This is a genomic window from Xanthomonas sp. NCPPB 3218, assembly GCF_056725185.1.
The window spans coordinates 1,429,670-1,487,340 of sequence record NZ_CM161516.1 but is presented as its reverse complement, the minus strand read 5'-3'; the positions used below and the strand labels follow the sequence as shown (position 1 = coordinate 1,487,340).

At 65.8% G+C, this 57,671-nt stretch carries 45 protein-coding genes, 1 tRNA gene and 1 other RNA gene (1 of these 47 cut by a window edge); 17 read left to right on the top strand and 30 right to left on the bottom strand.

The features are described 5' to 3' along the window. Positions 1-126 precede the first annotated feature (126 nt). Positions 127-918 (top strand): cytochrome C assembly family protein, encoded by a 792-nt coding sequence (locus AC1PLS_RS06455; protein WP_016901491.1) that lies wholly within the window; start codon positions 127-129, stop codon positions 916-918. A 52-nt stretch (positions 919-970) separates the two neighbouring features. On the opposite strand, the gene AC1PLS_RS06450 is transcribed toward AC1PLS_RS06455, so the two are convergent. Next, positions 971-2,020 carry an aldose epimerase family protein gene (locus AC1PLS_RS06450; protein WP_184516568.1) on the bottom strand — a complete coding sequence of 350 codons (1,050 nt, stop codon included), beginning with the start codon at positions 2,018-2,020 and terminating at the stop codon, positions 971-973. A gap of 239 nt (positions 2,021-2,259) precedes the next feature. Between AC1PLS_RS06450 and AC1PLS_RS06445 the strand changes: the two genes are divergently transcribed. After that, complete coding sequence (locus AC1PLS_RS06445; RefSeq protein WP_184379811.1) at positions 2,260-3,843, top strand: alpha-N-arabinofuranosidase; 1,584 nt, start codon at positions 2,260-2,262, stop codon at positions 3,841-3,843. Positions 3,844-4,029: 186 nt separating this feature from the next. On the opposite strand, the gene AC1PLS_RS06440 is transcribed toward AC1PLS_RS06445, so the two are convergent. After that, the gene (locus AC1PLS_RS06440; RefSeq protein WP_024938068.1) at positions 4,030-4,995 is read right to left on the bottom strand and encodes a LysR family transcriptional regulator; all 966 of its coding nucleotides are present in this window, start codon (positions 4,993-4,995) and stop codon (positions 4,030-4,032) included. Positions 4,996-5,131: 136 nt separating this feature from the next. On the opposite strand from AC1PLS_RS06440, the gene AC1PLS_RS06435 reads away from it, so the two are divergent. Together AC1PLS_RS06435 and AC1PLS_RS06430 are read left to right on the top strand one after the other, a co-directional pair. Then, positions 5,132-5,407: a DUF2798 domain-containing protein gene (locus AC1PLS_RS06435; protein WP_039511453.1), complete on the top strand. Its 276-nt coding sequence runs from the start codon at positions 5,132-5,134 to the stop codon at positions 5,405-5,407. 418 nt (positions 5,408-5,825) lie between these two features. Next, positions 5,826-7,175: a glycoside hydrolase family 16 protein gene (locus AC1PLS_RS06430; RefSeq protein WP_184379810.1), complete on the top strand. Its 1,350-nt coding sequence runs from the start codon at positions 5,826-5,828 to the stop codon at positions 7,173-7,175. 61 nt (positions 7,176-7,236) lie between these two features. Here the strand turns inward: AC1PLS_RS06430 and AC1PLS_RS06425 are convergent, their stop codons facing one another. After that, positions 7,237-7,605, bottom strand: a complete 369-nt coding sequence (locus AC1PLS_RS06425; RefSeq protein WP_024938072.1) for a response regulator — start codon at positions 7,603-7,605, stop codon at positions 7,237-7,239. After that, complete coding sequence (locus tag AC1PLS_RS06420) at positions 7,598-8,761, bottom strand: PAS domain-containing sensor histidine kinase (RefSeq protein WP_184379809.1); 1,164 nt, start codon at positions 8,759-8,761, stop codon at positions 7,598-7,600. The genes AC1PLS_RS06425 and AC1PLS_RS06420 overlap by 8 nt, the downstream gene beginning before the upstream one ends. A 156-nt stretch (positions 8,762-8,917) precedes the next feature. Here AC1PLS_RS06420 and AC1PLS_RS06415 point away from each other — a divergent pair, with 156 nt between their 5' ends. From AC1PLS_RS06415 to trxC, 6 genes are all read left to right on the top strand, one after another. Further along, positions 8,918-12,082, top strand: a complete 3,165-nt coding sequence (locus AC1PLS_RS06415) for a response regulator (protein WP_184379808.1) — start codon at positions 8,918-8,920, stop codon at positions 12,080-12,082. Beyond that, positions 12,055-12,906, top strand: a complete 852-nt coding sequence (locus AC1PLS_RS06410) for a CheR family methyltransferase (protein ID WP_172454412.1) — start codon at positions 12,055-12,057, stop codon at positions 12,904-12,906. Before AC1PLS_RS06415 ends, AC1PLS_RS06410 begins: the two co-directional genes overlap by 28 nt. Further along, entirely contained in the window at positions 12,903-13,487 is a 585-nt protein-coding gene (locus AC1PLS_RS06405) for a chemotaxis protein CheB (protein ID WP_047128332.1), read from the top strand. The genes AC1PLS_RS06410 and AC1PLS_RS06405 overlap by 4 nt, the downstream gene beginning before the upstream one ends. Next, complete coding sequence (locus AC1PLS_RS06400; protein ID WP_115043219.1) at positions 13,484-14,614, top strand: hybrid sensor histidine kinase/response regulator; 1,131 nt, start codon at positions 13,484-13,486, stop codon at positions 14,612-14,614. Before AC1PLS_RS06405 ends, AC1PLS_RS06400 begins: the two co-directional genes overlap by 4 nt. A 377-nt stretch (positions 14,615-14,991) precedes the next feature. Further along, positions 14,992-15,357: a DUF1428 domain-containing protein gene (locus AC1PLS_RS06395; protein ID WP_046345870.1), complete on the top strand. Its 366-nt coding sequence runs from the start codon at positions 14,992-14,994 to the stop codon at positions 15,355-15,357. Positions 15,358-15,534: 177 nt separating this feature from the next. Beyond that, positions 15,535-15,981 carry a thioredoxin TrxC gene (trxC, locus tag AC1PLS_RS06390; RefSeq protein WP_102256860.1) on the top strand — a complete coding sequence of 149 codons (447 nt, stop codon included), beginning with the start codon at positions 15,535-15,537 and terminating at the stop codon, positions 15,979-15,981. 157 nt (positions 15,982-16,138) lie between these two features. Here the strand turns inward: trxC and AC1PLS_RS06385 are convergent, their stop codons facing one another. Further along, entirely contained in the window at positions 16,139-18,508 is a 2,370-nt protein-coding gene (locus tag AC1PLS_RS06385) for a TonB-dependent receptor (RefSeq protein WP_184379807.1), read from the bottom strand. A gap of 108 nt (positions 18,509-18,616) precedes the next feature. Between AC1PLS_RS06385 and AC1PLS_RS06380 the strand changes: the two genes are divergently transcribed. Both AC1PLS_RS06380 and AC1PLS_RS06375 read left to right on the top strand, forming a co-directional pair. Then, positions 18,617-18,693, top strand: a non-coding RNA gene (locus tag AC1PLS_RS06380) — sX9 sRNA. Between the two features lie 249 nt (positions 18,694-18,942). Further along, positions 18,943-20,592, top strand: a complete 1,650-nt coding sequence (locus tag AC1PLS_RS06375; protein WP_184380473.1) for a glycoside hydrolase family 43 protein — start codon at positions 18,943-18,945, stop codon at positions 20,590-20,592. Between the two features lie 231 nt (positions 20,593-20,823). Here AC1PLS_RS06375 and AC1PLS_RS06370 read toward each other — a convergent pair whose 3' ends face one another. Genes AC1PLS_RS06370 through AC1PLS_RS06345 form a run of 6 tightly spaced genes read right to left on the bottom strand, consistent with a single transcriptional unit; the run spans position 20,824 to position 26,243 of the window. After that, entirely contained in the window at positions 20,824-22,782 is a 1,959-nt protein-coding gene (locus AC1PLS_RS06370) for a response regulator (protein WP_184379806.1), read from the bottom strand. Beyond that, complete coding sequence (locus AC1PLS_RS06365; protein ID WP_184379803.1) at positions 22,772-23,647, bottom strand: sensor histidine kinase; 876 nt, start codon at positions 23,645-23,647, stop codon at positions 22,772-22,774. The genes AC1PLS_RS06370 and AC1PLS_RS06365 overlap by 11 nt, the downstream gene beginning before the upstream one ends. Next, on the bottom strand, positions 23,644-24,654 hold the full coding sequence (locus AC1PLS_RS06360) for an ATP-binding protein (protein ID WP_184379801.1): 1,011 nt from the start codon (positions 24,652-24,654) through the stop codon (positions 23,644-23,646). The genes AC1PLS_RS06365 and AC1PLS_RS06360 overlap by 4 nt, the downstream gene beginning before the upstream one ends. After that, positions 24,645-25,040, bottom strand: coding sequence for an ATP-binding protein (locus AC1PLS_RS06355; RefSeq protein WP_016901512.1), 396 nt, complete (start codon positions 25,038-25,040; stop codon positions 24,645-24,647). Before AC1PLS_RS06355 ends, AC1PLS_RS06360 begins: the two co-directional genes overlap by 10 nt. Continuing rightward, on the bottom strand, positions 25,037-25,399 hold the full coding sequence (locus tag AC1PLS_RS06350; protein WP_104552896.1) for an STAS domain-containing protein: 363 nt from the start codon (positions 25,397-25,399) through the stop codon (positions 25,037-25,039). Before AC1PLS_RS06350 ends, AC1PLS_RS06355 begins: the two co-directional genes overlap by 4 nt. A gap of 1 nt (position 25,400) precedes the next feature. After that, a complete protein-coding gene (locus tag AC1PLS_RS06345; RefSeq protein ID WP_046342035.1) occupies positions 25,401-26,243 on the bottom strand; it encodes an STAS domain-containing protein in 843 nt (280 codons plus the stop codon). A gap of 544 nt (positions 26,244-26,787) precedes the next feature. Here AC1PLS_RS06345 and AC1PLS_RS06340 point away from each other — a divergent pair. After that, positions 26,788-27,888 (top strand): NADH:flavin oxidoreductase/NADH oxidase, encoded by a 1,101-nt coding sequence (locus AC1PLS_RS06340; RefSeq protein WP_039520011.1) that lies wholly within the window; start codon positions 26,788-26,790, stop codon positions 27,886-27,888. Between the two features lie 977 nt (positions 27,889-28,865). Here AC1PLS_RS06340 and AC1PLS_RS06335 read toward each other — a convergent pair. From AC1PLS_RS06335 to AC1PLS_RS06325, 3 genes are all read right to left on the bottom strand, one after another. Next, a complete protein-coding gene (locus AC1PLS_RS06335; RefSeq protein ID WP_481104289.1) occupies positions 28,866-31,190 on the bottom strand; it encodes a tetratricopeptide repeat protein in 2,325 nt (774 codons plus the stop codon). 24 nt (positions 31,191-31,214) lie between these two features. Beyond that, positions 31,215-33,083, bottom strand: a complete 1,869-nt coding sequence (locus tag AC1PLS_RS06330; protein ID WP_184431807.1) for an ATP-binding protein — start codon at positions 33,081-33,083, stop codon at positions 31,215-31,217. Positions 33,084-33,304: 221 nt separating this feature from the next. Next, positions 33,305-34,660, bottom strand: a complete 1,356-nt coding sequence (locus tag AC1PLS_RS06325; RefSeq protein ID WP_184432914.1) for a helix-turn-helix transcriptional regulator — start codon at positions 34,658-34,660, stop codon at positions 33,305-33,307. Between the two features lie 96 nt (positions 34,661-34,756). Between AC1PLS_RS06325 and AC1PLS_RS06320 the strand changes: the two genes are divergently transcribed. Together AC1PLS_RS06320 and AC1PLS_RS06315 are read left to right on the top strand one after the other, a co-directional pair. Continuing rightward, entirely contained in the window at positions 34,757-35,053 is a 297-nt protein-coding gene (locus AC1PLS_RS06320) for a hypothetical protein (RefSeq protein WP_146010813.1), read from the top strand. 516 nt (positions 35,054-35,569) lie between these two features. After that, positions 35,570-36,355, top strand: coding sequence for a winged helix-turn-helix transcriptional regulator (locus AC1PLS_RS06315; RefSeq protein WP_481104288.1), 786 nt, complete (start codon positions 35,570-35,572; stop codon positions 36,353-36,355). A gap of 403 nt (positions 36,356-36,758) precedes the next feature. On the opposite strand, the gene AC1PLS_RS06310 is transcribed toward AC1PLS_RS06315, so the two are convergent. The 13 genes from AC1PLS_RS06310 to murJ all read right to left on the bottom strand — a co-directional run bounded on the left by AC1PLS_RS06310 (position 36,759) and on the right by murJ (position 53,306). Continuing rightward, positions 36,759-37,145 (bottom strand): DUF805 domain-containing protein, encoded by a 387-nt coding sequence (locus tag AC1PLS_RS06310; RefSeq protein WP_016901521.1) that lies wholly within the window; start codon positions 37,143-37,145, stop codon positions 36,759-36,761. Positions 37,146-37,446: 301 nt separating this feature from the next. Beyond that, entirely contained in the window at positions 37,447-38,838 is a 1,392-nt protein-coding gene (gene radA, locus AC1PLS_RS06305; RefSeq protein WP_016901522.1) for a DNA repair protein RadA, read from the bottom strand. 356 nt (positions 38,839-39,194) lie between these two features. Continuing rightward, positions 39,195-41,075, bottom strand: coding sequence for a M61 family metallopeptidase (locus AC1PLS_RS06300; RefSeq protein ID WP_166771045.1), 1,881 nt, complete (start codon positions 41,073-41,075; stop codon positions 39,195-39,197). Between the two features lie 180 nt (positions 41,076-41,255). Then, the gene (gene cyoD, locus AC1PLS_RS06295; protein WP_006450195.1) at positions 41,256-41,591 is read right to left on the bottom strand and encodes a cytochrome o ubiquinol oxidase subunit IV; all 336 of its coding nucleotides are present in this window, start codon (positions 41,589-41,591) and stop codon (positions 41,256-41,258) included. Beyond that, entirely contained in the window at positions 41,591-42,220 is a 630-nt protein-coding gene (gene cyoC / locus AC1PLS_RS06290) for a cytochrome o ubiquinol oxidase subunit III (RefSeq protein ID WP_006450194.1), read from the bottom strand. The genes cyoD and cyoC overlap by 1 nt, the downstream gene beginning before the upstream one ends. Then, a complete protein-coding gene (gene cyoB, locus AC1PLS_RS06285; protein ID WP_016901525.1) occupies positions 42,217-44,217 on the bottom strand; it encodes a cytochrome o ubiquinol oxidase subunit I in 2,001 nt (666 codons plus the stop codon). Before cyoB ends, cyoC begins: the two co-directional genes overlap by 4 nt. Continuing rightward, entirely contained in the window at positions 44,217-45,152 is a 936-nt protein-coding gene (gene cyoA / locus AC1PLS_RS06280) for a ubiquinol oxidase subunit II (RefSeq protein WP_024940071.1), read from the bottom strand. The genes cyoB and cyoA overlap by 1 nt, the downstream gene beginning before the upstream one ends. A 357-nt stretch (positions 45,153-45,509) precedes the next feature. Then, a tRNA-Thr gene (locus AC1PLS_RS06275) sits at positions 45,510-45,585 on the bottom strand. Positions 45,586-45,761: 176 nt separating this feature from the next. Beyond that, positions 45,762-46,712 carry a 4-hydroxy-3-methylbut-2-enyl diphosphate reductase gene (ispH, locus tag AC1PLS_RS06270; protein WP_102252551.1) on the bottom strand — a complete coding sequence of 317 codons (951 nt, stop codon included), beginning with the start codon at positions 46,710-46,712 and terminating at the stop codon, positions 45,762-45,764. A 64-nt stretch (positions 46,713-46,776) separates the two neighbouring features. After that, positions 46,777-47,295 carry a signal peptidase II gene (gene lspA, locus AC1PLS_RS06265; protein ID WP_184431808.1) on the bottom strand — a complete coding sequence of 173 codons (519 nt, stop codon included), beginning with the start codon at positions 47,293-47,295 and terminating at the stop codon, positions 46,777-46,779. Between the two features lie 320 nt (positions 47,296-47,615). After that, positions 47,616-50,447, bottom strand: coding sequence for an isoleucine--tRNA ligase (gene ileS / locus AC1PLS_RS06260; protein WP_184431810.1), 2,832 nt, complete (start codon positions 50,445-50,447; stop codon positions 47,616-47,618). Between the two features lie 6 nt (positions 50,448-50,453). Continuing rightward, complete coding sequence (locus AC1PLS_RS06255; protein ID WP_481104287.1) at positions 50,454-51,494, bottom strand: bifunctional riboflavin kinase/FAD synthetase; 1,041 nt, start codon at positions 51,492-51,494, stop codon at positions 50,454-50,456. Between the two features lie 219 nt (positions 51,495-51,713). Continuing rightward, a complete protein-coding gene (murJ, locus tag AC1PLS_RS06250; RefSeq protein WP_184431813.1) occupies positions 51,714-53,306 on the bottom strand; it encodes a murein biosynthesis integral membrane protein MurJ in 1,593 nt (530 codons plus the stop codon). A 116-nt stretch (positions 53,307-53,422) separates the two neighbouring features. Between murJ and rpsT the strand changes: the two genes are divergently transcribed. After that, complete coding sequence (gene rpsT, locus AC1PLS_RS06245) at positions 53,423-53,692, top strand: 30S ribosomal protein S20 (protein ID WP_002807888.1); 270 nt, start codon at positions 53,423-53,425, stop codon at positions 53,690-53,692. A 91-nt stretch (positions 53,693-53,783) separates the two neighbouring features. Here the strand turns inward: rpsT and obgE are convergent, their stop codons facing one another. The 3 genes from obgE to rplU all read right to left on the bottom strand — a co-directional run bounded on the left by obgE (position 53,784) and on the right by rplU (position 55,659). Beyond that, a complete protein-coding gene (gene obgE, locus AC1PLS_RS06240) occupies positions 53,784-54,833 on the bottom strand; it encodes a GTPase ObgE (protein ID WP_016901714.1) in 1,050 nt (349 codons plus the stop codon). Positions 54,834-55,065: 232 nt separating this feature from the next. After that, the gene (gene rpmA / locus AC1PLS_RS06235) at positions 55,066-55,326 is read right to left on the bottom strand and encodes a 50S ribosomal protein L27 (protein ID WP_003484326.1); all 261 of its coding nucleotides are present in this window, start codon (positions 55,324-55,326) and stop codon (positions 55,066-55,068) included. A 12-nt stretch (positions 55,327-55,338) separates the two neighbouring features. Then, positions 55,339-55,659 (bottom strand): 50S ribosomal protein L21, encoded by a 321-nt coding sequence (gene rplU / locus AC1PLS_RS06230; RefSeq protein WP_481104286.1) that lies wholly within the window; start codon positions 55,657-55,659, stop codon positions 55,339-55,341. A gap of 291 nt (positions 55,660-55,950) precedes the next feature. Between rplU and uvrA the strand changes: the two genes are divergently transcribed. Further along, positions 55,951-57,671, top strand: the 5' portion of a protein-coding gene (gene uvrA / locus AC1PLS_RS06225; RefSeq protein WP_024940077.1) for an excinuclease ABC subunit UvrA. Its footprint extends 1,246 nt past the window's final position; 1,721 of the gene's 2,967 nt are visible here — the first part of the coding sequence; its start codon is at positions 55,951-55,953; the stop codon falls past the right edge of the window.

Sequence of the window (57,671 nt, the reverse complement as noted above, 5' to 3'; positions counted from 1 at the left end):
TCGCAACTGCTCTCCCGATTCCCGATTCCCGATTCCCGATTCCCGATTCCCGAATCCCGAATCCCGAATCCCGATTCCCGATTCCCGATTCCCGATTCCCATCCCCCAATATGCGAAACTTCCACGATGACAATCGTTCTCATCGCGTTCGCCTTGTATCTGCTGGCCACGGCACTGCTCACCCGCTCGGTGCTGCGCGATGGCAACCAGGCGCCTGCCCGTTGGCTGATCCCGGCACTGGCGGCCGTGGCGCTGCACGCCGGGTACCACGTGCTAGTGGCGCTGCGCACCGCCGGCGGGCCGGACATGCACTTCTTCGCGGCGCTATCGCTGTGCGGCCTGGGCATGGCCGCGCTGACGGCGGTGTTCGGCGCGCGCGGGCGCATGGCGGCGGTGGGCGTGGTGGTGTTCCCGCTGTCGGCAATCCTGCTGGCCTGCTATCACGCTTACGGCCACGAACCGAGCTCGGACCTGGGCTGGCGGCTGGAACTGCACGCGTGGATGGCGCTGCTGGCCTACGCCACGTTGGGCATCGCCGCGTTGCTGGCGATCATGCTGTGGCTGCAGGAGCGCGCCCTGCGCCGGCGCGACTTCCATACCTGGCTGCGCGCGCTGCCGCCGTTGACCGAGCTGGAGACGCTGCTGTTCCGCACGATCACCGTCGGCTTCGTGCTGTTGAGCCTGACCCTGCTGACCGGCCTGCTGTTCGTGCAGGACTTCCTGGCGCAGCGGCTACTGCACAAGACCGTACTCAGCATCCTGTCGTGGATCGTGTTCGGTGCGCTGCTGATCGGGCGCTGGCGCAACGGCTGGCGCGGCACCAAAGCGGTGCACTGGACGCTGACCGCGATGGCGCTGCTGGTGTTGTCGTTCTTCGGCAGCAAGTTCGTGATCGAACTGGTGCTGGGGCCGCGCTGATCGCGTTGGCTGCAGGCCCGTCCCGGCCCCGCCGTCGCTGCAACACCCGTACTCAGGCGTCCAGCGCAGCGCTCACCGCCGCCCACGGCTGATCCGGCCCCGGGCTGGCGAAGTGATAGGCGATGCGGCGGCGGTAGACCTGCCCGGGCCGCAGGATCGTCGACGGGAAGTTGGGGTGGTTGGGCGCATCCGGGTAGTCCTGCGGCTCCAGGCAGACGCCGCGGCCGAGTCCGGGATGGTGGTCGTCCAGATGCTGGCCTTCGTAGAGTTGCACCGCCGGTGCGTCGCTGCTGATGCGCAGCGCCACGCCACTGTGCGGCGAGTACAACTCGGCAACGCAATCGGCCCCGGCGGCCAGCACCAGGCATTGGTCGTAGCCCTTGCCGAGCACCACCTGCGGATGTGACGGATCGCTTTTGTCGGCCAACGCGGCAGCATGGCGGAAATCGAACGGCGTGCCGGCGACCGAGGCGATTTCGCCGGTCGGGATCGATTCGGCATCCACCGGCAGATAGCGATCGGCCGGCACCCGCAGCACCTGCAGCGCGGCGCGCCGATGCGGGTCGCCGGATAAATTGAAGTACGGGTGATGGGTGAGGTTCAACGCGGTGGCGGCATCGCAGTGCGCCTCGAAGTCCAGCTGCAGGCTGCGTCCGCGCAATTGCAGCCGCGCCCGCACCTGCAGATTGCCGGGATAGCCTTCTTCGCCATCGGGCGAGTCGTAACCGAGCAGTACCTGATCCGGTGCCTGCTCCAGCACGCTCCACACGCGCCGACCGAAGCCGCGCAGGCCGCCGTGCAACTGGTTGCGCCCTTCGTTGGCCGCCAGCGTGTGGGTGACCCCATCCAGCGTGTAGCGCGCGCCGGCGATGCGGTTGCCGAAGCGGCCGACCAGGATATTGAGGCTGTCGCCATCGGCGGCGTAGGCCGGCAGATCCGGCAACGCCAGCAGCAGCGGCACCACCCCATGCTCGGTGGTCAGCCGCAGCGCATGCAGGATGCCGCCGTAGGTGAGCACCTCCGCCTCCAGCCCGGCAGTGCTGCGCAGCGTGAGCGCGTGGACTTCGACACCGTCTGGCAACTGCCCGAACACTCGCTGCATGGATCGTCCTGCCGATACTGGAAGCTGGCGAGCATAGCGGGGGAGCGCGGTCGCCGACCATGCCCCGGCGCACATCCTGGCGTGCGATGCGGTGGCGATGTCGGCGAGACCCGCGCCAGCCCTGGCTGATTGATTGCGATGCAGCGACAACCTGCCATTGCAGGCACTAGGCTAGCGACGCGCCCGCCCCGCAGCGGCGTGTGACCACCTCGATCGATCAGCACAGGAGCGCCAAGCCGATGCAGTGGATTTCCCCCGCTTTGCGAATCTCACCGGGACGGCTGTTGCAGGCTATCGTTGGCGCGGCCTTGCTCGCCAGCGCGCTCGCCGCCCCTGCGGCCGAGGTCAAGGTGACCGGCACGCTGCGCGTGGACCAGCCCGGTGCGCAGGTGTCGCGGCAGCTGTTCGGTCAGTTCGCCGAGCATCTGGGCACCGGCATCTACGGCGGGGTGTGGGTCGGCGAGGACTCGGCAATTCCCAATACGCGCGGCTATCGCAACGATGTGCTGGCCGCGTTGAAGGCGATTGCAGTGCCCAACATCCGCTGGCCCGGCGGCTGTTTTGCCGACGAATACCATTGGCGTGATGGCGTCGGTGCGCCGGCCAAGCGCCCGGTCAGTGTCAACACGCACTGGGGCGGCGTGGAAGAGTCCAACCGCTTCGGCACGCACGAGTTCATGGACTTCACCGAGCTGCTCGGCACCCAGGCCTATATCGCAGGCAACGTGGGCAACGCGGCGCCGGACGAGATCGCGCAGTGGGCGGAATACATGACGGCGCCGACCCGCTCGAGCCTGGCCAACGAGCGCCGCGCCAATGGCCGCGACGCATCGTGGCAGGTGCCCTACTTCGGCGTGGGCAACGAGCTGTGGGGCTGCGGCGGCAACATGCGCGTGGAGTACGCGGCCGACGTCTATCGACGCTACCAGACCTTCGTCAAGGCGCCGGCCAATCAGAAGATCCTCAAGATCGCGCCCGGCCCCAACAACGACGATTACCACTGGACCGAGGTGATGATGCGCGAGGCCGGCACGCTGATGGACGGCCTGAGCCTGCACTACTACACCGTGCCAGGTGGCTGGCCACCGCGCGCCTCCTCCACCGACTTCGACGAAGCCGCCTGGATCGACACGCTGTCGCGCACGCTGGTGATGGACGAGCTGATCCGCAAACACAGCGCGATCATGGACCGCTACGACCCGGGCAGGAAGGTCGCGCTGGTGGTGGACGAATGGGGCACCTGGTACGCCGGGCTGCCGGATGCGAACCCGGGCTTCCTGCATCAACAGAACACGCTGCGCGATGCACTGGTGGCGTCGTTGAACATCGACATCTTCAGCGCATATGCCGAACGCGTGCGCATGGCCAATATCGCGCAGATGGTCAATGTGCTGCAGGCGATGATCCTCACCGACGGCGACAGGATGGTGCTGACGCCCACCTACCATGTGTTCGCGCTGTACAAGCCCTACCAGGATGCCACCCAGCTGCCGTTGCGCCTGCAGACACCCGAGTATCGCCACGGCGATGTCCACGTGCCCGCAGTGCACGGCTCGGCGGTCAAGGCCAGGGATGGACACGTCTATATCGCCCTGACCAATCTGGATGCGACGTCGGCCGCGAGCGTCAGTGTGCAGGTGGATGGCCTGACGGCGCGCGGGGTGACCGGACAGATTCTGACCGGGCCGGCGATCACTGCGCACAACACTTTTGCCCAGCCACATGCGGTGGAACCCAAGGCGTTCAAGGGAGCACGCATGCAAGGCAACGCAGTGACTGTCTCGCTGCCGGCGCGCTCGATTGTGATGCTCAAGCTGGAGTGAGCGATGGCGACGGCGGCATCAACTGCCGCCTTAGTCGTTGGTCGAGAACGACGACTGCGCAAACTGCGTCTTCAGCGTCGTTCGCTCTCAAGCAACCCGGCATGCATCAGGCATCAGCACGTCACGCCCGCGTGCGCCCTGTCGAACAGCGCACGGACCAGGCGCGCTCAAGATGTCAGATGCTGGCTACACCCCGGTCGCTGCATGAGCCGGCGCCGGCGCGGGCTCGGCAGTACGCCATTGCACCGGCAGGCGTTCGAGCACGTGTTCCATGAAGGCGCGCACCTTCGGGGTGAAGTCGCGGCGGTCGGCGACGCAGAGGTAGATCCGCAGCGGCTCCGGTAATGCCTGGGCTGTGCTGCCGAGATCGGAGACAAACAGCGGCTGCAGCTCGCCGCGCTGCAGGTAAGGCTGCACGACATAGGCGGCCAGGCGCGCGATGCCGCCGCCGGCCGCGGCCATGGTGGCGAGCGCATCGATATCGTCGCTGACCATCGCCTTGCCCAGTTCCGGCTGGAAGCGCACGCCATTGCGCACGAAATTCCACGGCAGGCAGCGCCCGTCGACCGGGTAACGCAGCAGCAGGCAATCGTGATACTTCAAGTCGTCCGCACCCTGCGGCGTCCCGCAACGCGCCAGATACTCGGGCGCTGCGCAGACCACCAGCGGTACCTGAGCGATGCAGCGTGCGACCAGACCGTCTTCCAGCTGCGCTTCGATGCGCAGGCTGACATCCACGCTTTCCTGCGCGTGCTGCACCGCCCGGTCGGTGCACAGCAGCTCGATCTCCAGCTGCGGGTACTGCTGACGCAGGGCCGGCAGCATCGGGGCGAGCACGTGCCGTGCGAAGGCCGCGGTGCTGGCCACCCGCAAGCGCCCCGCCGGCGCCTGCTGCGGCCCGGCCACTGATTGGCGCGCGCGCTCCAGGTCGCGCTCCAGCTGCCGCACCTGCTCGAAGTACAGCGTGCCGCGCTCGGTCAGCGCCAAGCTGCGCGTGGTCCGGTGCAGCAGACGCACGCCCAGGTGCTGCTCCAGACGCGCGATGTTCTGGCTGACCGCAGCCGCACTGATCCCCAGCAACTTGGCGCCTCCGGCAATGCTGCCGGCATCGACAGTACTGACAAAGCTACGGATGGACTGAAGAATGTTCATTGGTCAGGCGAGTATTACCAAAGGATTCGTAAGTCTTTCTTACGTAAGCCGCAAGGCTACGCGATCTACCCCGCCCGCGGTGGCGTCTCTACAGTGCTGCCCATCACGCCGATCCGCGGCAACCAAAGGCCACTGCATGTCGTCATCTCCCCCCTCCTCCCCATTGCTGCGCCCGCGCTGGAAACTCGGCGTGCGCACCACCCCGTTCGTGTTCGCGTTCTATATGGCCGCGATCATGGCCTTGCTGATGTGCCTGGTGATCACCGGCGCCAACACCGGCCTTGCCCCCGGCTACCTGTGGCGCGTACTGGACGCCTACCGCATTGCGATGCCCACCGCGTTCTGCTGCGTGCTGGTGGTGCGACCGTTGGTGATACGGCTGGTGGCCTGGACGGTGCATGCCGGGCATTGAGTCTGGCGTATGCGGCATGCGCGAAACGCTGCCGCAGGCAATCATGCCGATGCATCCGCAAGGCCATCGATGTGCCGCAGCACGTGGCTTGCCTGCCACGTTGGCATCCCCTGCGCCGTAGCCATTCCAAAGCCTGCCAACGCGTGCATGCGTTGGCGCTCGAAGCATCTGCCGGCTTGAACGCATTGAGCTGGACGCTGCAGATGCCGTCGCGCCCGCAACGAAACATCCGCATCTAGCTGCTGCCACGCAGCATCCGCCCCATGCAGTCTGCGACCGCCGTCATGCCAATGCTGGATGATTCCGGAATGAACACCACGGAACTGAAACACGCCACACAATTGCTTTGACACTGAACCATCCGCTGCGCAGCGTCACTTCTCCCTGGACGTCGGTCCACTTTTTGGAGACGCACGCAATGAACACGCTACGCAGTGTCGCTGTGCAGTTCGCCTTGCTATGCGCAGTGGCGATGCCACCAGGCGCACACGCGCAAACCCTGGTATGGGAGGACAATTTCAACGGCCCCGGCATCGACGGCAACAAGTGGACCTACGACGTCGGCAACGGCTGTCAGATCGGCCTGTGCGGCTGGGGCAACGGGGAGATGCAGTACTACACCAGCCGCGCCGAAAACGCGCGTATCGATAACGGCCGGCTGGTGATCGAAGCACGACGCGAAGCGTTCCAGGGCATGCCGTTTACCTCGGCGCGTCTCAAGACCGAAGGCCGCATGCATTTCAGGTACGGCACGCTGGAAGCGCGCATCAAGACGCCGGTGGTGGGCAACGGGCTATGGCCGGCGTACTGGATGCTGGGCACCATCGGCGTGTGGCCAGGTCGCGGCGAGATCGACCTGCTGGAAGCCGGCATGGCCGCGGCGATCGCCAATGGCACCGCCAATCGCCGTATCGGCGCCGCGGTGCACTGGGACTACAACGGCCAGCAGGCCGACTACAACACCAGCTACACCAGCCCGGTGGATCTGCATGCCGACTTCCATGTGTACCGCCTGACCTGGGACCCGCAGTTCATCCGCGTGTCGATCGATGGCCAGCAATACTTCGAGTTTGCGATCTCCAATATCGAAGGTGCCTCGCTGCACGAATTCCATCAGCAGCAGTATCTGCTGCTCAATCTCGCCGTCGGCGGCACCTATACCGGCATCACCTCGCCTGCGGCGGTGACCGCGCCGTTGCCGGGCAGGATGGAGATCGATTACATCCGCCTGTATCAAAACCCCGGTTCGCAACTGTATGTGGGTGCGCAACACGCAGCGCCCGCAGGGCGATTTGGGGTGTTCACCGAGCAGGCCGATACCAGCGGGCGACTCAACTTCGGCCAGGATGCCGAGCTGTATCTGTGGAACAACCTCACCCCGATTGCGCAGGCGCCGTTCGAAGGCAGCAACGTGATGGCCTACCGCGCCAATGCCGGTGCCTGGTATGGCCTGGGCATCCAGACCGACTATCGCAACATGGCCGCCTATGCCGGCGGCGCGCTGAAGCTGCACCTGAAAACCACCACGCCATCGACCTTCAAGATCGGCATCAACACCAGCTTTGGCGACAGCTGGGTGGATTTTGTCGCGGGCGGCAATCAGTACGGCCTGGTGCGCGATGGCGCCTGGCATGAGGTGAGCATTCCCTTCAGTGCGTTCTACGACCTGGATCTGCAGGCGGTCAAACAGATGTTCATGCTGGTGGCCGATCCGCCGGCTGCGCCAGTGGAGATCGCCATCGACAAGGTGTATTACCAGAGCCGTTGAGCAGCGCAGGCGCAGGACGCTCGGTCACGGCCCCTGCAGCGCAGGACACCGCAGCCAACGCTCAGGCGTTGGTTGCCACGCCTTTCAACACATCGATCAGCTGACGCAGGCGATACGGTTTAGGCAGGAAATCCACCTGCGCCGGCAGCGGCGGCAATTGCGCCTTTGCAAACCCCGAGGCCAGGATCACCCGCGCCTGCGGCAGCAGCTGCGCCACGTGTTCGCTCAGTTCGATGCCCGACATGCCGTTGGGCATGCGGATGTCGCTGAAGACCACATCGTAGGGGCCGTTCTCGCGCAGCATGCGCAAGGCGCTGTGGCCGTCGTCGGCGGTTTCGACGGTGATGCCTGCGTCGCGCAGCGCCTCGCCGATCAGTTCGCGCAATTCCTGCTGATCTTCCACCATCAACAGACGCAGGGATTCAGTCATGCTCAGCCTCCTCGATGGCCGGGAGAAACAGGGTAACGGTGGTGCCGCGGCCAGGCGCAGTGTCCAGCTCGACAAAGCCACCGGATTGGGACGCAAAGCCGTGTACCTGGCTCAATCCCAGGCCCGAACCCTTGCCCACGTCCTTGGTGGTGAAAAACGGCTCACTGGCGCATTGCGCCACGTGTGCCGACATGCCGGGGCCATCATCGCGTACGGCAATGCTGACGTAAGCGCGCGGCCGGCCATGCGGATCGGATGGCGCAGCACGCTGCTGTAGCGCCGTTTCCAGCACGATGGTGCCGCCGCCCGGCATGGCATCGCAGCTGTTGAACACCAGATTTAGCAAGGCCGCCTCAAGTTGGCCCGGGTCCACGCGGATATCGGGCAACTGCTCGGCGAACGCCAACGACAGCACGATCCCGGCCGGACAGGCACGCCGCAGCAGCTCCAGCGAGCGCGTCACCACCGCGCTGGCGCCGTGGCGTTCGGGAATCAGCCGCTGCCCGCGCGCAAAGGCGAGCAGTTGGCGTGTCAGCAAGGTGCCCCGATCGACTGCCGTCTGCGCCGCGTCCACCAGCATGCGCGTACGCGCGTCGTCGCCGGCACGCAGCGCGATCAGGTCCAGGCTGGTCACCATCACGGTCAGCAGGTTATTGAAATCGTGCGCCATGCCGAGCGTCAGGCGACCCAGCGCGTCCACCTTCTGCGACTGCAGCAGGGCATGCTGCGCATGCTGCAACAGCTGCTGCGCCTGGTGCCGCTGGTCGATGTCGCAGGTGACCTTGGCAAACCCCACCAGCACACCGAATTCCAGCACCGGCTCGATCGCCACGCTTGCCCAGAAGCGGCTGCCGTCCTTGCGCACCCGCCAGCCTTCGGTGGCAAAACGCCCCTCGCGTCTGGCGGTGTCCAGATTGCGGGCCGGTTCGCCGCCCTGCGCATCCTCCGGCAGATAGAAGCGCGAAAAATGCGAGCCAATGATTTCGGCGGTGGTGTAACCCTTGATGCGCTCGCCGCCGGGATTCCAGCTGCACACGTGGCCGCCCGTATCGAGCATGTAGATCGCGTAATCGGACACGCTCTGCACCAACAGCTGGCACTGCCGGCTGTCGTGAGAAAGCGGCCCCGCACTGTCGACGGCCGTTTCCGCATCCATCACGCAACTTTCCCCCGGAAAAGCGCGCGACCATAGTGACGAGTGCGTGAAGGCTGCGTGCAAGCCGACCCGGCTGCAGAGCGTCAAAATCCCGGCGATTTGCGCGTGAAAGTTATCGGCTACCATGACCGCCCTCCCCGTCCGGTCCGCGCCTTTATGCAGAACATCTCGACCACACGCGACCGCTGGGTGTGGGTGATCGCGGGGGCCCTGATGGCCGGAACGCTCGGCGTGGAATTGGTCACGCCGCTCGGCTATGCGGTGTGGCTGACCTATTTCGTCGCGGTGGGCGTGACGGTCTTCCAGAATCGCGTGCAGGTGCCCCTGGTGGTCGCCGCGCTCTCGTGCGTGCTGCTAGCCGTCGGTTTTCAGCTGGCGCCGTCCAGTACCAGCTCGAGTTTTTCCTCGATCAACCGCAGCATCGGCGGGGTGTCGTTCCTGGCGATGGCGCTGGTGGTGATGCAGGCCATCCGCGCGCGCCGCCAGGCCGAACTGGCGCTGTGGCTGCAGCAGGCCGAAAACACCGTCGAAGCCAGTTTGCGCGGCGATCACAGCCCCGACGATCTGGCCAATGCCGCCGTGCGCGCGCTGTGCGACACGCTGGATGCGCAGGTCGGCGCGTTGTATCGCATCGAGGGCGACCGCCTGCGTCTGACCGGCGGCGCCGCGCTGCCGGCCGATATGTCCAGGACATTGCCGACCGATGCCGGCCAACTCGGCGAGGCCTTGCGCAGCGGCACGGTGCGCCGGGTGCGCGGCGTGGAAGCCGGACATCTGCAGATCGCCTCGGGCCTGGGCCGCAGCGCCTGCCAGGAACTGCTGCTGGCACCGGTCATCGCCGATGGGCGGGTGATCGGCATCCTCGAGCTGGGCCGCGCCGCTGCGCCGGGCACTGCCCGCACGCGCGAGGAAGAACTCCTCACGCGCTGCGGCGAGAACATCGGCCTGGCCTTGCGCACGGCATTGCTGCGCGCGCAGCTGGTGGCCCTGCTGGAAGAAACCCAGCGCCAAAGCGAAGAGCTGCAGACCCAGCAGGAAGAGCTGCGCGTGGCCAACGAGGAGCTGGAGGAACAAAGCCGCAGCCTGCAGCAGTCGCAGAGCGATCTGGAACTGCAGCAAGCCGAGCTGGAACAGACCAACGTGCAGCTGGAAGAGCGCACCCAGGCGCTGGAAGCGCAGAAGCAGGCCTTGCTGATCGCGCAGAACCAGCTGGTGCGCAACAGCAACGAGCTGTCCACCGCCTCGCGCTACAAATCCGAATTCCTGGCCAACATGTCGCACGAGCTGCGCACGCCGCTCAACAGCGCGTTGATCCTGGCCAAGCTGCTGTCGGACAACAAGGACGGCACGCTCAGCCCCGAGCAGGTGAAATACGCGCAGGCGATCCTGTCGTCCAACAACGATCTGCTGGCGTTGATCAACGACATTCTCGACCTGTCCAAGATCGAGGCCGGGCATGTGGAACTGGCCGACGAAACCGTCGCCACCAGCTCGGTGCTGCAGCGCCTGCGCGAGACCTTCGAACCGCTGGCGCGCCAGAAGGGCCTGGCGTTGCAGCTGGCTGCCGAATCGGACGCACCGACGCAACTGGTCGTCGACAGCCAGCGCCTGCAGCAGATCCTCAAGAACCTGCTGGCCAACGCGATCAAGTTCACCGAGCACGGCAGCGTCAGCCTGTCGATCCAGGCGCACACGCCGGGACGAGTGCTGTTCAAGGTCAACGACACCGGCATCGGCATCGCGCACGAACAGACCGAGATCATCTTCGAAGCGTTCCGTCAGGCCGATGGCAGCACGCGCCGTCGCTACGGCGGCACCGGCTTGGGCCTGTCAATCTCGCGCGACCTGGCCCAGCGCATGGGCGGCAGCATCCGCGTGGACAGCCAGCCCGGACGCGGCAGCTGTTTCACGCTGGAATTGCCGATCGACGGCGCGCCGGCCGAGCCGGTCACCGCAGCGCAGGCCAACGCGGGCGCGATGGCGATCGGCGCCGCGCCGTCGTTGCAATCCGCCAGCGGCACGGCCATGGCCTCGCGCCTCGATGGGCGCGCCAAGACTGCGTCCGCGGGGATGCCGCTGCCGATTCCGGCAGCTGCCGCCCCGCCGCTGCAGCGTGCCGACGACGATCGCGACCAACGCACCCGCCCCGGCCGACTGATCCTGGCGGTGGAGGACGAAGCACGCTTTGCACAGGCGCTGGTCGACCTGGCGCACGAGCTGGACTTCGATTGCGTGGTGGCTCCCAGCGCCGAAGAGGCGCTGCGTCTGGCCGCCGAACTGCGTCCCAGCGGCATCCTGCTCGACATCGGCCTGCCGGATGCGTCCGGCCTGAGCGTGCTCGAACGCCTCAAGCGCGATCCGGCCACGCGCCATATTCCGGTGCATGTGGTGTCCGCGCTGGAGCGCAGCCAGATTGCGCTGGAACTGGGCGCGGTGGGCTATCTGATCAAGCCGGCCACGCGCGAGCTGCTGGCGGGCGCGATCCGTCAACTGGAAGACACCAATGCACGCGCGGTGCGCCGCCTGCTGATCGTCGAAGACGACAGCGCGCTGCGTGCGAATCTGCAATTGCTGCTGGCGCGCGATCAGCTGGAGATCATCGCGGTGGGCAGCATTGCCGAGGCGATGCAGCAACTGGCCGGCTCGACCTTCGACTGCATGGTCACCGATCTGGCGCTGCCCGACGGCAGCGGCTACGACCTGCTCGAGCGCATGGCCGGCAACGACGCAGTCGCGTTTCCGCCGGTCATCGTCTACACCGGGCGCGCGCTCACCCGCGACGAGGAACAACGCCTGCGCCGCTATTCCAAGAGCATCATCATCAAGGGCGTGCGCTCACCCGAACGCCTGCTCGATGAGGTGACGCTGTTCCTGCACAGCGTGGAGGCCTCGCTGCCCAGCGACCAGCAACGCCTGCTGCGCGAAGCGCGCCGCCGCGACGCGGTGCTGGACGGCGCCACCGTGCTGCTGGCCGAGGACGACGTGCGCAACATCTTTGCGCTCTCCAGCGTGCTCGAGCCGCTGGGCGTGACGCTGCAGATCGCCCGCAACGGCCGCGAGGCGCTGGAACATCTGGCCAAGCACGAAGTGGACCTGGTGCTGATGGACATCATGATGCCGGAGATGGACGGCCTGACCGCGATGCGCCAGATCCGCGCCAATCGCCAGTGGCAGGATCTGCCGATCATCGCGCTGACCGCCAAGGCCATGGCCGACGATCGCGAGCGCTGTCTGGAGGCCGGTGCCAACGACTACATCGCCAAGCCCATCGACGTGGACAAGCTGGTGTCGCTGTGCCGGGTGTGGTGCTCGCGGCAATGAACGCGGTGGAGCTGTTCGACCTGGAGCTGCGGGTGCTGCTGGAAGCGGTCTACCAGCGCTACCACTACGACTTCCGCGATTACGCGGTGTCGTCGCTGCGCCGGCGCATGCGCCACGCGATGGCACGCCTGGAGTGCACGCGCGTGGCCGATCTGCAGCACCGCCTGCTGCACGAACCTGACACCTTCGCGCAGGCGATGCAGTTCTTCACCGTGCAGGTGTCGGAGATGTTCCGCGACCCGGCCTACTTCCGCGTACTGCGCGAGCATGCGGTGCCGGTCTTGCGCACCTATCCATCGATCAAGCTGTGGGTGGCCGGCTGCAGCACCGGCGAGGAAGTCTGGTCGCTGGCGATCCTGTTGCACGAAGAAGGCCTGCTGGAAAAGGCGGTGATCTACGCCACCGACATCAATCCCGAAGCACTGGGCATGGCCGAGGCCGGCGCCTTCGGCATCGACCGCATCGCGCAGTTCAGCCGCAATTACCTGGACGCCGGCGGCCGCGGCTCGCTCTCGGACTACTACACCACCGCCTACGATGGCGCGGTGTTCGACCGCCGGTTGAAGCGCAATATCGTCTTCGCCGATCACAGCCTGGCCACCGATACGGTGTTCTCCGAAGTGCATCTGGTGTCGTGCCGCAATGTGCTGATCTATTTCAATCGCAGCCTGCAGGACCGTGCCGTGGGCCTGTTCCACGATGCATTGGTGCACCGTGGGTTCCTGGGCCTGGGCAGCAAGGAGTCGCTGCAGTTCGGTGCGCATGCGCAGGCGTTCGAAACCGTGGCGCGCGAGCAGCGCCTGTTCCGCAAGGCGGCTGCATGAACGCAATGCACGCGGCGGCGCAGTTCGACGCGATGGTGATCGGTGCCTCGGCCGGCGGCGTCATGGCCCTGCAGGCGCTGTTGTCCAGCCTGCCCGCGGACCTGCCGATGCCGGTGCTGGTGGTATTGCACCTGCCACGCGACCGCACCAGCCACCTTGCCGAGCTGATGGATGCACGCTGCGCCTTGCCGGTGCGCGAGGCCGAAGACAAGCAGCCGCTGCTTGCCGGCAGCGTGACCATTGCCCCACCCGACTACCATCTGCTGGTGGAAACGCGCGACAGCCTGGCGTTGTCGATGGATGCACCGGTGCTGTTCTCGCGCCCGGCGATCGACCCGCTGTTCGAATCGGCGGCCGACGTCTTCGGGCAGCGCCTGCTGGCGATCCTGCTCACCGGCGCCAGCAGCGACGGCAGCGCCGGCGTGGCGGCGGTGCGCGCGGTCGGTGGCACCGCCTGGATCCAGCGCCCCGACGATGCCGCCTCACCGCTGATGCCCGCCTCCGCTCTCGCCTATGCTGGCGCCGATGCGGTGCTCACCCTGCAGGCGATCTGCAGCCGACTGGAAGCCTTTCACCCATGAATCTCACCGCGACCGGCCTGGCTGCGCACAGCAATGGCGACGAGCCCGCCAAGCTGCTGATCGTCGACGACGTGCCGCAGAATCTGGTGGCGATGGAAGCGCTGCTGCAGCGCGACGGCCTCCAGGTGCTGTGTGCCGCGTCCGGCGCGCAGGCGCTGGAGCTGCTGCTCGAACACGACGTGGCGCTGGCGCTGCTGGATGTGCACATGCCGGAAATGGACGGCTTTTCGCTGGCCGAACTGATGCGCGGCTCGCAGCGCAGCCGGCATGTGCCGATCATTTTCCTGACCGCATCGCCGAACGATCCGATGCGCGCCTTCCAGGGCTACGAAACCGGCGCGGTGGATTTCCTGCACAAGCCGATCGAGCCGCACGTGATCCTGAGCAAGGTCAATGTGTTCATCGAGTTGTACCAGCAGCGGCGCCTGCTCAAGGCACGCAACGCCTCGCTGGAACGCGCGCTCACCCTCAACGAAACCATGATGGCGGTGCTCACCCACGACCTGCGTACGCCGCTGTCGGTGATCCTGCTGTGCGCCGACAAGCTCGGCCTGGATGTGGAGGCCGATGGCTCGGCCGCACGCACGCTCGATCACCTGGAAAACAGCGCGCGGCGGATGGCGCGGATGGTCGAGCAGTTGCTGGATTTCTCGCGCCTGCGCAGCGACGGGCTGTCGATGCAGTTCGGCCCCTGCAATCTGGGCGAAGTCACCCACAGCGTGGTTGGCGAAGTGGCGCAGGCCAACCCGCACACGCCGATCGACCTGCGTACCGAAGGCGATCTGGACGGCGATGGCGACGGCGATCGCCTGGCCCAGGTCGTGTCCAACCTGGTCGGCAATGCGGTGCTGCATGGCGGCAGCCAGCCGGTGCGGGTGCATCTGGACGGACGCGAACGCGACACGCTGCGGCTGTCGGTGCGCAATGTCGGGCGCATCCCGGACAGCCTGATGCCGCGCCTGTTCGAGCCGTTCAAGGCCAGCTTCCATGCCAGCCAGGGCCTGGGGCTGGGCCTGTTCATCGCCGACCAGTTCGTCAAGGCGCACGGCGGCACGCTGCAGGCACGCAACGAAAACGGCGACGTGGTGTTTGAAGCCGTGCTGCGGCGACACAACCTGGCCGCGTAATCGCGGCCAACGGGGCGACAAGCATCACGCCCGGCGTTCGCCGCGGCGCCCGGCAAGGCGTGATGGGTGATCGAAGCCCGTGCAATGCCGGGGCTGGCGGCCTGTCGTAAGCCCAGCCCATCGCCACAACACAATCCCTCTGACGAACTCATCCAGGACGCGTCACGCAGCGCGCGGCGCATGCGGTCCGACAACGGAAGCCGGCACGAAAGCGGTTTGCATCGTCATGCGGGCGCGACCAGTGCCCGCATGACGGATGCGCCGTATGCTCGTACTCCACGCCCCGTCCCGACGCAGCGTTGCAGCCTGTTTCGATCGCACCAGCATCTGTCGTCATCATCCGGCGCACGCCGTGCGCCATGTCCGAGGAGGTGGTCATGTCGTATGTGGATGGATTTGCACTCGCGGTACCCACGGCCAACAAGGCCGCGTTTCTGGAACATGCCCGCATGGGCGATGCCATCATCATCGAATACGGCGCGCTGCGCGTGGTGGAGTGCTGGGGCGATGACGTCCAGCATGGACAACTGACCGACTTCCACCGCGCGGTCGCTGCCGGCGAGGACGAAACCGTGGTGTTTTCGTGGATCGAATGGCCGGACAAGGCGACCCGCGATGCGGGCATGCGCAAGATGATGGACGACCCGCGCATGGACCCGTCGGTCAACCCGATGCCGTTCGATGGCAAGCGACTGATCTACGGCGGCTTTGTTCCGATCCTGAGCCTGGGACAATCGGGCTGAGCACTGCAGCGCGCGTGCGCCAGCTTGTGGCATGAGCGCCGCACACCCGGTGTTGCGGCAGTGGCCGACGGCACCGGGCCTTAGACAATGGCAGTTACACTGGCCGCATGCAGCCGCGCTCGCCGCCCACGATGCGCGGGCGCAGCGACTGCATTGCCTGCCACCGGAGACCACCGCATGACCGACGCACCGCTTTTAGTCGCCTGCCCGAGCTGCGCTGCGATGAACCGTGTCGCAGCTGCGCGTCTGCGCGATGCACCCAACTGCGGTAGTTGCCACAAGCCCTTGTTCCTGGGCACGCCGGTGGCGCTGTCGGAGGCCGATTTCGACAAGCATGCGGTGCGCAGCGCGCTGCCGTTGGTGGTGGATTTCTGGGCGCCGTGGTGCGGGCCGTGCCTGAGCATGGCGCCGCAGTTTGCCGCAGCCGCGGCACTGCTCGAACCGCAGGTCCGGCTGGCGAAGGTCGATACCGATCTGCATCCGGCGCTTGGCACGCGCTTCGGCATCCGCAGCATCCCGACCTTGCTGGTCATCCGCGGCGGCAGTGAGCTGGGCCGTCACTCCGGCGCGGTGAGCAGCGCGCAGATCGTCAGCTGGGTGCAGTCGGTGTTGCGCAGCCGTTGATACAAAAAAACCCGCTGCATGATGCACGCAGCGGGTCTGTTCTACGTTCTACGATCGGCATCACTGCGGCACACGCGCAGTGATGCAGTCGATCGATCAAGCACCGGGAGCGGCTGACCAGAGCACTGTGCAGCCGCTGGCGACTTTTCAGTCGCTCTTACTGCCAGTTGACGTTGACCGACACGCCCACCACGCGCGGCTCGTTGTACACCGCCGCCATGTAGTTTTCGATCACGCCCTTGACGTTCTTCTCGTTGGTGATGTTGCGCGCAAACGCCGCCACCTCCCACGCGCCATAGCCGCCGGTGTAACCGAGCTTGAGGCCGCCTTCGAAATTGCCGTTGGCGCGGAACTCGGTGGAGTCGTACAGCACGAAGCTGGTTTCGCCCTGCTTGTTCCAGTCGGTGGAGACGAAGAAGGCGCCATCGTTGCCCACCGGAATGTCGTAGCGCGCGGCCAGGTTGAGGTTGTACTTAGGCGCGTTGGGCAGCGGGTTGCCGTCGATCTGCGCAAAGGTGTTGGCACCGACGCGGATGGTCGGGTCGTTGACCGTGCACACCACCACGCCGTTGAGCGCACAGGCCTGCGCGTAGACGCGATCGTCGTGGATTTCGCTATGCAACAGGCTCAGGCCGGCGGTCAGCGACAGGTTGGAGATCGGGCGCCAGTCCAGATCCGCCTCCAGGCCGTAGGCCTTGGCCTTGTCGGCATTGAACAGCACGCCGTTACCGTCCGAGTCGTTGCCGTTGAGCTGGATGTCGTCCACCGTATAGGTGAAGCCGCTGACGTTCAGACGCAGGCGGTTGTCGAACAGGCTGCTCTTGATGCCGGCTTCCCACGACAGGATGGTTTCCGAATCGGCGGTGGTGAAATCCGAATTGAACACCGCGCTGCGGCCCTGGATGGTCGGGCCGCGGAAACCGCGTGCCACGCGCGCATAGACGCTCAGCTCGGGATTGACCTCATACATCGCGCTGAGATCCCAGCTGGGCTGGGTGTCGGACATGCGCACGTCGCGACGGCCGCGATAGGTCACCGCACCGGCGGCGGTATCGGCGGTCTTGAGCAGGCGGGTTTCCTTGCTGTCCTTGGTCTGGCGCAGACCGGCAGTCAGGGTGAGCGCGTCGGTGGCCTTGTAGCTGAGCTGCCCGAAGCCGGCCCAGGAGGTATTGGTGTTGCGCAGGCGCACCCAGTTGTTGGGGTTGCGCGCGGCGGTCTGCAGGAAATACGCCCGCTGATAGAAATCGGTGGTGTCGCGCCCGTCGAAGTAGAACGCGCCCACCTGCCATTGCAGAGCGTCGTCGCCTTCGCTGGCCAGACGCAGTTCCTGGGTGTACTGGTGCAGGTCGCGGATCTGCCCCATCGACTGGCCGAAGCCGTTCGGCACGCCGTTGACCGGGTAGTTCGCCGCTGCGCCGCCATCGGTGTCGCCACGGCTATAGCCGGAGGTGGTCTCGTAAGCGGTGATGGAGGTCAGCGACACGCCGCCGAAATCGTAGATCGCCTTGATCGAGCCGCCGTCGGTCTGATACGCCTGCGGGTTGTCGTGCGCCTCGTCGTAGGCCACGCGATCGCGCGGCACGTCGACCTTGTCGCTGCCGCGCGTGACCGCATTGCGCAGGAACAACGTGGAGGTGCCGTCGTAGTCGCGCGTATGCACCGAGCCCAGCAGCGAGAACGCGTCGTTGGGCTTGAGCAGCAACTGCAGGCGCGCATTGCGGTCGTTGTAGCCGCCCATTGCATCCTTGCGCGGGGTACGCGTGCCGTCGGCGCTGCTGCCGGCGAAGGTGTTGTCCACCCAGTCGTCGCGGTGCTGGTACAGGGCCGACACGCGGAACGAAAGCACGTCGTTGATCGGCCCACCGAAGCCGCCATCCAGCGACACGGTGTTGTAGCTGCCGTAGCTGGCATCGACGCGGCCGGTGTAGGTATCGCCGGGTTTGATGGTGTCGAACTTGACGATGCCGGCGGTGGTGTTGCGGCCGAACAAGGTGCCCTGCGGGCCGCGCAGCACTTCGACCTGGTCCACGTCGTAGACCGGGTTGGACTTGAGCACCACGTGTTCCAGCACCACGTCGTCCTGGATGATGGACACCGGCTGCGAAGCGCCGAGGTAGAAATCGATATTGCCCAGGCCACGGATGTAGAAGCGCGGGAAGATGCGCCCGGTGGTGGTCTCGGCATAGAAGCCCGGCACGCGGCCGGACAGCGCCAGCAGCGTGTCGTCGCCACCGGCGGTGAACTCGCGCATCGCCGCGCCCTGCACCACGCCCACCGACACCGGCACTTCCTGCAGATTCTGCTCGCGGTGTTCGGCAGTGACGGTGACCGTATCCAGCGCGGTCGGGCTGCCCTCACCCTCACGCGTCGGCGCCTGCTGCGCAGAGGCAGCGGCGGCCAGCGAGGCAAGCAGCAGGCCGGCGCAGGCACGCGCCAGCGGCGTGCGCTGCAAGGCGGCGCGACGGCGTGCGGGTGCGTGCGTGGTGGCGGACGTCAGGGACGCGGAGACAGACGAGTACAACGACATGCGAGATGATCCTTGGGTAGGTGACGCGAGGGGTGACACGGAGGCAAACGTGGCGATCAACATGACTGCGCGGCGATCAGGCGGGCACGGCCGGTACTTGGAATCGGCACGTCGCACTCGTACACGCCGGTTCCTCCCCCACCGTCCGCACCCACCTGACACCTGCTCGCCACGTGTTGTTGGCCACTCCAGCGTCCGTCGGCACCGGGCATGCCGGCCGACGACGCAAGGTGGCGCCGCGCGCACGATATGTCAGCAATGTTGCAGCTCTATGGCAAGCGTGCCGTTGCGCACATGGCCGCCGTTGCAGAGCCATGCCGAGGCGCGCGCCAGGCATTTCGAAACGGCATGCCTGCGCTGGCCGCGTGCTGTCATGCTGGCGCCATGCGGACGCGCTCAGCGGAGAGGAACAGAGCTTGAAACGACTTGGATGGATGGCGGGCGTACTGGCCGCAGTGAGTTGTCAGCTGGCGCAGGCCGGCAGCGCGGTGATCAGCCGGATCGACTACCAGGGCGATGACGGCGGCCCGATACCGACCGCGGCGCAGTACCGCAACCCGGTCGTGGCCGGTTTCCATCCTGACCCGTCGGCGGTCCGCGTCGGCGACGACTTCTATCTGGTCAATTCCAGCTTCGGCTATTTCCCCGGCCTGCCGGTGTTCAAGAGTCGCGATCTGGTGCACTGGACGCAGATCGGCAACGCGATCGATCGCCCCGATCAGATCAAATACGGCAACGACGAACTCACCCGCGGCCTGTTCGCCGCCAGCATCAGCCACCACGACGGCACCTTCTACATCGCCAACACCTGTTTCTACTGCGATGGCGGCAATTTCCTGATCACCGCCAAGGACCCGGCCGGGCCCTGGTCGGACCCGATCTGGCTGGATGCCAAGGGCATCGATCCATCGCTGTTCTTCGACGACGACGGCAGCGCCTGGCTGGTCAACAACGATGTGCCGGCCGGCAAGCTGCGTTACGACGGGCACCGCGCGATCTGGCTGCAGCGGCTGGATCTGGCCAGCATGAAACTGGTCGGCACGCGCCAGGTACTGGTGGATGCGGGCTTCCAGCCGGCCAGCAACCCCGAGCATATCGAGGGCCCGCACCTGTTCCGTCGCGATGGCTATTACTACCTGACCGCAGCCGAGGGCGGCACCGGCGAGCAGCATGCACAGATGATCTACCGCAGCCGCCAGATCGCCGGGCCCTACCAGCCCTGGAGCGGCAATCCGGTGCTGACCCAGCGCGATCTGGACCCCAGCCGCAGCGCGCCGATCACCTCCGCCGGCCACGCGCAATTGGTCGAATTGCAGGACGGCTCCTGGTGGGCGGTGTTCCTGGCCACCCGCCCGTATCAAGGCAACCACTACACCCTGGGTCGCGAAACCTTCCTGCTGCCGGTGCAATGGCGCGACGGCTGGCCGGTGATACTGCCGCACGGCACGGCTGTGCCTGCGGTCGCCACGCGCCCGCCGCTGCCGGCAGGCACGCAGGACGCACCCACCAGCGGGCCGATGCAGTGGAGCGAGCATTTCCAGGACGCGCGCGTGCCGATGCAATGGATGACCATCCATCCGCCAACGGCGCCGTGGTATGTCACCGGCCCGCAGGGTCTGCGCATCACGCCCTCGAGCGTGGCGCTGGGCGATATCGGCCGCGGGCAGCCGGCGTATCTGGGCCACCGTCTGCAGCATCACCACGCCACGCTGGCGGCGACCGTCGATGGCGGCACGCTGGCAGCGGGCGAACAGGCGGGGCTGGCGATCGTCGCCAGGGAAACGCATTACCTGGCCTTACTGCTGGTGCGCGAGGATGCCGGCATGTCGGTGGTGCTGTCGCGCCGCGCCGGGACGCAGGAGCCAGGCAGCGGCACCGTGCTGGCGCGCGCGCCGCTGGCCGATGCAACCCAACCGGTCACGCTGCGCTTCGCCCTGGATGGCGCACGCGTGCATGTGGATTACGCAGTCGGCAGCGGCCAGTGGCAGACGCTGCTGGAACAGGGCGATGCCCGCATGCTCAGTACCGACAGCGCCGGCGGTTTCCTGGGTGCCACGTTCGGCCCGTACGCGTACGCGCAGTGAGCGCACGCACGCCAACGACACGCCGGTGCTGCCGGCGCACTGCACAGGCATCCACTGCAGCCAGGTGCGTGCAACACGGCGTGTCAGGCACAGGCGGCGCACACCTGAAACACACGCAGCTGGACGCTGGTTTGGACGCGCGCAACGCCTGAGGCGTCGCGGCACATCGCTATCGTTATCGTTGCGCGGCAGGCAGGCACCGACAGCTGGCGCCTACGCGCGTAAACCGCGTCAGGCGCGGGCGGCGATCACGCTGCTATCGAGCATCTGCCCGACCATGTTGAGCAGATCGTTGAGGCTGAAAGGCTTGGGCAGCAGCGCCATGCCGTCGGCCAGGAATTCCTGGCGGGTGGCGGCGTTTTCGGCGTAGCCGGTGATGAACAGGATCGGCAAGCCCGGCCGCAGCGCGCGCGCCACGTCGGCCATGTCGCGCCCGTTCATGCCGGGCAGGCCGACGTCGGACACCACCAGATCGATCTCCACCCCGGCACGCAACTGATCCAGCGCGCCGTTGGCATCATCGGCTTCCACCACGTGGTAGCCGGCATCGCTGAGCACCTCGCTCACCATCATGCGCACCACATCGGTGTCGTCCACCAGCAAGATACGCTCGCTGCGTGTACGGGGCGAACTCGGTGCCGGTGCCGGCGGCACCGCGCTGGCAGTGAGCCCGCGCGGCAGCAGCAAGGCCACCGTGGTTCCGCGGCCCACGGTGCTGGTGATGCGTGCGGTGCCGCCGGACTGGCGCGCAAAGCCATAGGTCATCGACAAGCCCAGGCCGGTGCCCTCGCCGATCGGCTTGGTGGTGAAGAACGGCTCGAAGACCTGATTGAGGATGGCCGGTTCGATGCCGCTGCCATTGTCGATCACGTTCAGCACCACGTAATCGCCATCGTCCAGTTCCGGATCGCCTTGCGCGGTGTAGGCCGCGCTCTGGATGCGGATGGTACCCCGGCCCTTCAAGGCGTCACGTGCGTTGATCACCAGGTTGAGCACCACGTTTTCGAGCTGGTTGGCATCGGCCACCGCCACCAGTGGCGTGTCGGCCAACTCCAGCTCCAGCACGATGTTCTCGCCGATCGAGCGGTGCAGCATGTCTTCCAGCGAACGCACGCGTGTGTTGATGTCGAAGGCTTGCGCATCTAGCGATTGCTTGCGCGCGAAGGCGAGCATGCGCTGGGTCAGTGCGGCGGCGCGATGCGCCGAGCCGGTGGCGATCTCGGCCAGCCGCGGCACCCGCTCGATGCGGTTGGACTCGACCGCCAGCTGGATCATGTCCAGGCCGGAAATGATGCTGGTCAGCAGATTGTTGAAGTCGTGCGCGATGCCGCCGGTGAGCTTGCCCAGCGCCTCCATCTTCTGCGCCTGCAGCAACTGGATTTCGGTGCGCTGGCGCTCGGCGATCTGGTGGGCCAGCTCGGTGGTGGCGGTATCCAGCTCCTGGCGCTGCTCACGCTCGCGCAGGCGCTGTTCGGTGACGTCCTCGACCAGCAGCAGGCCCAGATCCGGTTCGCGATACGGCGACACGCGCCACTCGGTTTCGCGCACCTTGCCCTCGCGCAGGATCGACAAGGCACCGCTCCAGCGCTCGCGTTGCGCCAGTGCGTTGGTCAGCGCCTGTACGGTGGCGGCCTGGTCCACGCCGGGCACGGCAAGCGCCTCGCCGGGCGTGACGGTACCGATCAAGCGCTGGAACGCCGCGTTGGCCTCATGCGTGTGCAAGCTCGCATCGACCACCGCAATCGGTGCACTGATGTGCTCGAAGATCTCGCGAAAGCGTGCCTCGCTGATGCGCAAGGCGTCTTCGGCCTGGCGCGCGCGCAGCAGGGTGCGCAGCGTGGCGACCAGCACGCTGGGGTCGACCGGGTGAATCAGGTAGGCGTCGGCACCGGCCTCCAGGCCGGTGATCATGTCGCCGGTGGCGATCGACGCGGCCGACACGTGCACCACCGGCAGCAACGCGGTGCGCGGCTCGGCGCGCAGCGTGCGCACGATGTCAAAGCCGCTCATGTCCGGCAGATTGACGTCCAGCACCACCGCAGAGAATGCCTGCTCGGCCAGTTTGGCCAGGCCGTCGGTGCCGGTGCCGGCTTCGTCGACCACGAACTGGTGGTGTTCGAGCACGCGGCGCACCGAATAACGCGTCACCGCGTTATCGTCGACGACCAGAATGTGTGGCTTACTGCCCAAGTGCATCCTCCGCTGCCAGCGTGACCGGCAGCACCACGAAAAATTCCGAGCCCTGCCCGACCACGCTGTTGATCCCCACCGTGCCGCCCAGCAACTCGGCAAACCGCTTGCAGATCGACAGCCCCAGACCGGTGCCGGTGAGGCGTTTCTGCAACGGCGAATCCACCTGTACAAAATCCTCGAACAAGGCGTCGTGAAGCTCGGCCGGAATGCCGATGCCGGTGTCCTGCACGCCGAAGCGCACATGGGTCTCGCCTTCCAGCTGCGCGAATACGCGCACATGGCCTTGCGGGGTGAACTTGAGTGCGTTGGAAATGAAGTTGCGCAGGATCTGCGCCAGCTTCTTGTCGTCGGTATAGAGCATCGGCAGCACCGGCGGGTCTTCGAAGATCAAGGTGGTGCTGCCGGCATCGGTGAGCGGGCGGAACATGCCGCGCAAGGCCGCAAACAGGTCCATCAGATCGAACCAGCCCGGCGAGATGGTGATGCGCCCGGCCTCGATCTTGGCCAGATCCAGCAGGTCGTCGACCATCTCGGTGAGCTCGCGCGCCGAGGCACTGACAAAGCGCACCTGCTTGGACTGTTCGTCGGTCAGCGGCCCGTCCATGCCGTCTTCCAGCAGCCGCGTGATGCTCAGGATCGAGCTGAGCGGGGTGCGGAACTCGTGGCTCATGTACGACAGGAAGCGGCTCTTGAGCTCGGACACGTCGCGCAGCTGTTCGGCCTGCTGATCCAGCTCGGCATACAGCGCCAGCACACCCTGGTTGGTCTCTTCCAGCTCTTCGCGCAGGGCCTGGTTCTGCCGCCGCAGCGCATCCAGTTCGGCCAGCGGATCGAGCGGCGGTGTCTCACCGGAAGCATTCATTGCAGGCCTCCCAGCCGCATGACAAATACGCCGCAATCGTCGCGGCCACGCGTGTAATCGCGCAACAGCACCGCCGCAATCAGACGCGGATGGCGCGACAGCAGGCCCGGGTGATCGCGCAGGTTCCAGCGCGATTGCAGGCCATCGCTGTGCATGACCAGCAGCTTGCCGGCGGCATCCGCAAAATCGAACGGCTGCGCCTTGCGGAACTGCACCCCGACGATGCCCGGATGCGACGGCATGCCACGCACGCCGTCGCCATCGCACAGCGAGGCGACGATATTGCCCACCCCGGCAAAGCGCACCCGGCCGGTGCTGCTGTCGAACTGCATCACCGCGGCCGCGCCGCCGCGGGTGCCGGACATACCGGCATGCAGCTGCGCGATGCGCTCGCCGGGTTCGCCGCGGGCCGTGGCTGCAGCGCGCGCGCCGGCGTCGGCGGCTTCGGCGGCGCCCGGACCGTGGCCCAGGCCATCGATCACGGTGACAGTCGCCCGCTGCTCGCCGATCGCCAGATGCCAGGCATCGCCGCACACCGTTTCGTTGTGCAGCGGCAGGCGGATGGCGCCGTACGGCAGGTCCAGCTCGGCGCGTTGCTGCGCAAACAACCGTGCCATCACCACCGCACCCTTGGCATCGGAATACGCATCCAGCACCTGCGCCTGGCGCTGGATCGCACCCAGCCCGGTGCCCGGCGTCCCGGCGGTGGAATAGCCATCGCGCAGGCCGTCCACGAGTGCGAACCCGGGGCCGCCGTCGATGGCGCAGATCTCCACGCCCATGCCCTGGGCGGTGGCGACCGTGGACAACTGCAGCACGCCGCCACGTCCATGCTTGACCATGTTGGTGGCAAGCTCGGTGGCCACCAGCGCCACGCGCCCGCAGGCGGCCTCATCGAAACCCAGCGCCTGAGCCAGCACCGCCGCCTCGCGGCGCGCCTGCCCGACCTGGCTGGTTTCGTCGACGCGAAACGCGCGCGTAACCTCGCCGGCGAGCATCACTTCCATTTGGTGATGGTGATCCGCGTGCCCTTGCCGGCTGCGGTGTCCAGCACGAAATCATCCACCAGCCGACGGCTGCCGGACAGGCCCAGCCCCAGCCCGCTGCCGGAGGTCCAGCCATCGGTGAGCGCCAGATCCAGGTCGGGAATGCCGGGGCCCTCGTCGCGGAAGGTCAGCTGCACGCCCTTGCGGATGCCGCTTTCCACCAGGGCCCAATCCATGTCGCCGCCGCCGCCGTAGATCACGGTGTTGCGGGCCAGCTCGCTGGCTGCGGTGACCAGCTTGGTCTGGTCGACCAGACGCAGGCCGCACTGCACTACCAGCTTGCGTACCGTCTGCCGGGCCAGCACCACATCCTGTTCGGTGCGCACCGGTTGCGAACCGGTGGTCATGAAGCGTGATCGGGTTGCTGCAACAGGCGCATGCCGCGTTCGACATTGAGCGCGGTGCGCACCGACGGCAGGGTCAGGCCCAGCTCGACCAGCGTGATCGCCACGGCCGGCTGCATGCCCACCACCACGGTCCTGGCATCCATGATTGCCGCCAAGCCGGAGATGGTGCTGATCATGCGGCCGATGAAGGAGTCGACGATGTCCAGTGCGGAAATGTCGATCAGCACGCCGCGCGCGGAGGTGGCGCTGATCTTTTCCGACAGGTCTTCCTGCAGCGTCATCGCCAGTTGGTCGTGCATGTCCACCTGGATGGTGACCAGCAGCAGGTCGCCCATCCGCAGGATCGGGATGCGCTCCATGTCAGCCCGCCTTGCCCACGGTCACGCCGATGCGCTTGAGCGCCAGCGCCAGCGCGTCGGACAGGTTGGCCTTGGTGACGATGCCCTGCAGGTCCAGGCCCAGGTGCACGATCGTCTGCGCGATCTGCGGGCGCACCCCGCTGATGATGGCGTCGGCGCCCATCAGGCGGATCGCGGTGACAGTCTTGAGCAGGTGCTGCGCGACCAGCGTGTCCACGGTGGGCACGCCGGTGATGTCGATGATGGCGATTTCCGAGCCGGTATCGACGATGCGCTGCAGCAGCGACTCCATCACCACCTGGGTGCGCTGCGAATCCAGCGTGCCGATCATCGGCAGTGCCAGCACGCCCTCCCACAGCTTGACCACCGGGGTGGACAGCTCCAGCATTTCTTCCTGCTGGCGCACGATGATGTCTTCGCGGGTCTTCTGGAACGCCTTGACGGTGTACAGGCCCAGACGGTCCAGCAGCTCGGACAGCGCCCACAGCTGCTGGCCCAGATCCTCCGGCGCATCGGCATACTCGCGCTGCATCAGCGCAAACAGCACCCGCTTGAGCGAGAAGATGAAGTTGGCGGTTTCCTGCGAATCGAAGCCACGGGTGGCGCGGTCGCGCGAGAGGTTTTCCAGGAAACGACGCACCTCGCTCCAGTCGGCGCTATCCAGGCTGCTGCCGCCGTCCTTCAGGGAAGCGACCAGCAGATGCAAAAAGTCCGCGCTCTGGGTTTCGACGTCCTGCCGGGAAATACGTCCATCGCTGCCCAGGCTGGAGCTCAGCCATGCAGCCAACAACGCCGTTTCCTGGCCACGAATCGCATCGATCGAGCGCTGCTGCAATGCCACCATGAGATCACCCGCCGAGAGTAGAAGAGAGAAGGCTGGGCATGCGGGGCGATGGCGCCCCCTGACTGGCGCGGCGCCCCCACGCCGAAGCGCAGCAGAATAAAGCAATTCAGTTTCGGCAACCAGCGACGAACCTGTAGCGGTCAGTGGAACGTGCAGACAGAGTTTGACATTGCGGCGCACGCGGTGAACGTGAGCGCGACCACGCCTGGAAAGATGCGATGACTGCCGTCCCGTTCCCTTGCCACGGGCGCGACGATTGCAGGCGCGACGGCAGCCGGTTGGCGTCCGCCGCAGGCTCGGCCGTGCATGCAGCCGCCGACCGCTGCGCAACGGGGGTCATGCTTTGCGGGCAGAACGCGCCTGACGCCGCACCATACCTATCGGAACCGCGCATCTCATGGCAGCGGACGCGCCCGCTGCGCCAGCTGGCCCGCTCGTCCACAACCGGCACCGCATGCAACGCGCTGTGCCACCGGCAGGGTGTCTGCGCGGCAGCCGGGCGTGGTCTGATCGCAGCCTGCTTTTTCTCAGGTGGTCGCTCTCCATGTCATCGCTGTTCTCTCCGTATCAACTCAAGGACGTCACGCTGCGCAACCGCATCGCGGTTCCGCCCATGTGCCAGTACACCGCCGTCGACGGCCTCAGCAACGCGTGGCATCAGGTGCACTACGCCAGCATGGCGCGCGGCGGTGCGGGCCTGGTCATCGTCGAAGCCACCGGCGTATCACCGGAAGGACGCATCACCCCCGGGTGCCTGGGCCTGTGGAACGACGCCCAGGCCGAGGGACTGGCGCGCATCGCGGCATCGATCAGCGCTGCCGGCGCCGTGCCGGGCATCCAGATCGGCCACGCCGGCCGCAAGGCCAGTGCCAACCTGCCGTGGGAAGGCGACGACCACATCGCCGACGGCGACCCGCGCGGCTGGGACACCATCTCGCCCTCGGCCATCGCCTTCGGCGGCGGCCTGCCCAAAGTGCCGCGTGAGATGACGCTGGACGACATCGCCCGCGTGCGCGGCGATTTTGTCGCTGCCGCACAGCGCGCGCGCGATGCCGGCTTCCAGTGGCTGGAGCTGCATTTTGCCCATGGCTATCTGGCGCAGAGCTTCTTCTCGGTACACGCCAATCAACGCCAGGATCACTACGGCGGCACGGCCGACAACCGCGCGCGCTTCCTGCTGGAAACGCTGCAGGCCGTGCGTGCAGTCTGGCCGGAACAGCTGCCGCTTACCGCACGCTTTGGCGTGATCGAATTCGATGGCCGCGACGAAGAGACCCTGCAGGAAGCCATCGCACTGACGCGTAACTTCAAGCAAGGCGGCCTGGATCTGCTCAACGTCAGCATTGGCTTCAGCACCCCGACTGCGCAGATTCCATGGGGACCGGCCTTGCTGGCGCCTTACGCCGAACGGGTCAGCCGCGAGGCGCAGCTGCCGGTTGCCTCGTCCTGGAACATCGACGATCCGCTGGAAGCCGACCGCGTCGTCGCCGCCGGACAGATGGAGCTGGTGATGGTCGGCCGCGCGCACCTGGCCAACCCACACTGGCCGTATCACGCCGCACTGGCTCTGGGCGAAGAACGCCCGTCCTGGGTACTGCCGCCTTCGTACGCGCACTGGCTGGAGCGTTACGGCAAGCGCAGCTGATCGGACAGCTGCGATGCACTGCGAGATAGTCGTACAGGCGAATGCTTAGGTCTGCTGCGGGCGCTTACACCGGGTTTCCAGGGATGGATTCCCGGCGCGTCCCGACACTGGATGCGGCGCCGCGCTGCCGACCGACTCCGCAGCCCTGGCAATCTTGTGCAAGACCTCTGCCGGTTCCATGCGAATGCTGCCGAGGGCGCTTGCACGCGTACCGGCGTAGGACACGCCGCAAGTACGTCCCTGTAGGCTCTGGCGCGGCATCCATGCCGCTCAATGTCCCACGCCGGCACGCGCACAAGCACCACCGGTTGTTGTCGGTTGCGGAAAGAAATGCGGAGAGCCTGTTGGGCCGTAGGTGCTTCGGCATGTCGCCATCGCTGACGATGTGGCAGCGGATAGATGGCTTACCGATTTGCATTGGCCACGGACTGCGCAGGCATCCACACGTGCTTTGAAAGCATTGCTTGCCGATCAGCGGTAGCAATCTTGAGAGCGTGGTGCCGCGTCCGGTGGAGGCTCGGTGGCGACATGGATGTCGCCACCGAGCCTCCACGGATGGATTCACGGCGTATCCCGACACTGGATGCGGCGCCGCGCCGCCGAACGACTCCGCGCACCGATCAATCTTACGCACGACATTTACCGGTTCTACGCGAATGCTTCGGTCTACTGCGAGCGCTTGCACGTGTACCGGCGTGGAACACGCCGCAAGTACGTCCATGTAGGCTCCAGCGCGGCATCCATGCCGCTCAAGGTCCCACGCCGGCACGCGTGCAAGCACCACCGGTTGTTGTCGGTTGCTGAAATAAATGCGAACAGCCAGATGGGCTGCACGTTCTTCCGAGCGCCACCATTCCTGACGACATGCCAGCAGTTGGCACGCAAACCACGCATGCCAATCCCGAATGCCCAATCCCCAATCCCGGCGGCAGCAGCGACCGCATCAGCAGCCGCTGCACGACGAGCTTGATCGCCGCCTACAGCCCGTAACGCTCCACTGCGTCCAGATGCGGGCGCGGGTCCTGATCGCAGGCCTCGGCCAGGCGCAGCCAGCACATCGGGTGCGCCCACTGCGCGGTTGTGGCCAGCAGGACGCGATGCAGTTCCAGCGGTGCCACCGCTTCCGGCAGCGCCACGGTGAACAGCACGCCCGGCAGACCCGTGCTCGCATCTTCCGGGTCGAACGCCTCCGCGTGTTCCGGATCGACCACGCGATAGTCGTCGCGGCTATGCAGCCACAGTTTCCAGCCACGCGCTTCGATGTCCTCGCGCAAGGCCTCGATCGCCTGCTCGCCGGGATGCACGCCATCCACCAGCCAGCTGCTGCCGTAACCGCCCGCCTCCAGCACATGCACCTGCGCATAAGTCGGCACGAAGCGCTCGCGCTCGGCCTCGTCCTCCGGCGGCGGATACAACAACTCCGCATCGAACACCACCCAGTCGCCGACATGCTGGCGCCTATGCGCCGGTGCATTTTCGACGATACGCGCGGTGACCGGGCCGGTGCGCCGCGCGTAGTACTCGGCTGCCTCGCCGTCATCCACGCAGCGCACGATCACCCAACCCCAGGTTTCTTCGACCACGCCGCTGGTGCTGCTCAGCTCCATGCCGAGCGCCAGCGCCGAGGTGCGCACTGCGTCCCATTGCTGCGCCGCGCTGGCCGCAGTCATGTGATCCCAATGCGCGGAGCGCGGTTCTTCCATCAACTCGGTCAGCTGTCGATACACCTCGGTGGCATCGGCGAAGCGGCCGGTATTGAGATACATGCGCCCCAGCAAGCCGCGCGCACCGTGCGAGCCGGGCGACAGTTCCAGTAACGCGGTGCAGGCCTGCTCCAGCGCCGGCCAATCGGCCAGCCGCTGGGCCAGCTGCGCCTCGCACCACAGCGCCGCCACCGGCACCAGCGGGCGATACAGCTGCGCCAGCCGGCGCAGGCCGGCCTCGTCGCCACGGCCCAGCAGCAGATTCATCAGACGGAAGGTCGGGCTGGTTTCGCGATCGGCATGCCGCTGCACGAATGACCACAGCAGCGCGATCGCCTCGTCGTCGGCCGCACACGCGCTCAATGCCGACGCCGTGGTGTCCACCAACTCGGCATCGTCGGGTCGCTCGGCCACTGCCTGCAGCAACCACTGCGCCTCGCGCTCGGGGTTACGCGCCACGTCTTCGCCCTGCGCGTCCAGCCATGCCAGCAACTGCTCGGCGGGTACCGGCGCCGGCTCGCCGGCCGGTGCGGTTTCGATGCGCACGGCCAGACCGTCCAGCAATTGCGTGGCGCCCCGGTCCTGGCGCAACTTGGGCACGTGCGCACGCGCAAGCGCCAGGTGGCGGCGTGCGGTCCACACCGCGCCACGCTGCAAGGCCAGCCCGATCGCCATCTCGGCCGCCTCGATCAGGATGCGATGCGCACCGACCTGCGCGTAATGATCGAGCATCACCTGCAGGCGGCTGCCCAGATCCCAGGTATTGCGCTCGGGCTGGCGCGATACCAGCACCACCACCGCACGCAACCAGTGCAGGCGGTAGCGCGGCGCGACCTCGCGCCACGGCAGAAACGCTTCCAGCGCTTCGTCGTCGCGATTCAACATCGCCAAGGCGCGGGCTTTCTGCAAACGCCGCGGCTGACTGCAGTTGGCCCACTCCGCGCCTTCGCGCGCGGCCTCGCGCTCGCGCTGCTCGATCAGTGCCAGCGCGTCTTCCGCGCGGCCCAGCGAGAGCAGGATCGAGATGCGCATGTCCGGCACGCCGTCGTAGATCTGACCGCCATGCGCAACAATGGTCTGCGATTGCTGGTCCAGATAACTCAGCGCCGCCTCGCCGCGTCCGTCGTCGAGCAAGGCATCGGCTTTTTCGCAGCTCAGGCATTGGTAGCACGACCAGCTCGGATCGATGCGGCCCAGCGTTTCCTCGCACACCTCGATGCGCTCTTCCACCCAGCCCGGACCGTCGATGTTGGCGTAGCACGCGGCCAGATCCTGGGTCACGCACACCGACTGCGGGCACTCCACCGCATCGGGGCGGTGCGCACGCTCGAACAGCGTCACCGCATCGCTCAGCGCACGCTCGCCCTCGCACAGGTTGCCGACCCGGTTGCGCATTTCCCAATGCCCGACGAACACCTCCAGCCACGGATTGGCCAGCGTCTTGCCCAGCGCACGCGCCTCGGGCAACAGCGCTTCGGCACGTTCGATCTGCAGGTCGCAGATATGGTCGGTCAGGCGCGTCAGCAGTTGCGCATTCTGCGGCTGCCCGGCTTCGCCCAGATCGTCCTGCAGCTTCTCCACCCAGTTCCAGATTTCCATCGTGTTGCTCCTTCGATGCGGCGCTCAGCGTGCCAGCAATTGGGTCACGGCCTCGGCAAGATCGCCGAAGGCCCGATTCAAATCCGATCCGCCCGATGCGTTGGCACCGGGCTGCGGCTGGGTGCGCCCCTGCGCCGACACGATCACCTTCAGTGAGCGCAGCAGCCGTGCCGCCACCGCCGCCTGCGGATTGCCGGCGCGTTGCGCCGCCAGCAGCGCCTGCAATGCCGGGTTATCGAGATTCAGGTACAGCCGCTGGGTCTGGCGTGCTTCGATCCCCGCCGTGAACTGCCGGGCCAGCCGCAGCGCAGCGGTGGACACCCGCTTGTCGTTCTCGTCCTGCTCCAGGCGGCGTTTCAGTTCGGCCTCGCGGTCGGGCACCACCACCAACGGCAATGCCTCGGGGCTGAAACGCGCCGGCACCAGCGCTTCGCCATCGCCCAGATGCTGTTCCAGCCAGGCCAGTTCGTCGGCCGGCAGCGTGTCCAGCTGGAACAGCTGCCGGTTGCCCTGCTCGGTGCCCAGCTCGACCAGGCGCACGCCCTTGGCCTGCGTCCAGCGGCGCAGGAACGGCACCACCGCATAGCGATTTCCGTAGGCCACCGGCACGCCCATCGCGCGGAACAGCATTTCTTCGAAACCGCTGTCGCTGTCCAGGATCACGTGCACCGCACCACGCGCCGGCAACTGCTGCGCCGGCAGGTCGCCCTGCGAGGTCGGCACCCGCACGTGTTCCATCAGCAACTCGAACAGACGCTCGTCGCATAAGGCAGCGCCCAGCAATGCCTCGTTGTGCCGCAGCAGGATGCGCCGCCAGGCTTCCGGCTGCTGACGCGCCACATCGGCCAGGCCCTGCACCAGCGCCTCGGACAACGCGTGCTGCACGGCCGCGTAGGTGGCATCGCGCTGCAGGTCTTCGCGGCTGGCGGTGGGCGTCAAGCGGTTGGATTCGATCACGCCCCCGATAAAGCCCGCCCACGGCGGCAGCAGTTCGCGTGCGTTGTCGTCCAGCAGCATGCCGCGCAGGAACACCGACAGATTGCGGTTGTCGCTGGTGCCGTAGGTGGCTCCGTCCTGCACCCACAGCAGGCCGACCGCATCGCTGCCCTCCTCCGCGCGCACCGGCATGCAGCACAAGGGTTCGAAGTTACGCTCGAAACGCGCAGCAAACTCGCGTTGGCGCCGCCAGGCCTGCACCGGATGCAACGGCACCGCATCGTGCATGCGCCACGGCGGCGGCTCGGGGTTGATCGCCTGGGTATCGGAGCCGATCCAGATCGGCTCGCGCAGCAGCGCGCAATAGCGCGACAGGATCTCGCGCAGCCGTGCTTCCTGGGCCAACAACAGATAGTCCTGGTGCAGTTCCAGCACCACTTCCGTCCCGACCTGCGCACGCGCCGGGATCGGGCTCACCGTGTATTGCTCGGCATTGCTGGAGATATAGCAATGCCCCAGCGTCGGGCTCTGGTAGGAGGTGGTGCGCACGGTGACGCGGCGCGCCAGCACGAAGGCCGACAGAAAGCCCAGCCCGAACATGCCGATCAGGCCGCTGTCCTCATGCCCGCCCTGACGCAGGCCACGCGTATACCCCACGCCGACCGTGGCCAGGTAATCGTGGATCTCCTGCTGGGTCAGCCCGGCGCCGGTGTCGATGATGCGCACGATTCCCTGGGCAGCGTCGGCATGCACTTCGATGCGCGATTCGCCTTGCCAGTCGGGTTGTTCCAGCCGGCGACGCAGGATCGAGTCGTGCGCGTTCTGCACCAGCTCGCGCAGCGCGACCACCGGCGTGGAATACAGATGCTTGCTGAGGACGGACATCAGTCCGTTGAGATCGACGCCTGCACGGCGGATCTGGGAGGCGTCCGTCGCCTCGGAGGTGTGATCTTGCATGATCGTTCGTCGTTTCCTTGGCGGCCACGCCCATCCTCGGACGCGCCTTCCTGGGTGGCAGTGCGAGCCGAACAGGATAGCCGCAAGCCACGTCGTACGCACGCGCGCCGCACTCTCACGGCTTCCAATGGCTGGCCCGCCGTTCGGTCGCCACTGCAGCACGGCCTTCGGAAACGACACGCCACGGCCTGCATCGACGCCCGGCCGTGGCGCGCAACGGCCTAGCGCTGCAGGGTTTCCATCGGTGCCTCATTGAAGTGCTGGCGATAGCCCTTGGCCAGCGCCGAGCGGCTGCCCACGCCCCAGCGGCTGGCCGCCTGCAGCACGCTGCCGCAGCCGCCTTCGGCCAGCAGTTCGTCGCGAATGCTCTGCATCCGGTAACGACGCAACACCTGGGTCGGCGACAGCCCGGTAGCGGACTTGAACGCCTGCTGCAGGGCGCGCCCGGTGACGCCGATCTGCGCGGCCACCTCGTTGATCGACAGATCTGAGCGGTGCGCATTGGTGATCATGTAGGCGTAGGCGCGCCGGTACTTGGCCGGCAGCCGCGCGGAGATGTCGTCGCTGACATGCGCCGGGGTGCCGCTTTCCAGCAGCCGCGGCGCCTGTACCTCGCTGCGCAGGCACTGCACCGCACCCAGCGCATAGCGGTTGTACAGCAGCAGTGCCTGCTCGGTCTTGCCCAGCGCCTGGCTGATCTTGGCCTGGCAATACTCGAACTCCAGATTCCAGCGCGGCGCATGGTGCCGGCCGGCGCCGGCCAGGGCGCGCTCTGCCAGATCGGCACGTCCCACTGCCAATGCGGCAAGCGCCAGCTCCACCTGCGCGTCCTGCCGGGCGCAGGGCGGGCAACCGGTGGCGGCGGCCGGCAGCGCATCGATCTGCGCATCGAAACCGAAGGTGTCGCCACCGGCGATGCGCAGCAGATTGCGCACGTGGCGCATGCGCTGTGCGAGCACCGGCATGCTCTCGGCCAGGTCGGCGATGCAGGCGCGTAGCTCGTTGGGCTCGAACGCGTGCGCAGCATCCTCCTGGCGCAGCGTGGCCTGCCAGAACACGTGGTCGCTCATCCGGTCGGCGCGCCGGATGCGCAACTGCGCAATCATGTCCAGGCGCAGCGCAGTGGCGACGCGCAGCCACTCGGTTGCGCCGCTGTCCAGGTCCGCCAGCACGTCGTTGGCACGCTCCAGCGTCTGCAGTGCCAGCGTGCTCTGGCCCAGGTGGAAGTGGGTCAGCGCCTTGCCCAGCAGACTTTCCCCGCACAGGCAGGCCGGCGTCTCGCGGTCCATCGCCAGCTGTGCGAAGCAGTTCAATGCAGCGCTCAGGCGGCGCTGGCTCAGCATCAACCAGGCGGTATTGCGGCAGGACAGCAGCCGCAGTTGGCGCTGGTGCCCGCGCATCGCCTTCAAGGCGTGGCGGTAGGCATCTTCGGCCTCCTCCTGGTATTCGAGGATCAACAAGGCGTCGCCGCTGGCGCCGAGCAGGCCGACTTCATCGTCGGCGCCATCCGCGGCGGCCTGGCCATCACGGCGTTGTTGAAGATGTTGCAGACCTTGCGGCCAGGCACCAACCAGCATCCTGCTTGTATAGGTAGGAAGACGGTCTGCGTACGACAACGCAGAGATTGCCGCGAAGTAGGTTGAAAGGATCATGCCGGGCTCTCTCATAGGGGGATGAGCAAAAACAACAATGCGCCGGTCTGGCTGGCGCAACCGATTGTATGCAGCGGATCCAATGGAATTTCTCACTCCAAGGCACTAAGAAAATCAAAAAACCTCACTCTGTCTCCTGCCAACCCAGTTATGCGGCATGCAGATAAAGGGCACTTTTTGCATACCGCCGGCGCTGTCGTGCATAGGACATTGCACGCCATGCGAAACCGTATTGAAGACAGGACGGCAGCCGGAGAAGATTGGCAGGGCCAACCAAATCCCATGCCTTGCGTCGGCTTCACTGATGTCCCGGCATGACGTTGCAATGGCCGCATGCGCGGTACTTCAGTAAATGAAAGATGCGCGTCAAACGATGGCCGCGCCGTTGCGCTGCATCGGCGGATCGCTCAGATATTCCATGTGCGCTGCAAGCACATGCAAATCGCAATACCGTGGTATAGACCTGGACGCGAAATGGAATGGATTCCGCGACCGCGCCCGTCGTCTCGCCGCGTCGACCGACTGCGCGTTGCGCAATGTCGGAATTTTGTTAGTTACTGACGACGCATGCCCTGGATGTAAGAGCTGCTTTACGCCTAGATGAGCGTACGTTAAAGCCGGCCTACCCAAAGCCGAAGAAAAGTACGCAGCAGTGAAACTTTCTGGCTCGGCAATGGTACATACCATTCGTCCGACCCCAGGTCGGATCCCCTGGCAGCCGAAGGCGATGGCGATGCACTTATCTCTACATGTGGGTTTTGTATTGACGCCTGCTGTCCGCAACAGGCATCCGACGTACGCCTGGTACGTGTGCAGACATGGGAAGGCCGGCTGATGCACGGCAACCTTCCCGGCAAGCACGGATCGGCTTTCCTGTTGACGCAGGACGCGCGTCTGGCATCGCAGGTCAACGCGAGCCTCGCACCGCTGGCCCCGAGTTTTGCGGTGTTTTCCGATGAACTCGAACTTCTGCGCTCGCTGCGGCATTCCCCTTACGAGCTGTTGATCTTCGATGCGACCTGCGTCGCGTCGGACGACAGCTCGCTGCTGGCCTGGCAACGCTGCCACAGCGGCCATCCCACGCCGCTGATCGTGCTGGGGCGTTTCGACTGTGCCCACGACATCCTGGCCTGGTACCGCGCCGGCGCACACGATGTGCTCGCCCTACCCTTCAATTCGCACGAGCTGCATGTGCGCGCAGCATTGGCGCTGTCGCCGGTGGCCGAGGCGTGCCCCGAGAGCCAACAGCTGAGTGTGGGCCCCTACCAGCTGATCCGCGACGAAAATACCGTATACCTGCACGGCAAGCCGATCGTGTTGACCGCACGCGAGTTCTCGATCGCCTGGCTGCTGTTTTCCAGCCCCGGTGTGTGTTTCCGCCGCTGCCAGTTGGCCAAGGCGGTGTGGGGTAGCCACACCGAGTTCACCGACCGCACGATGGAGCAACACATCTACAAGCTGCGCAAGAAGCTGCAGCTGTGCAATCACAGCGGCGTGGTGCGCATCAGAACCGTGTATTCGCATGGGTACAAGCTGGAACTTGCCCTGCAGGACAAGGACGCACCGACGCCCGGCAAGGTGGTCAGCCCCAGCACCGGCCATCATGCTGCGGCCTGTTGACCGATGCGGCCCTGCAAGAGCGAAGCGCGGCGACTTGCGCTTGCTATCTGCTACCGGCGCCTGCATGGCAGTGAATCGGCCGTTGCCGTGCGTTGAGCTGGTCAGGCATTAACTGGCAGAGCTTGTTCGCCGGCTCCATGTCGAGTGGAAACGCACCCAGTTAATAGTTCAATAATGTATTGAATATACAAATAGAGCTTGGCGCATTGCCGGCCGACTGCTTCCTACACCCTGGCAGGACGTCCAAGTTTTTGCCGGCAGTTGAAGAACGCATCAATCGAGCCGAATCCGGCACTCAAACGCACGCGTGTTGTTGGTCAGCCTGCGCCAACCGTACATCTCCAGAAACGACAATGGCGCGGAGAAGTCTCCGCGCCATTGTTCGATCAGGCCTTGCACCCGCTTACTGCTTGGGATTCTCGCCGTACTCGTTCGGGCCGGGCGTACCTTCCAGGCACATGAAGACCAGCACGATGAAGCCGCCCACATAAGGCACCAGGCTGATCAGATAGAACCAGCCCGACTTGCCCTGGTCGTGCAAGCGACGCACGGTCACTGCAATGCTCGGCACAATCAATGCCAGCACCACGATCCCCATGACGGCAGCAACCAGCCATGCCAGTGCACCAGGACCGTTCTCGCCGCCCATCAGTGCAGCCGCGATGCCGAACAGGCCGCCCAACACCAGCAGGACGATCGCCTGCAGCAGCATGAACATCCAATATTCCTTGCGGCGCGAGCGGCCATTGAAGTCGGCGTAGCGCTTGAGTGGCAACAACATCCATTCCATCGTGTTTCTCCTGATAACGCGCAGTGAGCGCTGTCCGTGATCCGGTGCACAGTGCAACGGGCCGCGCATGTTGCCATAGCCGCCCTGCGCTGAAAACGTTTTCTTATCGACGAATGGCAGATCGCGACCTGCTGGCCGACGGACGGTCACCGGAGCTGGCGACAGCCAGCCCGAAACTTCATTGATGTCATTCCGGCATGGCGCAGGCGGCCATGTCGCCCACTACATGGGGGTGCGGGGTCAGCTCATCGCGTGCAGAGCGACGCCTGTGCCGACAGTCGCTCCCCCTACCGCACCGGCATCACTCGGCGGCCGCTTCCAGCGCCTGGCTCAGCCGCTCCACCGCAACGATCTCCATGCCCTTGATGCTGGTGGTCTTGGGCGCGTTGGCCTTGGGCACGATCGCGCGCTTGAAGCCGTGGGTGGCGGCCTCTTTCAGACGGTCCTCGCCGTTGGGCACCGGCCGGATCTCGCCGGACAGCCCCACCTCGCCAAAGGCGATGGTCTTCTCGGACAGCGGCCGATCGCGCAGCGAGGACAACACCGCCAGCAGCACCGGTAGGTCGGCAGCGGTTTCCTGCACACGGATGCCGCCGACCACATTGACGAACACGTCCTGGTCGCCCACCACGATGCCGCCATGGCGGTGCAGCACCGCCAGCAGCATCGCCAGCCGGTTCTGCTCCAAACCCACCGCCACGCGCCGCGGATTGGACAGCGGCGAGGCGTCCACCAGCGCCTGCACCTCCACCATCAGCGGCCGGGTGCCTTCGCGGGTGACCATCACGCAGCTGCCCGGTTGCTGGGTGCTGCCACCGGACAGGAAGATCGCCGACGGATTGGAGACCTCCTTGAGGCCCTTCTCGCCCATCGCGAACACGCCCAGCTCGTTGACCGCACCGAAGCGGTTCTTGAACGCGCGCAACAGCCGGAACCGGCTGCCGCTCTCGCCTTCGAAGTACAGCACCGCATCGACCATATGCTCGAGCACGCGCGGGCCGGCGATGCCGCCTTCCTTGGTCACATGGCCGACCAGGAACACCGCGGTGCCGGTCTCCTTGGCATAGCGCACCAGCCGCGCCGCGCTCTCGCGTACCTGGCTGACCGAGCCCGGCGCTGCGGTCAGCGATTCGGTCCACAGCGTCTGCACCGAGTCGGCCACGATCAGCTTCGGCCGCGCCACGCTGGCATGCTGCAGGATGTTTTCGATGCCGGTTTCGGCCAGCGCGTTCAGGCCCTCCAACGGCAGATCCAGCCGCACCGCGCGCCCGGCCACCTGCGCCAGCGATTCCTCGCCGGTGACGTACAGCACCGGCAGCGTGCTGGCCATGCTCGCCAGCGCCTGCAGCAACAGCGTCGACTTGCCGATGCCGGGATCGCCACCGATCAGCACCACCGCACCTTCGACCAGGCCGCCGCCCAGCACCCGATCGAACTCGCCAATGCCGGTGGACACGCGCGCCTGCTCTGACTGCTGCACGTCCTTGAGCGCGGTGATCTTGGGCGCCTCGGCCTTGCCGGCCCAGCCGCTACGCCGCGATGCCGCAGGCGAGGCTTTGCCGCCGGGCGTGGCGCTTTCGAGCACGATCTCGCTGAGCGTGTTCCAGACCCCGCACTCGGTGCATTGCCCCTGCCACTTGTTGTATTCGGCGCCGCACTCGCCGCAGACATAGGCCGTTTTCGCCTTCGCCATCGTCAGTTAACCAATCGCTTCTGGAGCGACAGGATAGTCGGCGTCGGTCTCAGGATGCGCGACGCTGGCTCGGGAGTCGGGAGTCGGGAGTCGGGAATCGGGAATCGGGAATCGGGAATCGGGAATCGGCCAGGCTGCGGCGGCGCTGGAATGGATGCAACCGCGCATTCCTGCTGCTGCGTTTTCACTCCGACATCGATGGCGCCGAGCGTTTGGCTGGCGCGCTGTCTTCTGCTCGGTCGGCATCGGTACCGACCAGAACCAGCGTCTGGAGCCGCATGATCGATCGCAGCCGGTCATGCAGCTCCAGGTCTTGCCATTGCCCGCTTCAACGGCTGTGAGCGGGCGGCTGCCGCTCAGCGCGGCTTGTACAACTCGCTCAGGCGATCCGGCTTGCCGGGGATGCGTTCCAGATGCGGATACAGCAGGCCGCCGTGGTAATCGATGCGCACGGTGTCGTAGCGGTCCAGGCGCTTGACCAGCAGTTCGATCGGCGCGGTGGTGCCCTTGGCCGCCTTGATCGCGTCCTTGATCACCTCACTGCTGAAGGCGCGGCCGTTGACCGCCACGATGGTGTTGCCGGCGATCAGGCCGGCATTGAAGGCCGGGCCGTCCCACAGCACATCGCTGATATCGCCAGAGGCCTTCAGGGACACGCCAAGCGAATAGGTCAGGCTGGCGTCCTTGTCGTCGCTCTCGTCGGCCTTGGTCGCCAGGTTCGGCTCCTCGTTATAGACCAGCTTCCAGCCGTTGGCTTCGATACCGCCGTTCAAGGAGCCATGCCCGTCCATGCGGCTACGCAACAGGCTCGCCCAGTCGTAGGCGGCGATGCCATTGAGCGTGGCGACGATGTCGTCGAAGGTGTACGGGTTGACGTCCCAGTCGCCGTTCTTCATGCCGAAGAAGGCCTTGCCGAAATCGTCGATGGAACGCTTGTTGTTGGTCAGCGCGCGCAGCTTGCTGTCCACTTCCAGCCACATCATCTGGCCGCCGGAGTAATAGTCTTCGGCCATCTGATAGCTACGGTAGGCCTTGGGCCGGCGCATCGACATGGTCGGGTCGTTGGTGGTGTCCTGCACGGTGCGCCAGGCCATGCCGGGGCGACCACGCTCGTAGTTCGCCGCCACGCCGGCCAGCATCTCGCGCGCCTGATCCTGCGTCCACAGGCCCGAACGCGCAGCCATCACTTCGCCCCAGAACTGGGTCTGGCCTTCGTACAGCCACAGCAGGCTGTCACCCATCGGCACGTTGAAATTGGGCGTGGCCAGGTCGGCGCCACGGCGGTACTTGCCGTTCCAGGAATGGTTGAACTCGTGCGCGAGCAGGTCGCGGCCGGTCCAGCTCTTGTCCCACTCGGTGAAGTAGGTCGGCACGCCGCTGTTTTCGCTGGAGCGATGGTGCTCCAGGCCGATGCCGCCCAACTTCTTGGTCAGCGCCAGCAGGAATTCGTAGTGGTCGAAATGCCGCGCGCCGTAGAGCTTGTCCATCTGCTGCACCAGCGATGCATGCGCCTTGATCTGCTCGGGCTTGGCCTCCAGCGACTTGGCTTCGTCGGCGAACACGTTGAGGTAGACCGGCTGCTTGCCGCCGCTCAGCTCCACCCGCTTGTAGTACTTGCCGGCGAACATCGGCGAGTCGACCAGATCGTCGAAGTCGATCGGCTTGAAGGTCACCGTGTCGCCAACCCGGCGGTCGGTCTCCAGTGCCGTGGCATAGCTCCAGCCGGCTGGCAGCGTGACGCTGGCCTGGGCCTTGATGTTGCGTGCGAAGACGCCGGCCGGATACAGCGCCGTGGTGTTCCACTGCAGGTTGAGCATCTCCGGGGTCATCATCACCCGGCCCTGGTTGGGGGCCTGCGGCGAGAGGAACTTGAACTCGGCCACCAGCTCGCTGGCGCCCTGCGGCACGTCCACGGTGAAGGCATACACATCGAACTGGTCGCGCTTCCACGGCACCACCTTGCCATCGACCTTGATCACCAGACCGGCGAGCTTGTCGATCGGCCCGGTCGGCGAGTGATTGCCGGGAATCCACTGCGGATACAGCAGCGTCATCGGGCCCGGCCGGGCCGGCATGGTGGTTTTGACCTTGAAGATGCGATGGGCCAGATCGGTGGCATCGACGTCGATCTTCAAAGTGCCGTCGAACGGCACGTCCTGCGGCGCGGCAGTTTGTGCGGCCGCAGGCAACGACAGTGCCGCCAGCAACGACACGGACAACAAGGTGGGGATCTTCATCGCAACTCCGCAGGGACCTGGAACAGGCAAGCCCACGATGCTAAGCGCCTGCCCGCGCTTCCCCGTATGCCATAGGTCATGCTGCGCAGCGATTCACACACAAAAAAACCGCCGGTGACCCGGCGGCTTTTTGTCCAGCATGCTTGGATCCGGCGTGCCGTGATCCGGCACAGCGCCGTCTCAATGCATCATGTTGACGTTCATGTTGTGCAGCACCCACAGCGAGCCGACGATCACGATGCCGATGATCAGCAGCGAGAACAGGCCCACCTGCACGTTAGAGCGCTGCTCGGGCGAGCGATCCATATGCAGGAAGTACACCATGTGCACCAGCATCTGCACCGCCGCCATCAGCGAGATCACGATAACGGTGACGCCCTTGGAGAACGCCCCGCTCATCACCATCGCAAACGGGATGACGGTGAGGATCACGGCCATCACAAAGCCGATCAGGTAGGACTTCAGGCCGCCGGCATGTGCGTCGGCAGCGGTTTCATGCGCGTGGTGATTGGCCATTACAGCGCTCCCAGCAGGTAGACGACGGTGAACACACCGATCCAGATGATGTCCAGGAAATGCCAGAACAGGCTCAGGCAGGCCAGACGCGTGCTGTTGCGCGGGGTCAGGCCGTTCTTGGAGATCTGGATCACCAGCACTGCCATCCACAACAGACCGGAGGCCACGTGCAGGCCGTGCGTGCCCACCAGGGTGAAGAAGGCCGACAGGAACGCGCTGCGCCCCGGACCCGCCCCTTCATGGATCAGGTGGTTGAACTCCCACACTTCCATGCACAGGAAGCCGATACCCAGCAGTGCGGTGACGCCCAGCCAGGCGTACAGCCCGGTCATGCTGCGCTTGTGCGCGGAGATCATCGCAACGCCGAAGCTCAGGCTGCTGAACAACAGCAGGAAGGTTTCCACCAGCACGAACTTCAGGTCGAACAGCTCCTTGGCGGTCGGTCCGTCCACCGTGGCGCCCGAGAGCACCGCATAGGTGGCGAACAGGCCGGCGAACAGCAGGCAGTCGCTCATCAGGTAGACCCAGAACCCGAAGACGGTGTTGCCACCGGCGTCGTGATGTTCGTGGTCGTCGTGGCCGCCCGCGTGGGCGGCGTGGTCAAGCGTGGTCGAGGAAGACATGGTCATACCACCTTCGCGGCCTGCGCCGCATGTTGCTGTTCGAGCAGGGCAAAGCGCGCGTTTTCGATGCGCTCCACTTCGTCGGCCGGCACCCAGTAATCGATGTCGTCATCGAAGGTGCGCGCGATGAAGCTGCCGATCATGCCGACCAGGCCGATGATGGCCAGCCACCAGATGTGCCAGATCAGACCGAAGCCCATCAGCACGCTGAAGGCACCGATATACACACCTGCCCCGGTGTTGCGCGGCATGTGGATCGCCTCGTACTTGGACGGACGCACCCAGCCCTTGCCGTTTTGCTTGTCGGCCCAGAACTGATCGCGGTCGTCGATGTGCGGCAGCACGGCGAAGTTGTAGAACGGCGGCGGCGAAGAGGTGGCCCACTCCAGCGTACGGCCATCCCACGGATCGCCCGTGTAGTCCATGTGCTCCTTGCGCTTCCACACGCTGTAACCGATCTGCACCAGGTTCAGGAAGATACCCAGGCCGATGATCGCAGCACCGGCCGCAGCGACGTACAGCCACGGCGCCCACTCGGGGTGGTTGTAGGTGTTCATGCGACGGGTCATGCCCATGAAGCCGAGCACGTACAGCGGCATGAAGGCCACGAAGAAGCCGATGATCCAGCACCAGAACGAGGCCTTACCGATCTTCTCGTTGAGCTTGAAGCCGAACGCCTTCGGGAACCAGTAGGTCAGGCCGGCCAGGTAGCCGAACACCACGCCGCCGATGATCACGTTATGGAAGTGCGCGATCAGGAACAGGCTGTTGTGCAGCACGAAGTCCACGGCCGGAATCGCCAGCATCACGCCGGTCATGCCGCCGATGGTGAAGGTGATGATGAAGCCGATCGTCCACAGCACCGGCGAGGTCATGTGCACACGACCGCGGAACATGGTGAACAGCCAGTTGAAGATCTTCACGCCGGTCGGGATCGAGATGATCATCGTCGTGATGCCGAAGAAGGCATTGACGTTGGCACCCGAGCCCATGGTGAAGAAGTGATGCAACCACACCACGAACGACAGCACGCCGATGCACGAGGTGGCGTAGACCATCGAGGTGTAGCCGAACAGGCGCTTGCGGCTGTAGGTCGCGATCAGCTCGGAGAAGATGCCGAACGCCGGCAGGATCAGGATATAGACTTCCGGGTGACCCCAGATCCAGATCAGGTTGACGTACATCATGGCGTTGCCGCCACCGTCGTTGGTGAAGAAGTGCGTGCCCAGGTAACGGTCGGCACCCAGCAGCGCCAGCGCCACGGTCAGGATCGGGAATGCGGCGATGATCAGGATGTTGGTGATCAGCGCGGTCCAGGTGAAGATCGGCATGCGCATCAGGGTCATGCCCGGTGCGCGCATCCGCATGATCGTCACGAAGAAGTTGATGCCGGTCAACAGGGTGCCCAGGCCTGAGACCTGCAACGCCCAGATGTAGTAGTCGACACCTACGCCCGGACTGTATTCCAGCCCCGACAACGGCGGGTAGGCCAGCCAGCCGGTCTGCGCGAATTCGCCGACACCCAGCGAGATGTTGATCAGCGCCGCACCGGCCACGAACAGCCAGAAGCTCAGCGAGTTCAGGAACGGGAACGCCACGTCGCGTGCGCCGATCTGCAGCGGCACGATCAGGTTCAACAGGCCAGTCATGAACGGCATGGCCATGAAGAAGATCATGATCACGCCGTGCGCGGTGAAGATCTGGTCGTAGTGGTGCGGCGGCAGCACACCTTCGCCGCCGTTACCCGCCAGCGCCTGCTGGGTGCGCATCATCGCCGCATCGGCGAAGCCGCGCAGCAACATGACCAGCGCCACGATGATGTACATCACACCGATGCGCTTGTGATCCACCGAGGTGAACCACTCGTTCCACAGGTAGCCCCACAGCTTGTACTTGGTGATGGCGCCCGCGATGAGCAGGCCGAGCAGGCCAGCACCACCGAGTGCGACCATGATGATCGGCTCGTGGTACGGAACCGCCTCGATCGTAAGTTTGCCTAGCATCACTTGTCTCCAGAAGTGCACATGGCAACCGGCTCTGCAGCCGCTGCCTGATGGTCGCCATGGCCTTTGTTATGGCCCGGACCATTCATGTATTTGTCGACGAGCGAGCGGAACATGCCGTCCTGCACCGACGAGTAGTAGGTGACCGGATACTGTTCCTTGTCGTTGCGATTGGCGGCCAGCACCTGGTACTCGGCGGCGTTCAACGCGGTCGGCGATGCCTTGACCTTGGCCACCCACGCATCGAAGCCGGCCTGATCGACCGCATGCGCCTTGAAGCTCATCTTCGAGAAGCCGTGACCGCTGTAGTTGGTCGACAGGCCGAAGTATTCGCCCGGCTCGTTGGCCACCAGGTGCAGCTTGGTTTCCATGCCGGCCATCGCGTAGATCATCGTGCCCAGGTGCGGGATGAAGAACGAGTTCATCACCGTATCGGAGGTGATCTTGAAGTTCAGCGGCGTATGCACCGGGAACGCGATCTCGTTGACCGTGGCGATGTTCTGGTCCGGATAGATGAACATCCACTTCCAGTCCAGCGACACCGCTTCGATGGTGATCGGCTTGACGTCCGAATCCAGCGGCCGGTACGGGTCCAGCGCATGCGAGGAGCGCCAGGTCAGCACCGCCAGCACCAGGATGATCACGCACGGGATCGACCACACCACCACTTCGATGGCGGTGGAGTGCGACCAGTCCGGCTCGTAGCGCGCCTTCGTGTTGGACGCGCGGTATTTCCACGCGAACGCAATCGTCATCACGATCACCGGGATGACCACGATCAGCATCAGCACGACCGAGGTGATCAGCAGCTGCTTCTCGTCGTGGCCGATCTGGCCTTTCGGATTGAGAATGGCCGAGTTGCAGCCTGCCAACAGCAGGAACGGCAGCATCAGGCCTGGACGAAGTACACGCCCGAGATGTTTCAACGGAATCATCGGTCGATCCAAGTGCGAAGGAACGCCAGCCTCGTTCGTCGTATCCATGTGGACTCGTCCTGACGGCGCGCTTCCCGGGGGAAGGCAGCCACGCAGACCGAAGACACGAGTTAGCTCCCTGATTTTAGACTTTGCTGCACCTGCACGAAACCCATCGGCAATGATCTGCCGCAATTAATGCGCGCAAAACTGTGCGACATGTTGTCGCAGCGCTGCGCAGGGCGGAAAAGATGCGGTTGCGGCCATCGATTGCGGCCTGTGTGATGTGCGGCGTATATGGCGGCGCAGTGCCGGGATGTGCGTGATCGGCCCAAAACGCAACTGGGCCGACCAATGGTCGACCCAGTACTGAAGCGATGGTGCCGGAAATAGGAATCGAACCTACGACCTACGCATTACGAATGCGCCGCTCTACCAACTGAGCTATTCCGGCGAGCCGTGAATTGTAGGAGCGGAGCCGGTGCCGGGTCAATCGCCACCAGGCGGAGGACGGCATGTCCGGCGCCGGACGCGGGCTGTGGCTGGCCGATATGGCCACCTGCAGCGGTGAGGCACACCAACTTGCTGCAGGCAGTCGACGCCGGCTCAGCCAGTCCGGCGTGCCCGGCGTCAGCTGACCAGACGCAACCGCAGTTCCTTGGGCAGCGCGAACACCATCGATTCCGGCTCGCCCTCCAGCTCGGACACACTTTCGGCCCCCAGCTCGCGCAACCGCGCCAGCACGCCATCGACCAGCACCTGGGGTGCGGAGGCGCCGGCGGTCAGGCCGATGTGCTGCTTGCCGACGATCCAGGCCGGGTCGATCTCGCCGGCGTTGTCGATCAGGTAGGACTCCACCCCGTCGCGCCGGGCCAGCTCGCTGAGACGATTGGAATTAGAGCTGTTGGGCGACCCGACCACCAGCACCAGATCGCATTGGCGCGCCAGATCGCGCACCGCATCCTGGCGGTTCTGGGTGGCGTAGCAGATGTCGTCGTGGCGCGGCCCCTGCATCGCCGGGTAGCGCGCACGCAGGGCCTCGATGATGCCCATGGTGTCGTCCACCGACAGCGTGGTCTGGGTGGTGTAGGCAAGGTTCTCCGGCTGGCGGATCTGCAGCGTGGCGACCTGTTCGATATCCTCGACCAGATAGATCGTGCCCGGGCCGCGTTCGCGGCTCCACTGCCCCATGGTGCCTTCCACTTCCGGATGCCCGGCGTGGCCGATCAGCACCACGTCGCGGCCAGCGCGGCAATGCCGCGCCACCTCGAAATGCACCTTGGTCACCAGCGGGCAGGTCGCGTCGAACACCTTGAGCCCGCGGCGCTCGGCCTCCTGACGCACCGCCTGCGAGACGCCGTGTGCGCTGAAGATCACCGTGGCGTTGTCGGGCACCTCGTCCAGTTCCTCGACGAAGACCGCGCCGCGCTGTTTGAGGTCGTCGACCACGAAACGGTTGTGCACCACTTCATGGCGCACATAGATCGGCGCGCCCAGCGTTTCGATCGCACGCTTGACGATCTCGATCGCACGGTCGACGCCGGCACAGAAACCACGGGGATTGGCGAGCAGGACATCCATGGCGGGCATTCTACGGGAATGGGGACTGGAGGATGGGACCGGGCGGCGCCGGTGCGCCGCGACTTCAGCGTCGATTCCCGATTTCCGACTTCTGCTTGCCGGCCGTGTCGAACAGACCGAATACCGCAATCCCGATGGCGCCGCCCACGATCGCCGAGTCGGCGATGTTGAACGCCGGCCAGGTATGGGTGCCGATGTACCACTGGATGAAATCGACCACGTGGCCGTGCATCAGGCGGTCGATCACGTTGCCGATCGCCCCGCCGATCACCAGCGCATACGGCAGCGCGCTGCGCCAATGCCCACGCGCGGTGCGCGACAGCCAGAACGCCAGCAGGCCGCTGATGCCCACCGCCAACGCGGTGAAGAACCACAGCTGCCAGCCGCCGGCATCGCTCAGGAAGCTGAAGGCCGCGCCGGTGTTGTAGGTGCGGTACCAGTTCCAGAAGCCGTCGATCACCGGCACCGGGGTGTATTCGGGCAGGCTGGACAGCACCCAGGCCTTGCTCCACTGGTCCAGCCCCACCACGAGTGCCGACAGCAGCAACCAGATCAGGGCGGAGGGTTTGGGGCGTTGACTCATGTCGAAAGGTCGCAGTTGGTGGTGACTTCTCCGACGTCGGAGAAGATGCCTGGATGGCGATAGGTGATGGCGGTGGCAGATGAAGCTGACGAAAGCGGGATGACAGGCAGGCAAGGATGGCATGGGCACCGGAGCCGGCTCCCCTGCCCCGCCGTGCCGCATGCGCCACGCTTCAGCAAGGGCGTGCGTGCAGCGCCGAGGCACTCGTCATCCGGCACCAGCGCCTGCCCATGATGCCGCGATAGAGGCGCACGCAGCCCGTACGGGGTCTCGACAACGCGTGGCAGGACCTGCCCGCCACGCGCCTTCACGCAACACCGTCAGAACCAGCGGCGTTGCTCGCCGGGGCCTTCGATATTGCTGACGCAGCGGCTGCACAGTTCCGGGTGACGCGGATCGCTGCCCACGCTGGCCTGGTGGTGCCAGCAACGCACGCACTTGGCCTTGCTGGTCGGCTGCGCGCTGACGAAGATGTCGTCGGTGCTGGCCGCGGTCACGGTCACATCGCCACTGATGAACAGGAAGCGCAGCTCGTCGGCCAGCGGCTGCCAGCGCGCGGCGGTCTGCGCATCGGCGGCCACCGTGATCTCCGCTTCCAGCGCCGCGCCGATCGCCCCGTTGGCACGCATCGGCTCCAGCACCTTGGCCACCTGCTCGCGCAAGGCCAGCAGCCTGTCGACATCGGCACTGCTCAGCGCGGCGTCGGCCGGCAACGGCGCCAGGCCGTCGTACCAGGTGGCGAACAACACGTTGTCGACCCGCTTGCCCGGCAGGTAGCCCCACAGTTCCTCGGCAGTGAAGCTCAGCACCGGCGCGATCCAGCGCACGAACGCCTCGGCCACGTGATACATCGCGCTCTGCGCCGAGCGGCGGCCGCGTGCATCCTCGGCCATCGTGTACAGGCGGTCCTTGGTCACGTCCAGATACAGCGAGCCCAGGTCGACGCTGCAGAAATTCAGCAGCGCCTGCACGATTTCGGCAAAGTCGTAGCGCGCATACGCGGCAACGATCTTTTCCTGCAATTCGTGCGAGCGGTGCACGATCCAGCGGTCCAGCAGCACCATGTCGTCCAGCGCCACCAGGTGCTGCAGCGGATCGAAGCCATGCAGGTTACCGAGCAAAAAGCGCGCGGTATTGCGCAGGCGGCGATACGCATCGGCGTTGCGCTTGAGGATCTCCTGCGACAGCGACATCTCGTTGCTGTAATCGGCCGAGGCGATCCACAGGCGCAGGATGTCCGCGCCCAGGGTCTTCATGATGTCCTGCGGCTCGATGCCGTTGCCCAACGACTTGGACATCTTGCGGCCGTGCTCGTCCACGGTGAAGCCGTGGGTCAGGCACTGCTTGTACGGCGCCGCCTTGTCCATCGCCACGCCGGTCAGCAGCGAGGACTGGAACCAGCCACGGTGCTGGTCGGAGCCTTCCAGGTACAGGTCGGCCGGCTTGGGCAGGCCGCGGTCCACCAGCACCGCCTCGTGGGTCACGCCGGAGTCGAACCACACATCCAGGATGTCGGTGATCTTGTCGTAATCGGCCGCCTCGTCGCCCAGCAGTTCGGCCGCATCCAGCGTGTACCACACGTCCACGCCGCCCAGTTCCACCCGGTCGGCGACCTGGCGCAGCAACTCGGTGCTGCGCGGATGCGGCTCGCCGGTTTCGCGATGCACGAACAAGGCGATCGGCACACCCCAGGTGCGCTGGCGCGAGATGGTCCAGTCCGGACGTCCATCGACCATGCCGGCGATACGCGCCTGGCCCCAGGACGGATACCAGTGCACGTTGTCGATGGCCTTGAGCGCATCGGCGCGCAGGTTGGCCTGCTCCATCGAGATGAACCACTGCGGCGTGGCACGGAACGCGATCGGCGTCTTGTGCCGCCAGCAATGCGGATAGCTGTGCTCCATCTTGCTGGCCGCCAGCAACACGCCGGTATCGCGCAGCGCCTCGATGATGATGTCGTTGGCTTTCCAGATGTGCAGCCCGGCCAAGACAGTGTCGCCCAGCGGCGGCGTCGACGGCAGGTACACGCCGCGCCCGTCCACCGGGTTGATCTGCGCCGCGCCGTAACGCTCGAGCAGGCCGTACTGCTTGGAGACCTGGTAGTCCTCCTGGCCATGGCCCGGTGCGGTATGCACCGCGCCGGTACCGTCCTCGGCCGACACGTGGTCGCCCAGCAGCAGCGGAATCTCGCGCTCGGCATAGAACGGGTGGTTCAGCAGCATCCGCTCCAGCGCCGCGCCCTTGGCATGGCCGTGCACCACCACCGTGTCCACGCCATAGCGCGACAGCGCCTTGCCGGCCAGGGCCTCGGCCACCACCAACCAGCGCGGCTGGCCGCGATCGGCCGGGCCTTCGACCAGCACGTAGTCCAGTTCCGCGCCCAGGCTCACCGCCAGCGACGCCGGCAGCGTCCACGGCGTGGTGGTCCAGATCGGCACCGCCACGCCCACGCTCGCCGGCAGGCTGGCGCCGAACGCGGCAGCGACAGCCGCCGGATCACGCGCCGGATAGGCGATATCCACCGTCGGCGACACCTTGTCGGCGTATTCGATCTCGGCTTCGGCCAGCGCCGAGCCGCAATCGAAACACCAGTGCACCGGCTTCACGCCACGGGTCAGGTGGCCGTTGTCGACCACCTTGGCCAGCGCGCGGATCTCGTTGGCTTCGAAGCGGAAATCCAGCGTCTTGTACGGGTTGTCCCAATCGCCGATCACGCCCAGGCGCTTGAAATCGCGGCGCTGCAGATCGATCTGCTCGGTGGCGTACTCGCGGCACTTCTGGCGGAACTCGGCTGCATCGAGCTTGACGCCGACCTTGCCGTACTTTTTCTCGATCGCGATCTCGATCGGCAGGCCGTGGCAATCCCAGCCCGGGATGTAGGGCGCATCGAAGCCAGCCAGGTACTTCGACTTGACGATGATGTCCTTGAGGATCTTGTTGACCGCATGGCCCAGATGGATCTGGCCATTGGCATACGGCGGGCCGTCGTGCAGCACGAACAGCGGGCGCCCTGCCGCATTGGCGCGCAGTTGCGCGTACAGCCCCTCGCGCTCCCAGCGGTCCAGCATCGCCGGCTCGCGCTTGGGCAGGTCGCCACGCATCGGGAATTCCGTCGCGGGCAGATGGAGAGTGGCTTTGTAGTCTTGGGTCACAGGTCTCTACCGTTGCGCTGGATTTTTTAATAAGTCCGCACATGGATGTGCGGGCTCTTGCGAGGGACTCGCATCATAGGCGGGCTGTTGCGAGGAACTCGCATGTGTTGCAGAAACTGCGTGCCTGTCCAACACCGCACGCGCCTGCTCGGCATCACGATGCATCTGCACCGTCAGCGCGTCCAGGCCGTCGAACTTCTCTTCGTCGCGCAGCTTGGCGACGAATTCGACCTCGATATGCCGGCCATACAGGTCGCCCTGAAAATCGAACAGATGCGCTTCCAGCAGCGGTTCCACGCCGGCCACGGTCGGGCGCGTGCCAAAGCTCGAGACCGACGGCCACGGCCGCTCGGCTACGCCATGCACCCAGGTCGCGCAAATGCCCGACAGCGCCGGCGTGCGCGGGAAACGCAGATTGGCGGTGGGATAGCCGAGGGTGCGGCCAAGCTGCTTGCCGCGCACTACCCGCCCGCCGATGGCATACGGACGGCCAAGCAATTGCCCGGCGTGCGCGAACTCGCCCGCGCCCAGCAGCTCTCGGATGCGCGTGGCCGAGATGCGCTCGCCGTGCAGGTGCACCGGCGCGATTTCGCCCGCTGCAAAGCCGTAGTGCGCACCAAGCGAGCGCAGCAGGCCGATATCGCCGCCACGCCGATGGCCGAAACGGAACTCCGGACCGATCCAGACCTCTTTGGCGCGCAGACGGCCGACCAGGGCCAGGCGCACGAAGTCTTCGGCACTCATCGCCGACAGGCGACCATCGAAACGGATCATGCCCACGCTGTCGGCACCGAAGCCGTGCAGCCCTTCGATCTTGGCGCGGGCCAGGGTCAGCCGTGGCGGCGGCGCGGCCGGGGCGAAAAACTCGCGCGGCAGCGGCTCGAAGCTCACCGCCACCGCGGGCACCCCCAGCGCGCGCGCGCGCGCGACTGCGTGCTGCACCAATGCCCGATGCCCCAGGTGCAGGCCATCGAAGGCGCCGATGCAGACCACGCTTCCGTGCGGGAACAGCGTCCCGCCCTCGACGTCTCTAAACAGCCTGCTCATTCCTCGATCCAAACAGATGCCGGCCTGCCGGCCGACCCTCGTTGATGCATAACCCGCAAGTATAGCCGTGCCTGTCAATCCGCATGGGCGCGGCCCCGGGCCTGTGCCGCCGCGTCCCGGAGGCGGGCAGACGATTGCGCGCCTTCCCGGCCCGGGACCGGCCCCACCCACCGTGCATGACGGCTGGCTCCGCACCCGCTCGGCCAGCTCGGCGGACGACTAGCCCTCGCGCAGATGCCGCGGCCGCAATCCCAGCGCCACTTGCGCCACCAGGTAGGTCGCCCCACCGCTGCCGACCAGCACAGCCAGCCAGCCGATGCGATCCCACTTGTCCATCACGGTGAACGATGGCAGCCACCACAGCAGGCCCAACAGCACCGCCACCATCGCCGCGCATGCCAGCAGCAGGCGCAGCGCATAGCCAGCCCAACCCGGCCGGCGCTGGTACACGCCGGACTTGCCCAGCCAGTACCACAGCAAAGCCAGGTTGAGATAACTGGACAGTGCGCTGGCGATGCCCAGCGCCAGATGCAGGCCCGGCTGCTTGCCCAGCGCCTGCATCACGCCCTGCGCCTTGAGCTCGGGCGGCACCATGATCTGGTAGACCACCGCCAGCAACGCGAAGTTGAACACCATGTTGGCGATCAACGCCGCCACACCGGCACGCACCGGGGTGCGGGTGTCCTGACGGGCGTAGAAGGCCGGCAACAACACCTTGAGCATGGCGTACGCCGGCAGGCCGAAGCTCAGGCCGTAGACCGACATCGCGGTCATGCGCGTATCGAAGGCGGTGAACTGGCGGTACTGGAACAGGGTCGCCACCAGCGGCTCGGCCAGCAGCAGCAGGCCGAGCATCGCCGGCATCGCGATCAGCAGCGTGGTGCGGAACCCCCAGTCCAGCGCGCCGGAGAACGCGCTGCGGTCGGTCTTGACGTGATGGCGCGCCAGCGCCGGCAGGATCACCGTGCCCAGCGCCACCCCGAACACCCCCAGCGGCAGTTCCAGGAACCGGTCGGCCAGCGACAGCCACGACTGCGAGCCGTCGGCCAGCCGCGCGGCGATTACCGTGTCCAGCATCAGGTTGATCTGCGCGATCGACGAACCGAACAGGGTCGGAATCATCAGGGTCAGCACCTTGCGCACATCCGGGTGCGTCCAGCCCCAGCGCGGCAGCGTCAGCAGGTCGATGCCCTTCAGGGCCGGCAGCTGAAACAGCAACTGCAGCGCCCCGGCCACCAGCACCGCCCAGCCCAGCGCCAGGATCGGCACGTCCAGCCGCGGCGCCAGCCACAGCGCGCCGGCGATCATGCACAGGTTGAGGATCACCGGCGTCAGCGCCGGAATCGCAAACCGCTGGAAGCTGTTGAGCGCCCCGCCCGCCAGCGCGGTCAACGAGACGAACAACAGAAACGGAAACGTCAGCCGCAACAAATCGACCAGCAGGCCGTATTTATCCGGATCGGTGGCCGCGCCATCGGAAAACACCGACGCCAGCTGCGGGGTGAAGATCAGCCCCAGCGCGGTGATCAGCAGCAACATGCCGCCGAGCGTGCCGGACACCCGCGACATCAGCTCGCGCAGGTCGGTATGCGGGCGGGTCTCCTTGACCTCGGTGAACACCGGCACGAAGGCGGTGGCGAACGAGCCCTCGGCAAACAGCCGACGCAGGAAATTGGGGATCCGGAACGCCACCCAGAACGCGTCGGTCACCGCATTGGCGCCGAAGGTGGTGGAGATCGCCTGGTCGCGGATCAGGCCCAACACCCGCGACACCATGGTCATACTGCTGAATGAGAGCAGGCCTCTCAACATGCCGGGCTTGCTCACGCTGCATCCCTCTTGACAACTGACTTGACGTACATAACTAAGCCCATCATACTTTCCCGCTTGCTTTTTCCACTACACCGATTTTTCAGGAACCCACCACCGTGGCCAATATCAAGTCCGCCAAGAAGCGCGCCAAGCAGACCGTCGTGCGCAATGAGCGCAACACGGGCCAGCGTTCGATGCTGCGCACCGCCGTCAAGAAGGTGATCAAGGCCCTTGACGCCAACGATGCTGCAGGCGCCGAAGCTGCTTTCGCCGTTGCCCAGCCCATTCTCGACCGTTTCAGCGCCCGTGGCCTGATTCACAAGAACAAGGCTGCGCGTCACAAGAGCCGCCTGACCGCTCGCATCAAGGCCATCAAGGCCGCGTAAGCGAGCCGGGTTGGCATCACCGCAGGCCTGGCTTGCGGTGGCATAGAAAAACCCGGCCTTGGCCGGGTTTTTTGTGTGCCTGCGCATGCGCTCAGCCGGCATTGCGTGCCTCGAGCTCGTCCTCGCGCTGACGGTCGAAGAACGCCATGATGTCCTTCATGATCGGGAAGGTGCCATCGCGGCCCAGCGCCGAGACCAGATACCACGGCGCGGTCCAGCCGAGTTCGGCCACGATCGTCTCGGCCGCAGCGCGGGCCTCGTCCTCGAACATCAGGTCGGCCTTGTTGAGCACCAGCCAGCGCGGCTTCTTCAGCAACTCCGGATCGTGGCGCTCCAGCTCGCGCTCGATGGTGCGCACCTGATCCACAGGCGACGCCTCCACCCCACCATCCATTGGCGAAATGTCCACCAGATGCAGCAGCAGACGGGTGCGCTGCAGATGGCGCAGGAACTGTGTGCCCAGCCCGGCACCGTCGGCCGCGCCCTCGATCAGGCCCGGCACGTCGGCGATGACGAAGCTGCGGTATGCCTCGACACTGACCACGCCCAGATTCGGGTACAGGGTGGTGAAGGGGTAATCGGCCACCTTCGGGGTTGCCGAGGACACCGCGCGAATCAGGGTGCTCTTGCCCGCATTGGGAAAGCCCAGCAAGCCGACGTCGGCCAGCAGCTTCAGCTCCAGCTTGAGCAACCGCTCCTCGCCCTCTTCACCGGTGGTGGACTGGCGCGGCGCGCGATTGACCGAGCTCTTGAAATGCATGTTGCCCAGGCCGCCCTTGCCGCCCTTGGCCACCAGCAGGCGATCGCCATGCTGGGTCAGGTCGCCGATGACTTCGTCGGTCTGCACGTTCATCACCACGGTGCCGACCGGCACCACGATGATGCGGTCTTCGCCGCCCTTGCCGTAGGCCTGGCGGCCCATGCCGTTCTCGCCGCGCTGCGCCTTGAAGGTCCGCTCATGCCGGAAGTCGACCAGCGTATTGACGTTCTCGTCGGCCACGATCCATACGCTGCCGCCGTTACCGCCGTCGCCGCCATCGGGCCCACCGAGCGGGATGAACTTCTCGCGGCGAAAGCCGACACAGCCATTGCCGCCATTGCCGGCACTGACCAGGATTTCTGCTTCGTCGACTAACTTCATGAGATTTGGGATTCGTAATTTGGGATTGGTAACACCACCGCAGGACGCCGCTAGGCGGCCGCGGAAACAGCAGGAAGCAGCGGTACCGGGACTGTCGAAATCCGCCGTTGCGAATCCCCAATCCCGATTCTCCACTCCCGGCCGCCAAACGAAAAACCCCGCAAAAGCGGGGCTTTCCGTCTCGTCCGCCAGGCAGCGATGCCTGACGGACTGGCCTGCATGGAGCGGGCGATTACGCCTCGGCAACCACGCTGACGGTGCGACGCTTCTTCGGGCCCTTGGTGGAAAACTCCACCTTGCCGTCGACCAGCGCGAACAGGGTGTGGTCACGGCCGAGGCCGACGCCGGCGCCCGGATGGAACTGGGTGCCACGCTGACGCACGATGATGTTGCCGGCATCGATGGCCTGGCCACCGAAGATCTTCACACCCAGGTACTTCGGGTTGGAATCGCGACCGTTGCGCGAGGAACCTACGCCTTTTTTGTGTGCCATGACTGGTTCTCCTTACTTCTTATCGCCACCGGCGATGCCGGTGATCTCGATTTCGGTGTAGTGCTGACGGTGTCCCTGACGCTTCATGTGGTGCTTGCGGCGACGGAACTTGATGATGCGCACCTTGTCGGCGCGGCCATGGGCCACGACCTTGGCGGTGACCGAGGCGCCCTTCAGCGCATCGCCCAGCTTGATGCCATCGCTATCGCCCAGCATCAGGACGGTGTCGAACTTGATCTCGTTGCCAGCTTCGATATCGAGCTTTTCCACGCGGAGCGTTTCGCCCTGCGCGACGCGGTATTGCTTACCGCCGGTTACCAGAACTGCGTACATGACCAGGTTTTCCTCTGTAGTTATTATGGTCGCACTGACGTGCCCTAGGGCAGACAGGAGCGGGATTGTACGGGCTTGCGGGGTTTGGGGTCAACCTGCCGGCCAGCCGGCCATGGCCCTGCCCGATCCACCCGTGCAACGCATCATCCGGCCGCCACAGGCGCCCGGTCAGACTGGCATTTGGGGCAATTGCCCTCACCTAGGTCGGCGGGTAGGCTGATCGACTGCCACTCATTCCTGCTGAGCACGCTCGCACCACTGCCGGTTCGCCGGCCCGACATCGGATCCCCCATGGCGATGGATTTCATCCGCATCCGCGGCGCGCGGACGCACAACCTCAAGAACATCGACCTCGACCTGCCTCGCGACAAACTGATCGTGATCACCGGCCTGTCCGGCTCGGGCAAGTCGTCGTTGGCGTTCGACACCATCTATGCAGAAGGCCAGCGCCGTTACGTCGAGTCGCTGTCGGCGTATGCGCGCCAGTTCCTCAGCGTGATGGAAAAGCCGGACCTGGACCACATCGAAGGCCTGTCCCCGGCGATTTCGATCGAACAGAAATCGACCTCGCACAATCCGCGCTCTACGGTCGGCACGATCACCGAGATCTACGATTACCTGCGCCTGCTGTACGCGCGGGTCGGTCAGCCGCGCTGCCCGGACCACGGCTTCCCGCTGGAGGCGCAGACCGTCAGCCAGATGGTCGACCACATGCTCACGCAGGACCAGGAGCAGCGTTACATGCTGCTGGCACCGGTGATCCGCGAACGCAAGGGCGAGCATGCGCAGGTGTTCGAGCAGCTGCGCGCGCAGGGCTTTGTGCGCGTGCGCGTGGATGGCGAGCTGTACGAGATCGACGCGGTGCCGCCGCTGGCGCTGCGCCAGAAGCACACCATCGAGGCGGTGATCGACCGCTTCCGTCCACGCGAAGACATCAAGCAACGGCTGGCGGAAAGTTTCGAGACTGCGCTCAAGCTCGGCGAAGGCATGGTCGCAGTGCAGTCGCTGGACGACCCGGCCGCGGCCCCGCACCTGTTCTCGTCCAAGTACAGCTGCCCGGTCTGCGATTACTCGCTGCCGGAGCTGGAGCCGCGGCTGTTTTCGTTCAACGCACCGGTGGGCGCCTGCCCCAGCTGCGATGGCCTGGGCGTGGCCGAGTTCTTCGACCCGGATCGCGTCGTGGTGCATCCGGAGCTGTCGCTGTCGGCCGGCGCGGTGCGCGGCTGGGATCGGCGCAATGCCTATTATTTCCAGCTGATCGCCTCGCTGGCCAAGCACTACAAGTTCGACGTGGACGCGGTGTGGAACACGCTGCCAGCCAAGGTGCGCCAGGCTGTGCTGTTCGGCAGCGGCGATGAGGTGATCAGTTTCACCTACTTCACCGATGCGGGCGGGCGCACCACGCGCAAGCACCGCTTCGAGGGCATCCTGCCGAACCTGGAACGCCGCTACCGCGAAACCGAATCGCCGGCCGTGCGCGAGGAGCTGACCAAGTACGTCAGCCAGCAGCCCTGCCCGGCCTGCAACGGCACGCGCCTGAACCGTGCCGCGCGCAATGTGTTCGTCGCCGACCGCCCGCTGCCCGAGCTGGTGGTGCTGCCGGTCAACGAGGCGCTGAGCTTTTTCCGCGGCTTGTCGCTGCCGGGCTGGCGTGGCGAGATCGCCAGCAAGATCGTCAAGGAGATCGGCGAGCGGCTGGGCTTCCTGGTCGATGTGGGCCTGGATTACCTGACCCTGGAACGCAAGGCCGATACCTTGTCCGGTGGCGAGGCGCAGCGCATCCGGCTGGCCAGCCAGATCGGCGCCGGCCTGGTCGGGGTGATGTATGTGCTGGACGAGCCGTCGATCGGCCTGCATCAGCGCGACAACGAACGCCTGCTGGGCACGCTGACGCGGCTGCGCGACCTGGGCAATACCGTGATCGTCGTCGAGCATGACGAAGACGCGATCCGCCTGGCCGATTACGTGCTGGACATCGGCCCCGGCGCCGGCGTGCACGGTGGCGAAATCTG

Coding starts and splice junctions, on each gene's coding strand:
- AC1PLS_RS06445 (WP_184379811.1), top strand. CDS start 2,260: ATGCAGTGGATTTCCCCCGCTTTGCGAATCTCACCGGGACGGCTGTTG.
- AC1PLS_RS06340 (WP_039520011.1), top strand. CDS start 26,788: ATGTCATCGCTGTTCTCTCCGTATCAACTCAAGGACGTCACGCTGCGC.
- ispH (WP_102252551.1), bottom strand. CDS start 46,712: ATGGATGTCCTGCTCGCCAATCCCCGTGGTTTCTGTGCCGGCGTCGAC.
- AC1PLS_RS06325 (WP_184432914.1), bottom strand. CDS start 34,660: ATGCTGGTTGGTGCCTGGCCGCAAGGTCTGCAACATCTTCAACAACGC.
- cyoA (WP_024940071.1), bottom strand. CDS start 45,152: ATGATTCCGTTGAAACATCTCGGGCGTGTACTTCGTCCAGGCCTGATG.
- cyoC (WP_006450194.1), bottom strand. CDS start 42,220: ATGACCATGTCTTCCTCGACCACGCTTGACCACGCCGCCCACGCGGGC.
- cyoB (WP_016901525.1), bottom strand. CDS start 44,217: ATGCTAGGCAAACTTACGATCGAGGCGGTTCCGTACCACGAGCCGATC.
- AC1PLS_RS06315 (WP_481104288.1), top strand. CDS start 35,570: ATGCACGGCAACCTTCCCGGCAAGCACGGATCGGCTTTCCTGTTGACG.
- AC1PLS_RS06320 (WP_146010813.1), top strand. CDS start 34,757: ATGAGCAAAAACAACAATGCGCCGGTCTGGCTGGCGCAACCGATTGTA.
- obgE (WP_016901714.1), bottom strand. CDS start 54,833: ATGAAGTTAGTCGACGAAGCAGAAATCCTGGTCAGTGCCGGCAATGGC.
- AC1PLS_RS06310 (WP_016901521.1), bottom strand. CDS start 37,145: ATGGAATGGATGTTGTTGCCACTCAAGCGCTACGCCGACTTCAATGGC.
- AC1PLS_RS06430 (WP_184379810.1), top strand. CDS start 5,826: ATGAACACGCTACGCAGTGTCGCTGTGCAGTTCGCCTTGCTATGCGCA.
- AC1PLS_RS06435 (WP_039511453.1), top strand. CDS start 5,132: ATGTCGTCATCTCCCCCCTCCTCCCCATTGCTGCGCCCGCGCTGGAAA.
- AC1PLS_RS06330 (WP_184431807.1), bottom strand. CDS start 33,083: ATGCAAGATCACACCTCCGAGGCGACGGACGCCTCCCAGATCCGCCGT.
- AC1PLS_RS06360 (WP_184379801.1), bottom strand. CDS start 24,654: ATGGAAGTGATGCTCGCCGGCGAGGTTACGCGCGCGTTTCGCGTCGAC.
- radA (WP_016901522.1), bottom strand. CDS start 38,838: ATGGCGAAGGCGAAAACGGCCTATGTCTGCGGCGAGTGCGGCGCCGAA.
- AC1PLS_RS06405 (WP_047128332.1), top strand. CDS start 12,903: ATGAACGCAATGCACGCGGCGGCGCAGTTCGACGCGATGGTGATCGGT.
- AC1PLS_RS06420 (WP_184379809.1), bottom strand. CDS start 8,761: ATGGATGCGGAAACGGCCGTCGACAGTGCGGGGCCGCTTTCTCACGAC.
- AC1PLS_RS06355 (WP_016901512.1), bottom strand. CDS start 25,040: ATGACCACCGGTTCGCAACCGGTGCGCACCGAACAGGATGTGGTGCTG.
- trxC (WP_102256860.1), top strand. CDS start 15,535: ATGACCGACGCACCGCTTTTAGTCGCCTGCCCGAGCTGCGCTGCGATG.
- AC1PLS_RS06335 (WP_481104289.1), bottom strand. CDS start 31,190: ATGGAAATCTGGAACTGGGTGGAGAAGCTGCAGGACGATCTGGGCGAA.
- AC1PLS_RS06400 (WP_115043219.1), top strand. CDS start 13,484: ATGAATCTCACCGCGACCGGCCTGGCTGCGCACAGCAATGGCGACGAG.
- AC1PLS_RS06365 (WP_184379803.1), bottom strand. CDS start 23,647: ATGAATGCTTCCGGTGAGACACCGCCGCTCGATCCGCTGGCCGAACTG.
- murJ (WP_184431813.1), bottom strand. CDS start 53,306: ATGTTGAGAGGCCTGCTCTCATTCAGCAGTATGACCATGGTGTCGCGG.
- AC1PLS_RS06350 (WP_104552896.1), bottom strand. CDS start 25,399: ATGGAGCGCATCCCGATCCTGCGGATGGGCGACCTGCTGCTGGTCACC.
- AC1PLS_RS06395 (WP_046345870.1), top strand. CDS start 14,992: ATGTCGTATGTGGATGGATTTGCACTCGCGGTACCCACGGCCAACAAG.
- AC1PLS_RS06425 (WP_024938072.1), bottom strand. CDS start 7,605: ATGACTGAATCCCTGCGTCTGTTGATGGTGGAAGATCAGCAGGAATTG.
- rplU (WP_481104286.1), bottom strand. CDS start 55,659: ATGTACGCAGTTCTGGTAACCGGCGGTAAGCAATACCGCGTCGCGCAG.
- AC1PLS_RS06345 (WP_046342035.1), bottom strand. CDS start 26,243: ATGGTGGCATTGCAGCAGCGCTCGATCGATGCGATTCGTGGCCAGGAA.
- AC1PLS_RS06450 (WP_184516568.1), bottom strand. CDS start 2,020: ATGCAGCGAGTGTTCGGGCAGTTGCCAGACGGTGTCGAAGTCCACGCG.
- rpmA (WP_003484326.1), bottom strand. CDS start 55,326: ATGGCACACAAAAAAGGCGTAGGTTCCTCGCGCAACGGTCGCGATTCC.
- AC1PLS_RS06375 (WP_184380473.1), top strand. CDS start 18,943: ATGGCGGGCGTACTGGCCGCAGTGAGTTGTCAGCTGGCGCAGGCCGGC.
- AC1PLS_RS06255 (WP_481104287.1), bottom strand. CDS start 51,494: ATGAGCAGGCTGTTTAGAGACGTCGAGGGCGGGACGCTGTTCCCGCAC.
- cyoD (WP_006450195.1), bottom strand. CDS start 41,591: ATGGCCAATCACCACGCGCATGAAACCGCTGCCGACGCACATGCCGGC.
- AC1PLS_RS06415 (WP_184379808.1), top strand. CDS start 8,918: ATGCAGAACATCTCGACCACACGCGACCGCTGGGTGTGGGTGATCGCG.
- AC1PLS_RS06455 (WP_016901491.1), top strand. CDS start 127: ATGACAATCGTTCTCATCGCGTTCGCCTTGTATCTGCTGGCCACGGCA.
- AC1PLS_RS06300 (WP_166771045.1), bottom strand. CDS start 41,075: ATGAAGATCCCCACCTTGTTGTCCGTGTCGTTGCTGGCGGCACTGTCG.
- lspA (WP_184431808.1), bottom strand. CDS start 47,295: ATGAGTCAACGCCCCAAACCCTCCGCCCTGATCTGGTTGCTGCTGTCG.
- AC1PLS_RS06385 (WP_184379807.1), bottom strand. CDS start 18,508: ATGTCGTTGTACTCGTCTGTCTCCGCGTCCCTGACGTCCGCCACCACG.
- AC1PLS_RS06440 (WP_024938068.1), bottom strand. CDS start 4,995: ATGAACATTCTTCAGTCCATCCGTAGCTTTGTCAGTACTGTCGATGCC.